This window comes from Sorangium sp. KYC3313, from assembly GCF_052075895.1.
Lineage (GTDB): Bacteria > Myxococcota_A > Polyangia > Polyangiales > Polyangiaceae > Sorangium > Sorangium cellulosum_B.
Map to the genome: position 1 here is coordinate 3,958,823 of NZ_CP197255.1, position 57,671 is coordinate 4,016,493.

General features: G+C 72.5%; 43 protein-coding genes (2 of these 43 running past the window's edge). 27 read left to right on the top strand and 16 right to left on the bottom strand.

The annotated features are described in order from the left end of the window. Positions 1-421: the 3' portion of a DUF4267 domain-containing protein gene (locus ACSRUE_RS15405; RefSeq protein ID WP_441291655.1), read on the top strand. 89 nt of this gene lie to the left of the window's left edge; the window shows 421 of its 510 coding nt (coding positions 90-510); its start codon lies beyond the left edge, outside the window; it ends in the stop codon at positions 419-421. A 43-nt stretch (positions 422-464) separates the two neighbouring features. Here ACSRUE_RS15405 and ACSRUE_RS15410 read toward each other — a convergent pair whose 3' ends face one another. Further along, positions 465-743: a hypothetical protein gene (locus tag ACSRUE_RS15410; RefSeq protein WP_441291656.1), complete on the bottom strand. Its 279-nt coding sequence runs from the start codon at positions 741-743 to the stop codon at positions 465-467. A gap of 182 nt (positions 744-925) precedes the next feature. Beyond that, entirely contained in the window at positions 926-2,512 is a 1,587-nt protein-coding gene (locus ACSRUE_RS15415; RefSeq protein WP_441291657.1) for a sigma 54-interacting transcriptional regulator, read from the bottom strand. A gap of 417 nt (positions 2,513-2,929) precedes the next feature. Here ACSRUE_RS15415 and ACSRUE_RS15420 point away from each other — a divergent pair, with 417 nt between their 5' ends. Continuing rightward, positions 2,930-4,159, top strand: coding sequence for a serine hydrolase domain-containing protein (locus ACSRUE_RS15420; RefSeq protein WP_441291658.1), 1,230 nt, complete (start codon positions 2,930-2,932; stop codon positions 4,157-4,159). 73 nt (positions 4,160-4,232) lie between these two features. Here ACSRUE_RS15420 and ACSRUE_RS15425 read toward each other — a convergent pair whose 3' ends face one another. Further along, positions 4,233-5,183 carry a hypothetical protein gene (locus tag ACSRUE_RS15425; RefSeq protein ID WP_441291659.1) on the bottom strand — a complete coding sequence of 317 codons (951 nt, stop codon included), beginning with the start codon at positions 5,181-5,183 and terminating at the stop codon, positions 4,233-4,235. Between the two features lie 147 nt (positions 5,184-5,330). Continuing rightward, positions 5,331-6,065, bottom strand: a complete 735-nt coding sequence (locus tag ACSRUE_RS15430) for an iron-containing redox enzyme family protein (RefSeq protein ID WP_441291660.1) — start codon at positions 6,063-6,065, stop codon at positions 5,331-5,333. A gap of 185 nt (positions 6,066-6,250) precedes the next feature. On the opposite strand from ACSRUE_RS15430, the gene ACSRUE_RS15435 reads away from it, so the two are divergent. The 6 genes from ACSRUE_RS15435 (at position 6,251) to ACSRUE_RS15460 (ending at position 11,955) form a co-directional block, all read left to right on the top strand. After that, complete coding sequence (locus ACSRUE_RS15435) at positions 6,251-7,057, top strand: DUF1287 domain-containing protein (protein WP_441291661.1); 807 nt, start codon at positions 6,251-6,253, stop codon at positions 7,055-7,057. A gap of 230 nt (positions 7,058-7,287) precedes the next feature. Next, positions 7,288-7,875: a dihydrofolate reductase family protein gene (locus ACSRUE_RS15440; RefSeq protein WP_441291662.1), complete on the top strand. Its 588-nt coding sequence runs from the start codon at positions 7,288-7,290 to the stop codon at positions 7,873-7,875. Beyond that, a complete protein-coding gene (locus ACSRUE_RS15445; protein WP_441291663.1) occupies positions 7,872-8,879 on the top strand; it encodes an RNA polymerase sigma factor in 1,008 nt (335 codons plus the stop codon). The genes ACSRUE_RS15440 and ACSRUE_RS15445 overlap by 4 nt, the downstream gene beginning before the upstream one ends. 59 nt (positions 8,880-8,938) lie before the next feature. Next, positions 8,939-10,189, top strand: coding sequence for a hypothetical protein (locus tag ACSRUE_RS15450; RefSeq protein ID WP_441291664.1), 1,251 nt, complete (start codon positions 8,939-8,941; stop codon positions 10,187-10,189). Between the two features lie 169 nt (positions 10,190-10,358). Then, positions 10,359-10,895 carry a hypothetical protein gene (locus tag ACSRUE_RS15455; protein ID WP_441291665.1) on the top strand — a complete coding sequence of 179 codons (537 nt, stop codon included), beginning with the start codon at positions 10,359-10,361 and terminating at the stop codon, positions 10,893-10,895. A gap of 49 nt (positions 10,896-10,944) precedes the next feature. Continuing rightward, complete coding sequence (locus ACSRUE_RS15460) at positions 10,945-11,955, top strand: cupin-like domain-containing protein (RefSeq protein ID WP_441291666.1); 1,011 nt, start codon at positions 10,945-10,947, stop codon at positions 11,953-11,955. A gap of 308 nt (positions 11,956-12,263) precedes the next feature. Here the strand turns inward: ACSRUE_RS15460 and ACSRUE_RS15465 are convergent, their stop codons facing one another. Next, positions 12,264-13,172, bottom strand: coding sequence for an alpha/beta fold hydrolase (locus ACSRUE_RS15465; RefSeq protein ID WP_441291667.1), 909 nt, complete (start codon positions 13,170-13,172; stop codon positions 12,264-12,266). A gap of 307 nt (positions 13,173-13,479) precedes the next feature. Next, a complete protein-coding gene (locus tag ACSRUE_RS15470) occupies positions 13,480-14,889 on the bottom strand; it encodes a spondin domain-containing protein (RefSeq protein ID WP_441291668.1) in 1,410 nt (469 codons plus the stop codon). 819 nt (positions 14,890-15,708) lie between these two features. Between ACSRUE_RS15470 and ACSRUE_RS15475 the strand changes: the two genes are divergently transcribed. The 5 genes from ACSRUE_RS15475 (at position 15,709) to ACSRUE_RS15495 (ending at position 20,127) form a co-directional block, all read left to right on the top strand. Further along, positions 15,709-16,617 (top strand): pirin family protein, encoded by a 909-nt coding sequence (locus tag ACSRUE_RS15475; RefSeq protein ID WP_441291669.1) that lies wholly within the window; start codon positions 15,709-15,711, stop codon positions 16,615-16,617. Positions 16,618-16,713: 96 nt separating this feature from the next. Next, complete coding sequence (locus ACSRUE_RS15480) at positions 16,714-17,109, top strand: GFA family protein (protein WP_012239229.1); 396 nt, start codon at positions 16,714-16,716, stop codon at positions 17,107-17,109. A gap of 104 nt (positions 17,110-17,213) precedes the next feature. Then, positions 17,214-17,588, top strand: a complete 375-nt coding sequence (locus ACSRUE_RS15485; RefSeq protein WP_441291670.1) for a BlaI/MecI/CopY family transcriptional regulator — start codon at positions 17,214-17,216, stop codon at positions 17,586-17,588. Further along, on the top strand, positions 17,585-19,015 hold the full coding sequence (locus ACSRUE_RS15490) for a M56 family metallopeptidase (protein ID WP_441291671.1): 1,431 nt from the start codon (positions 17,585-17,587) through the stop codon (positions 19,013-19,015). Before ACSRUE_RS15485 ends, ACSRUE_RS15490 begins: the two co-directional genes overlap by 4 nt. 44 nt (positions 19,016-19,059) lie before the next feature. Next, a complete protein-coding gene (locus ACSRUE_RS15495) occupies positions 19,060-20,127 on the top strand; it encodes a hypothetical protein (RefSeq protein WP_441291672.1) in 1,068 nt (355 codons plus the stop codon). A gap of 66 nt (positions 20,128-20,193) precedes the next feature. Here ACSRUE_RS15495 and ACSRUE_RS15500 read toward each other — a convergent pair whose 3' ends face one another. The 3 genes from ACSRUE_RS15500 to ACSRUE_RS15510 form a co-directional block, all read right to left on the bottom strand. Then, positions 20,194-20,724: a hypothetical protein gene (locus ACSRUE_RS15500; protein WP_441291673.1), complete on the bottom strand. Its 531-nt coding sequence runs from the start codon at positions 20,722-20,724 to the stop codon at positions 20,194-20,196. Between the two features lie 497 nt (positions 20,725-21,221). Then, positions 21,222-21,905, bottom strand: coding sequence for a hypothetical protein (locus ACSRUE_RS15505; protein ID WP_437943239.1), 684 nt, complete (start codon positions 21,903-21,905; stop codon positions 21,222-21,224). Between the two features lie 110 nt (positions 21,906-22,015). Further along, the gene (locus tag ACSRUE_RS15510; RefSeq protein ID WP_012239223.1) at positions 22,016-22,612 is read right to left on the bottom strand and encodes a hypothetical protein; all 597 of its coding nucleotides are present in this window, start codon (positions 22,610-22,612) and stop codon (positions 22,016-22,018) included. A 583-nt stretch (positions 22,613-23,195) separates the two neighbouring features. Here ACSRUE_RS15510 and ACSRUE_RS15515 point away from each other — a divergent pair. From ACSRUE_RS15515 to ACSRUE_RS15540, 6 genes are all read left to right on the top strand, one after another. Further along, positions 23,196-23,900 carry a hypothetical protein gene (locus ACSRUE_RS15515; protein ID WP_441291674.1) on the top strand — a complete coding sequence of 235 codons (705 nt, stop codon included), beginning with the start codon at positions 23,196-23,198 and terminating at the stop codon, positions 23,898-23,900. Between the two features lie 19 nt (positions 23,901-23,919). Further along, positions 23,920-24,429, top strand: a complete 510-nt coding sequence (locus tag ACSRUE_RS15520; RefSeq protein ID WP_157907086.1) for an RNA polymerase sigma factor — start codon at positions 23,920-23,922, stop codon at positions 24,427-24,429. Continuing rightward, entirely contained in the window at positions 24,426-25,199 is a 774-nt protein-coding gene (locus tag ACSRUE_RS15525; protein WP_441291675.1) for a DUF4384 domain-containing protein, read from the top strand. Before ACSRUE_RS15520 ends, ACSRUE_RS15525 begins: the two co-directional genes overlap by 4 nt. After that, positions 25,196-26,785, top strand: coding sequence for a caspase family protein (locus ACSRUE_RS15530; protein ID WP_441291676.1), 1,590 nt, complete (start codon positions 25,196-25,198; stop codon positions 26,783-26,785). Before ACSRUE_RS15525 ends, ACSRUE_RS15530 begins: the two co-directional genes overlap by 4 nt. A gap of 460 nt (positions 26,786-27,245) precedes the next feature. After that, on the top strand, positions 27,246-28,823 hold the full coding sequence (locus ACSRUE_RS15535; protein ID WP_441291677.1) for a leucine-rich repeat domain-containing protein: 1,578 nt from the start codon (positions 27,246-27,248) through the stop codon (positions 28,821-28,823). A 145-nt stretch (positions 28,824-28,968) separates the two neighbouring features. Further along, a complete protein-coding gene (locus tag ACSRUE_RS15540) occupies positions 28,969-30,297 on the top strand; it encodes a ferritin-like domain-containing protein (RefSeq protein ID WP_441291678.1) in 1,329 nt (442 codons plus the stop codon). A gap of 129 nt (positions 30,298-30,426) precedes the next feature. Here the strand turns inward: ACSRUE_RS15540 and ACSRUE_RS15545 are convergent, their stop codons facing one another. Continuing rightward, on the bottom strand, positions 30,427-31,689 hold the full coding sequence (locus ACSRUE_RS15545; protein WP_441291679.1) for an SBBP repeat-containing protein: 1,263 nt from the start codon (positions 31,687-31,689) through the stop codon (positions 30,427-30,429). Between the two features lie 1,095 nt (positions 31,690-32,784). Between ACSRUE_RS15545 and ACSRUE_RS15550 the strand changes: the two genes are divergently transcribed. Further along, positions 32,785-33,462, top strand: coding sequence for a DNA alkylation repair protein (locus tag ACSRUE_RS15550; RefSeq protein ID WP_441291680.1), 678 nt, complete (start codon positions 32,785-32,787; stop codon positions 33,460-33,462). Between the two features lie 332 nt (positions 33,463-33,794). Continuing rightward, complete coding sequence (locus ACSRUE_RS15555; RefSeq protein ID WP_437990369.1) at positions 33,795-33,947, top strand: hypothetical protein; 153 nt, start codon at positions 33,795-33,797, stop codon at positions 33,945-33,947. A 481-nt stretch (positions 33,948-34,428) separates the two neighbouring features. Here the strand turns inward: ACSRUE_RS15555 and ACSRUE_RS15560 are convergent, their stop codons facing one another. Further along, positions 34,429-34,626, bottom strand: a complete 198-nt coding sequence (locus ACSRUE_RS15560) for a hypothetical protein (RefSeq protein WP_437990368.1) — start codon at positions 34,624-34,626, stop codon at positions 34,429-34,431. Positions 34,627-34,825: 199 nt separating this feature from the next. On the opposite strand from ACSRUE_RS15560, the gene ACSRUE_RS15565 reads away from it, so the two are divergent. Continuing rightward, positions 34,826-34,951, top strand: a complete 126-nt coding sequence (locus tag ACSRUE_RS15565; protein WP_441291681.1) for a hypothetical protein — start codon at positions 34,826-34,828, stop codon at positions 34,949-34,951. Positions 34,952-35,074: 123 nt separating this feature from the next. Here ACSRUE_RS15565 and ACSRUE_RS15570 read toward each other — a convergent pair whose 3' ends face one another. Then, positions 35,075-35,803: an enoyl-CoA hydratase/isomerase family protein gene (locus ACSRUE_RS15570; protein WP_441291682.1), complete on the bottom strand. Its 729-nt coding sequence runs from the start codon at positions 35,801-35,803 to the stop codon at positions 35,075-35,077. A gap of 459 nt (positions 35,804-36,262) precedes the next feature. Between ACSRUE_RS15570 and ACSRUE_RS15575 the strand changes: the two genes are divergently transcribed. The 4 genes from ACSRUE_RS15575 to ACSRUE_RS15590 all read left to right on the top strand — a co-directional run bounded on the left by ACSRUE_RS15575 (position 36,263) and on the right by ACSRUE_RS15590 (position 52,683). Then, the gene (locus tag ACSRUE_RS15575) at positions 36,263-37,990 is read left to right on the top strand and encodes a leucine-rich repeat domain-containing protein (RefSeq protein WP_441291683.1); all 1,728 of its coding nucleotides are present in this window, start codon (positions 36,263-36,265) and stop codon (positions 37,988-37,990) included. Between the two features lie 273 nt (positions 37,991-38,263). Then, positions 38,264-39,232, top strand: coding sequence for a hypothetical protein (locus ACSRUE_RS15580; RefSeq protein ID WP_441291684.1), 969 nt, complete (start codon positions 38,264-38,266; stop codon positions 39,230-39,232). Between the two features lie 587 nt (positions 39,233-39,819). Further along, positions 39,820-51,993: a tetratricopeptide repeat protein gene (locus ACSRUE_RS15585; RefSeq protein ID WP_441291685.1), complete on the top strand. Its 12,174-nt coding sequence runs from the start codon at positions 39,820-39,822 to the stop codon at positions 51,991-51,993. A 351-nt stretch (positions 51,994-52,344) separates the two neighbouring features. After that, a complete protein-coding gene (locus ACSRUE_RS15590; RefSeq protein WP_012239209.1) occupies positions 52,345-52,683 on the top strand; it encodes an HU family DNA-binding protein in 339 nt (112 codons plus the stop codon). Positions 52,684-52,915: 232 nt separating this feature from the next. On the opposite strand, the gene ACSRUE_RS15595 is transcribed toward ACSRUE_RS15590, so the two are convergent. Then, complete coding sequence (locus ACSRUE_RS15595; RefSeq protein ID WP_441291686.1) at positions 52,916-53,551, bottom strand: hypothetical protein; 636 nt, start codon at positions 53,549-53,551, stop codon at positions 52,916-52,918. A 186-nt stretch (positions 53,552-53,737) separates the two neighbouring features. Then, positions 53,738-53,947 carry a hypothetical protein gene (locus ACSRUE_RS15600; RefSeq protein ID WP_231864381.1) on the bottom strand — a complete coding sequence of 70 codons (210 nt, stop codon included), beginning with the start codon at positions 53,945-53,947 and terminating at the stop codon, positions 53,738-53,740. Between the two features lie 344 nt (positions 53,948-54,291). Between ACSRUE_RS15600 and ACSRUE_RS15605 the strand changes: the two genes are divergently transcribed. Beyond that, positions 54,292-55,086, top strand: coding sequence for a hypothetical protein (locus ACSRUE_RS15605; protein ID WP_441291687.1), 795 nt, complete (start codon positions 54,292-54,294; stop codon positions 55,084-55,086). Between the two features lie 139 nt (positions 55,087-55,225). Here the strand turns inward: ACSRUE_RS15605 and glyA are convergent, their stop codons facing one another. Both glyA and ACSRUE_RS15615 read right to left on the bottom strand, forming a co-directional pair. Beyond that, positions 55,226-56,497, bottom strand: a complete 1,272-nt coding sequence (gene glyA, locus ACSRUE_RS15610; RefSeq protein ID WP_441291688.1) for a serine hydroxymethyltransferase — start codon at positions 56,495-56,497, stop codon at positions 55,226-55,228. Then, positions 56,494-57,671: the 3' portion of a dihydrolipoamide acetyltransferase family protein gene (locus ACSRUE_RS15615; RefSeq protein ID WP_441291689.1), read on the bottom strand. It continues 157 nt past the right edge of the window; only the last 1,178 of its 1,335 coding nucleotides appear in the window; its start codon lies beyond the right edge, outside the window; it ends in the stop codon at positions 56,494-56,496. The genes glyA and ACSRUE_RS15615 overlap by 4 nt, the downstream gene beginning before the upstream one ends.

Here is a 57,671-nt window from a genome sequence, read left to right on the forward strand (position 1 = left end):
GCCCATGAACGACGCCACCATCGCTTCCTCCGCCTCGTCCCTCCCGTCGCGCCGCCTCGGCGGCGCGGGCATCGCCACGCTGCTCACCGGCCTCACGCTCTGCTTCATCGGCGCGCGTTTCCTGGTTGTCCCCGGCGCCGCGGCTGCGGCCTTCGGCGTGCCGCTCGCTGGCCTCGCCGCGTACGCTGTCGCCAAGGGAGCGCGCGACCTCTCCGTCGGCGCCTTGCTCATCGCCTTCACGCTCCTTGGCGAGCGGCGCGCCGCGGCGCTCGCGCTGCTCCTCGGCTCCGTGATCCCCGTCGTCGACGGAGCCATCGTGCTCGCGTGGCGCGGCGCTCACCCGGGCTACCTCGCGATCCACTGGGGCACCGCCGTGTTCTGCGTCGCGCTCGGCGTGCTGCAGCTCCGCCGCCGTGCGTGACCCTACCGAGTGCCTGAAGGAGTCCTATCGGGGCGATGGTCGATCACAGGGAGTGAACGCCGAAATGAGGAAATCGTACAGCGCAGCACACGTCCAGATGATCCTCGGAGTGGTCTCCGGGCTGTTCTACCGCTCCCGCTTCCGCCACGGCCTCCGCTTCGTGCCGCTCTTGCGCTTCCGTCCCTCTTTCGACGTGTCCCTGCCCTGCTAGGGCGACAAACGTGTTGAAACTGCCTGAAAAGCGCAGAATTTCAACCGCCAAGACGCCATAAGACGCCAAGATTTTTTTTTTTTGGCGTCTTATGGCGTCTTGGCGGTTCATTCCTCGCTTGATCAACGTGATCGATGTTCTATCAGGCTGCTCCTATCGGAAGCCAATCACTTGCCAGCGCCGGCAGAGGACGAGGTGCACGGGGTCGCTGGGCGGTGCTCCGCGGGATCCGGGAACGGGCGTCCCGCGCCCTGGGCGCCGGGGCGCGGCGCTCTCGTCGCGCTCGTGAGCGCTCAGGGCGACCGCTTCCGCGGCCGCGGGATGCCATACTCGTCGATTCGGTTGATCAGCGTGCGCAGCGAGACGCCGAGGAGCTTGGCGGCGCGCGTCTGGTTGCCCGCGGACCGCTCCAGGGCCTCGACGACGCGCTGCCGGTCGGCGGCCTTCATCTCGAGCCGGAGCCTCGCCAGGGCGTCGCCGCTCGGCGGCGGCGCGTCGGCCGGCGGCAGCCCGGCGCCGCTGGGCGGAGGCGGTGGCAGCGCGGCGCGGCCCGACGGGGGTGCGTCGCCGCTCGACAGGGGCGTGGCGCGGCTCGACGGGGGCGCGGCGCCGCCGGGCGGCAGCGCGGCGCCGCTCGGCGGCAATGGCGGCGGCGGGGGGATGGTGCCGCTCGGCCGCGACGCGGCGCCGCTCGGCGGGGGCGTGGCGCCGTTCATCAGGTGCGGCGGCAGATCGGCGGGCAGGACCGACTCCCCCGCGCACAGGACCGCCGCGCGCTCGATCACGTTGCGCAGCTCGCGCACGTTCCCCGGCCAGGCGTACGCCTCGAGGGCGGCGAGCGCCTCCGGCGAGATGCGCGGCGCGCCGCGCTGGTCGAGCTGCCGGCACGCCTCCTCGAGGAACCTGCCGGCGAGCGGGCCGATCTCGGCGACCCGCTCGCGGAGCGGCGGGACGACGAGGGAGATGCCGTTCAGCCGGAAATAGAGGTCCTGGCGGAAGGCGCCGCGCGCGATCTCCGCCTCGAGATCGCGGTTGGTCGCCGCCACGAAGCGGAGGTCGAGCCGGCGGGGAGTGCGGCCCCCGATGCGGAGCACCTTCCGGTCCTCGAGGACGCGGAGCAGCTTCGCCTGGAAGGCCAGGGGCAGCTCGCCGATCTCGTCGAGGAACAGCGTGCCGCCGTGGGCCGCCTCGAGCAGGCCGGCGCGCGCGTGGCTGGCCCCCGTGAAGGCGCTCTTCTCGTGGCCGAAGAGCTCGCCCTCGAGGAGCGACGGCGGCAGCGCGGCGCAGTTCAGCTCGACGTAAGGCCCGCTCGACCGCGGCGAGCGCGCGTGGAGGGTCCGGGCGAGCACCTCCTTGCCCACCCCCGTCTCGCCCAGGATGAGCACGCTGATGGGGCTCCGCGCGGCGCGGGCGGCCTGCTCGTAGAGCGCCAGCATCGCAGGGGCCAGCAGCACGATCTCCGCGGGCGGCTTTCCGCGGTCGGGCTCCTCGGCCGCCCCGCCGGGCGCGCGGCCGACGACGACGGTGGTCGCGCCGAGGTTGAAGCGCTCGCCGACGCCGACCTCGGCGCTCTCCCGCGAGAGGCGCCGCAGGCGGTGCGTGCGCGCCGTCAGCGCGCGGGCCTGCGGCTCGCCGACGAACGTGCCGTTGGCGCTCCCGAGGTCCTCGATCCGGAGCGGCGGGCCGACGTGGAGGGCCGCGTGCCGGCGCGACACCGAGCGATCGTCGATCCGCACGTCGCACCCCTCGTCGCGGCCGAGGACGACGCAGCCCTGGGGCGGCAACGGGGCGAAGGTGATCGTGCTGCCGGCCACGATCGCGAGCCGGAGCGTCGTCGCGCAGGAGCCCCGCACATCGCTGCCGGGAAAGCCTTCGTCCACGAGCACATCCTACGCGCCGCCGCGCGCCGCCGTGCGCTGGTTCGGCGTTGATCTGCACGAAGATTTGCACGAATCGTGCAAACCCGTGCAGAGCGTCGGGACCGCGCGGGCGATAGCGCGGCCGATCGTGCAGGCGGGTGCACGATCGGCGCACCGGTCCGCCGGCGCCCTCGCGCGGCGGCGCCGCGAATCGCTGGGTCCGCTGCTCGGCACACCTCCTGCTGTCCAGGAATTCGGGCGCTCGCGAGCGTCGATGGCGACCTCAGCGGCGGCGCGGGAAATCGCGCCCGAGCGGGCTCTGCGGCAGCGCGACCCGGCCCCCCACGGATCACGGATCAGGAGCGAGCGAACATGTGCACCGAGCATGGATTTTTAAATCGCAGACGCCTTCTCCAGGGGCTGGGCCGTACGGCGGCGGTGGCCGCGTTCGCGCCGGCGGTCCTGTCGGCCAAGGTGGCTGAGGCGCACATCCAGACGACGTACGAGCAGCTCGTCCCGGGGCTGCCCGAGCGCGTCGGCCTGTGCTCGGAGCGCATCGAGGACGTCTTTGCGCGCATCCAGCGCCGGGTGACCGACGGCCTGTTCCCGGGCGCGGTCGCCCTGGTGGCGCGGCGGGGGAGGATCGTCGGGCACCGGGCGTTCGGCTCGCGGGTCCGCGGCGCGGACGAGCCGATGACGCTCGACACGCTGTTCGACCTGCTCTCCATCACCAAGGTCCTCGCGACGGCGACGTCGGCGGTGATCCTCGTGGAGGACGGCGTGCTGCGGATGAACGACCGGGTGGCCGACTTCATCCCGGAGTTCGCGGCCAACGGCAAGCAGGCCATCAAGGTGCGCGACATGCTCCGGTACACGGCCGGCTTGCCGCTGGACAGCCAGTTCCTGGACGACCCGGACTGCGAGAGCGTCTGGCAGCGCATGGCGGAGTCGCCGCTCGAGTACATCCCTGGCACGCAGGTGCTCTACAGCGATCTCACCTACCGCCTCCTCGGGCGGGTGATCGAGGTCGCCTCGGGCATGGATCTCGACGCCTTCGCGAAGGCGCGCATCTGGGGCCCGCTCGGCATGCGCGACACGACCTTCAACCCGTCGGCGGCGCTCATCTCGCGGACCGCGGCCACGGGCTACTCCGAGCTCCGGGGGAGGGTGCTGCGCGGGGAGGTGCAGGACGAGCAGGATCACGCGCTCGGCGGGATCGTCGGCTGTGACGGCGTCTTCTCGACGGCGCGGGACATCGCGGTGTTCTGCCAGATGATCCTGAACGGCGGCAGGTACGGCGGCGTCCGCGTCCTGAGCCGCCAGGCCGCCGCCGCGATGGTGAGCAACCAGACGCCCGAGGTGAGGGCGTCGGAGACCGACGTATCGCCGATAACCAACCTCCTGATGACGCCCAAGGGCTATGGCTGGGAGCTCGCGACCCACCGCTTCTCCAACGGCGGGTCGCGCCTCTCGAGCGGCTCTTACGGCAAGGCGGGCGGCACCGGGTGTTTCCTGTGGATCGATCGCCGCCGCGAGCTGATCGGGGTCATCTTGACGAACCACGGCGTGCCGACGCCGTTCGATGAGATCGGCTGGAACCGGATGCTCGACGCGGTCGGGAACGGGGAGTTCTTCGACGGGATCGTCAACGCCGTCATCGACGAGTGAGAGTCGCCTTCATGTCGTCTCCGCGGCGCCCCCGCGGCCCCTCGGGCTCACCCGAGCGCCGCGCGGCGCGGCCTTACTTGCCGCAGCCGACGCGCTCGGAGTGGAGCGCGAGGTCGTCGTACCACATCGTCTTGGCTCCGCCGTGGTACTTCTCGAACCCGAACTTGAAGAGCTTGTAGTCGTACGGGCCCCAGTCCGTGACGTGCATCGCGTTGACCTCGGTGCCGTCCACGAACACGCTCACCGAGCGGCCCGGCCCGTCGTAGTGGAACTCGAGGCAGTACCAGGTGTTCGCGACGAGCTTCACGCCGCCGCTGCACATGTACATGCCGCCGTTCGAGAGCATCTCTTTGTCGTCGCTCTTGCGGTTCAGCTCGAGCTGACACTGGTGCTCGCCGATGCGGATCTGCTCCCCGTTGTTGGGATCCCCGTTGCCTTCCACGGCCGCGACATACGTGTTGTGGCCCATCTGGATGTCGGTGGCGCTCTTGAGGTAGATCCTGCCCCAGAAGTTGCTCGGCACGGCCACGCCGAGCATCTGGCTGAAGTCCGTGCCCGTGACCTTGACGGAGCGCGAGCCGCTGTGACCGGTGCTGTCCAGCGTCACGAACTCGCTCATCCTCGGGCGCAGGTAGTCCGGGAAGAACTGGATCTCGGAAGGCAGCGCGCCGTCCTCGAAGTCGGAGCAGAAGATGCTGCACCCGCCGGGATCCGTGCCGCCGGTCGCCGCCGTGCTGGTCGTTGTGTCGCCGGCTCCGGTGCTCGTGGCGCTCGTGGTGACGTCGCCTGAGCCGCTGCTCGTGGCGCCGCTGCTGGCGGCGCCGCCCGTGCCGCTGCCCGTCGTCGCGCTGCCGCTGCCGCTGGTGGCGCCGCCGCCGCTGGTGGCGCCGCCGCTGGTCGCGCCGGGGCCGGAGGACGTGCTCCCGGGGCCCGGGCCCGCGGCGTCGTCGCCCGACCCGCCGGCGCCGCCGGCCCCGGAGCTGGATTCGCCGCCGCACGCGGCCACGGACCCAAGTGTGAACATGGCAAAGAAGGCAAAGGAACGAGCCGAGAAGGACATACCGGGAGATCTCCTCAAGAACGGGCGCAGAACGGCCCAAGCGATGCGCGCGATTCTATCAGTGAACCCCGCGCGTGTCAGGCAGAACCGGAGGAGTGCGCCGGGGCCAGCTCAGGCCTGCCGGAGCCCCATCGCGCGCGCGACTCCATCCCGGTACGCCAGCCAGGCCGCGTGCGCTGCGGCCACCGCCGACGCGACAGCGTCCGCCGTCGGGCCCTCGTCCGGCGCGTGGCCCAGCACCATCTCCCACGCGTCCCGCCGGTGCCCTCCTTCGACCGCCCGGTGCGCCCTCGCCAGGCGCATGCGCTCGGGCGGACACCCGTAGTGCCGCACCATCGGGTGCGCGCGCAGCGCCTCCTCGATCGGCGGCGCCTCGCGCTGCCCGAGCAGCTCCGCGCGCTCGTGCACGCTGCCCTCCACGAAGATCGTCAGCACCGCCGCGCCCACGACCCACGGCGGCGCCGCGCTCACGCGGTCGAGCAGCGCCCGGTAGGCGTGGGCCTCGGGCTCGAGCGGGAGCGACTCGTCCTCGATGGCCGCGCGCGGGATGCCCAGGCCGTCGATCATCTCCAGGAAGAGCGCCGGGTGCGACACGCCCAGCGAGAGCTTGCCCGTCTGCTCTTCGAAGAGGTTCTCGGCGAGGGCGCTGCGCACCGCGGCCGGCGGCGACTGGCCGAGCACGCGCGCGAGCAGCACCGGGAAGTCGCGCACGTAGACCCGGTATTCGTGCCTGAAGTGAACCGCGAGCTGGTCTCGCGTGAGGCCGGGGCCTGTGAGGTGCGCCCAGGCCCAGTGGTTCTTGCGGTCCATGATCGCGAGCAGGCGTTCCTGAAGACGACGCGTCATGCGGCAGCTCCTCGGCAAGGGGTGAGCCTTGGTTGTACAGCACCGACGGCGTCTGCCCAGCGCCGTCGTCGCAGGTCGCGCGGAGGGCGGCGCACCGCCAGGGCAGGGCGGGGAGGGGATCGAGAGCCTGGGGGGCTCGTGCGCCGTCCTTGTCACAGATCGCCCGCTCCGGCCGATGACGCGCCATGAGCTCACGTTCCTGGGAATTCGTCGCCGCGGTCACCCTCCTGGCCTGTGGCTCGCAAGGGCCCGCTCCGCGCGAGAGCCGTCACGCGTCGGCCGCTGGGCCTGCACGCGCAGAGGCGCCCGCGCCGCTCCGCGCGCCCGCGCCCGCGCCCGCGCCCGCGCCCGCGCCTGCTGTGGCGCCTCCTGCCGAGCCCGCCATCGCGCCCGCGTCCGCCGATCCGATCGTCGCCCGCGCGCGCCTGGAGGTAGCCCGCGGCGTCACCTACGATCCGGCGTGGGTCGCGATCGGCTACCCCAACGGCGATCCGGCCCCCGATCGCGGCGTCTGCACCGATGTCGTCGTCCGCGCCGTCCGCGCTGCGGGCGTCGATCTCCAGGAGAAGATCCACGAAGACATCCTCGCGCGCCGGGCGGTCTACACGACGGTCGAGCGTCCCGATCGCAACATCGACCATCGTCGCGTCGGGCCGATGCTTACCTACCTGCGCGCCCACGCCACCTCGCTCCCCAGGACGTTCGACGAGGCCGCGGTGAGCACCTGGAAGCCCGGCGATATCGTGGTCTGGGCGCTCAAGCCGTGCCCTTCGTGCAGGCCGGATCATGTGGGCATCGTCAGCGATCGCAAGGGGCCGCGCGGCATCCCGCTCGTCCTGCACAACATCGGCCCGACGCCGACCGAGGAGGATGCCCTCGACGCCTGGACCGTGCTCGGCCACTTCAGGCTCCGTCTGAGCCGCTCAGGGACAGGCAACGGAGCAAGAGAGAGTGCACAGCGAGACGGGGAGGCGGGGAGGAGAGAGAGATAGACAGAGCAAGGTGGAGAGGCGAGAGGTGGGGATCCTCCTTCGAGCCTGCTCGCCGCCCCGCATCGATGCCGTCCGAAGCCGCCGGCGCCGAGCCTGCGGGGTCGAACGACTGACCCCCATCTCTCACCTCCCCGCCTCCCCGTCTCCCTGTGAATCTCTCCTTCTTCCTCTCCTCCCAACAATTTTTTCGCCCCCCGTATCCTTCCGGCCGCGCCGTTCGTCGGTGGGCCATGACGACGACAACCCCGACCGAACGACGCCTCTACGTCTCCATGATCACGTCCCTCGACGGCTACATCGAGGGCCCGGGCCGCGAGCTCGACTGGTTCCAGGACGGCAACCCGCAGTTCGAGCGGTACTGCGACGAGATGGTCGACTCTGTGGGCCTCGCGGTCTACGGGCGCACCTCCTACGAGCTCATGCTCCAGTACTGGCCTGACGCCGAGGCCCACCCGCGCTCGCCCCAGGACCTCGCGTTCGCGCGCAAGATGAACGCCCTGCCCAAGGTGGTGCTGTCGCGGACCCTGACGCACGCCGCGTGGGCCAACACCCGCGTGGCCCGTGACCCCGAGGAGATCGCCGCGCTCAAGCGGCAGCCCGGCAAGCCGATCGTCGCCTGGGCCGGCGCCGCGCTCGTGTCGACGCTGATCGAGCTCCGCCTCGTCGACGAATTCCGCCTGATCGTGCACCCGGTGGTGCTCGGCGGCGGCACGCCGCTGTTCGCGCGCCGCGACCATCGCCTCTCGCTGCGGCAGATCCGGACCCAGAACCTGGGCGGCGGGCTGTCGGTCCTGTGCTACGAGCCGGCCTGGTCATGAGCGACGAGCCGCGCGACCTCGGCGAGCTGAGCAATGATGTGAAGGCGTCATGGCAGCGGTTCCTCGACGTGTTCGAGCCGCTCCGGCCCGAGCTGTACCGTTACTGCCGCTACCTGACCCGGAGCCCGTGGGACGCCGAGGACCTGGTGCAGGACACGATGGCCCGCGGCTTCGTCACGCTCGGCACCCTGTTCCACGACCTGCCCAACCCGCGCGCCTGGCTGTTCCGGGTGGCGTCGAACCTGTGGATCGACCGCGCCCGGCGGCAGCGGCTCGAGCGCGACGCGCTCGGCGAGCCCACGGCAGCGCCCGTGGCGCCAGGGCACGCGACCGACGAGCGGGCGTCGCGCGAGGCCGCCGGCACCCTGGTCGCGCACCTGTCGCCCCAGGAGCGCGCGGCGGTCGTGCTCAAGGACGTGTTCGATTTCTCTCTCGACGAGGTCGCCGCGTCGCTCTCGACCTCGGTCGGTGCCGTGAAGGCCGCGCTGCACCGCGGCCGCGGCAAGCTCGTGGCGCCCGAGGCCGACGAGCCCCGGGCGCCCGCGCCGGGCGTGCTCGACGCCTTCTGCGCCGCCTTCAACGCCCGCGACCTGCCGACCCTGACCTCGCTGCTCCTCGACAGCTCGATCACCGAGATCGTCGGCGTGGTGACCGAGTACGGGCGCGAGCCCCCGGCCGATCCGCGCACCGGGTCGTTCGTCGGCAGCCTCTCGCCGATCACGACCACCGACGCCGGCGGGGTCGACGCCCGTCACCTGGTCGGCTACCTCGGCGGCCCGCCGCGCTGCGAGGTGCGCGAGCATCGCGGTGAGCTCTTGCTGCTCTTCTGGTTCGATCACGACACCGGACCGGCGGTGCGCACCGTCTGGACCGTCGAGACCGACGGCGAGCACATCGCCCGCATCCGCAACTACTTCTTCACCCCCGATGTGATCGCCGAGATCTGCCGCGAGCTCGACGTGCCTTTCCGCACGAACGGCTACCGCTACTGGATCCACGGGTAGCGGCCTCGCTGTAACGTGCTGGAGATCGCCCCGACAACGGGCGCAGAATGGCCCCGGCGATGCGGGCGACCTCCCGACCTGCCTTCGAGCTCACGAGCCGCCGCGTCGGGCGGCGCCACGAGGGCCTTGGCCGCGTCTTCGGAGGCCTCGCGCTGCTCGCGAGCGGGGGAGGGCCTTTTCTGATCAGCGTCATCGCCCTGGTCCTCGCGCACGTGCTGGACGAGCCGAGCCTCCGCGGGTTCGCGTTCCGCGCCCTGACCCTCGCCGTGCCCGGTGTGATCGTCGGCCTGGGGCTCTCGTTCGTGAGCGCCCTGTTCACCACCACCGCCATCGGCAGGAAGGGGCCGGTGCGCGTGGCCGCCGACGCGGCTGGGCTGCGCCTCGGCTCCGGCGCCGCGGAGCGCTCGATCCCGCGCGCCGAGATCCGCTCCGGCCTTGTCCTGTCGGACCTGCGCGTCCGCGTCGAGCTCCGCCTGCGCGGCGGGCGGGTGCTCGAGGTGCACATCGCGCGGGAGGAAGAGGGCGCGCGCCTGCTCGCGGCCCTCGGGATCGGCCCCACGGAGCGGCGCGTCGCGGTCTCGCTCGGCAGCGTCCACCGCGAGCTCTTGGCCGGCTGCTTCGGTCTGCCGGCCTTCATGATCCTCTGGCTCGTCGTGATCATGGCGCTCGCCGAGCCGCTCACCGGCAGCTCCGGACCGGTCGTGGCGTGGTTTGCCCTCACCGCGCTGTCGACATGGCTCCTCCGCCGCGCCGTGCGCCGCACTCCGGTCGTGGTGGGCACCGACGGCGTGCGCGTCGAGCGGCCCTTCTCGACCGTCTGGCTCCCTTACGCCGAGCTCGACTCGGTCGAGAGGCGCGGCGATTGCCTCCTCCTCTTTCGCCGGGGCAGCGGCGGTCCGGTCGTGCTCCGGACGGGAGAAGCCCTGACAGAGACGCTGGCGCAGCGCCTCCGTGATGCGCGCGAGGGCGCTGCCGGCGGCGCAGCGCTGCACGGCGCCGACGCGCTGGAGCGGCGCGGCCGCGATCTCGCGCTCTGGCGCGAGGACCTCCGCAAGCTGCTCGCCGGCGACGGCTACCGCGCCGCTGGCCTGACCCCCGAGGACGCGCTCCACGCGCTCGACGACGCCAGCGCCCCGCTGGAACGCCGGGTGGGCGCTGCCTTGCTCCTGCGCGTCGCTGGCTACCCCGAGGCGCAGGAGCACATTCGCATCGCCGCCGGGACCACGGCCGACGATGCGCTGCGCGCTGCGCTCGAGAGCGCCGCGGAGGACGAGGTCGACGACGCGGCGCTCGCGCGGGCCCTGCGGTGAGCCGCGCGCCGCTGAGCCATTCTGGGCCACGCGCTACGGGCGCGTCGGTCGGCGCTGTAGAAGGCGAGATCTTCAGGGATATCCGGCGGTAGTGAGATGGCACATGTCCTGCACGCTGCCGGCAGCGGAGGTGTTCATGTCACGTAACTTTCTTTCAGACGATGCAGCCTTGTTATCGCCGCTGCCCACGCCGCCGCCTCGAACGGCGGCCCTGGTGCAGCGGGTGTCTCGAGCGGCCGCAGCGGCTGCTGCCGTCTTCGTGGTCGCCTGTGGTCCTCCGGGCGTCGACGAGGGACACGACCCGGGCGATCAAGGCGAGATCATCCCGCCGATGCCGCCGCCGCCGGATGGGGAAGAGGGGGAGATCATCCCGCCGATGCCGCCGCCGCCTCCGGACGAGGAGATCATCCCGCCGATGCCGCCTCCTCCGGACTGCGAGGGCGGCGAGATTGTGCCGCCGATGCCGCCGCCGGGCGGGGAAGAGGGGGAGATCATCCCGCCGATGCCGCCGCCACGGGACGGGGAAGAGGGGGAGATCATCCCGCCGATGCCGCCGCCACGGGACGGGGAAGAGGGGGAGATCATCCCGCCGATGCCGCCGCCGCTTCCGGACGAGGAGATCATCCCGCCGATGCCGCCGCCGCCGGATGGGGAAGAGGGGAAGATCATCCCGCCGATGCCGCCGCCGCCTCCCCCGTGCAAGTGAGGCGCTCGATCGTCGCACCGTTGCGCTCCCCAACATGGTGAGGTCGAAGATGGGCGAACAGGAACGCGAGCTGGAAGTTGCGCCCGAGTGGTGGCGCTGGGCCACGGAGAACCTGCTGCGCGGCGTGCCCGAGGGCGTGATCTCGGAGCAGCTCCAGGCGGCCGGCGTCGGCAGCGCGCAGGCCGGAGAGCTGCTCTCGGCCATCGTCCGTTCGCCCATCTTCGTCGCCGCTCGGCCCTTCGCCAGGTCGGCGCGGCGGCACGAGATGCTGGCGCGGCTCCAGCAGAGAATGGCGTCGGTCGCCTGCGATCCGACGGGGATCCCGCGGCGCTCCGGCGTGTCCGGCGAGGAGCTCCGCGACGTCTATGTCGCCGGCAACATCCCGGTCGTCCTGACCGACGTCGTGACCCGCTGGCCCGCCTTCGGCCGGTGGACCCCGGCGTACCTCTCCGAGCGCTTCGGCGATGTCGTGGTCGACGTCACGACAGGACGCCAGAGCGATCCCGACTACGACATGCACGCGGCGCGGCACACGGAGAGCACGCCGCTGCGCGACTTCGTCGCGCGCATCGCCGGCGCCGCGAGCGAGGAGACGAACGACTTTTACATGGTCGCCAACAACCGCGTCCTCGAGCGGACGAAACTCGGCGCGCTGCTGGACGACGTGGTGCTCCCGGACGGGTACTGCGCCGCGCAGCGGCTGCTGGGCGCCTCGGCGCTCTGGCTCGGCCCTGCCGGGACCGTCACGCCGCTGCACTACGACACGTCCAACATCCTGTTCGGACAGGTGTACGGCAGGAAGCGTTACCGCATGATCGCGCCGTTCGAGACGTCGCTGTTCGACGGCGCACGCGCGATGTACGCCGATCGGGACCCGGAGAAGGACCCGATGGCCCCGGTGCTCGTGAAGGACGTGGTGCTCGAGCCGGGCGAGGCGCTCTTCATCCCGGTGGGCTGGTGGCACCACGTCCGCGCGCTCGACGCGAGCATCAGCCTGGGGATCAACAGCTTTCCGTTCCACAACGACTTCGACTGGTACCGGCCGAGCAACATCGGTTAGCGAGACGCTCGACCATCGGTCACCAGCGTGGATGTTTACGTCGCCCGTCTCGGGATCGGCGAGCACGACGCCGTGGAACGATGGCCCCGTACGCACCGTGACTTGCGCGATGCGTCCGCGCGGGGTCTGCACCGTGAGCGTCGTCGCCGAGCCGAGGCCCGAGCACAGGCGCAGCGCGATGTCCCAGCCGTTCGTCCAGAGCACGGGCAGGACGATGCTCGAGCGCGGCTGCGACACCGCGCGAGGAGGGAGCGGCGACAGGCGACGCGGCTGTGCAGGTGGAGGGAGCTTGGCCCATGGGCTCTTGGCTACTGTAGGCCGAGCAAGAACTCCTGTATGCGGGCCGATACCGCGCCCCCTGCCTCGAGGAGCATCGCGTGGCCTGTGCGGAGCACGATCATCCACTCGGCACCCGGAATGAGGCGGCGCAGCGTGTCGAGATCGGCCCGCAGGGCCATCACGTCGCGCTCGGGCGCGATCACCAGGACCGGCACCCGCACCTGGGGGAGGACGTCCGACGCGCGTGCCTCCATCAACGACCGCAGAGACTCCCAGTAAGCGCGAAGGTCCATGGTCCCGACGGCGCGGAGGAAATGCTCGAGCTCCTCCCGAGGCGCCTCGGGCCCGAAGACGCCCGCGGCCTGGCCCAGGGGGAAGAGGGCCCTGGACGCCGTGACGCGGCGCACGACCGGCGCAATACGAGGGACGATGGGGGCCGCCGTCCGTAGCGCCATACGGAGGGCCGCGCGCGTGCCGGGGATCCGGAAGGCGGCGCTCGACGCGTAGGGGTGATCGGCGCCGCCGGCGATGAGCACCATCGCGCGCACGAGATCAGGGCGACGGCGGTAGAGCTCGAGCAGCACCGTGACGCCCATGGAAAAGGCGATGTGCACCGGCGCGCCGGAGAACGTACTACGAGCACGGACCGCCTCCGTCACCCGGAGAAGATCGTCTGCGTGGGTCGAAATGGTGTAGTCGCCCGAGCGCGCCGTCTCGCTCTGCCCGTGGCCCCGGTAGCTCCAGTGGACCAGGTGGGTCGTCGTTGCGAGCGCGCTGACGAGGTGCTTCCAGAAGTTCTCCGTCGTGCTGAGGCCGTTCGTGAGGACGACAGGCGCTCGATCCCGCAGCTGCACCTCGTCGCCTGGGCGCTGGTGCGTGTGCCACGCGATGCGCGTCCCATCGCTTGCAACGATGTGCCGGAGGATCGAGCCTTCCATGATTGGAATGGACGGTAGCATGCGCGACCTCGCGACCAGCTGCTCGGGTTGTCGGTGGCACCCGAGGGGCGAGCAAGCTCGGACCGGTAGTCGAGCCCGCCGCTCGCATCGGCTCGCTGCCGGCTCATTGCCACTAGCCGGCGCCCGCAGGCTCTGCTGAGGTCGGCCACGCTCGAGCGCGAGCGATCTACCGAGGTAGGAGAGCTGGGCCTCTGCGTGAGCGACAGGCTCGGAGGTCACGCGTGAACGGCCCCGGGCGTCCCCGGGGCCGTGATTCAGCAGCCAGCGCTGCCGCTCGTGGTCCCCGCTACCGCGCCGGGCTGATGGTCACCTTCAGCATCTGGCTGGCCGCAGGATACAGATAACCGTCATCGACGGAGCGCACCCGGTCCGTGGGATCGTCGGCGCCCATCTGCGGCCCGGCCTGGCGCGGCGCCTGGTCGGGGCCCACGCCGGGCCACTGGTTGGCCTCGGTGCCCGCGTCCCAGATCGAGACCTGGTCGGAGACATCGCCGCTCACCGGCTCGCCGCTCGCGTCGAACAGCGCGATCCCCTCCTCGCTCGGGGCGAAGAACAGATCGTTCGATTGCCCCAGCATCGACGCGAAGCTCAGCCGCTCGCCGGGCCGCGCGGTCACCCTGAAGCTGAACTTCGCGCCGGGCAGCAGCGGCCCCGGCATCGAGGCGCCCACGGGCGTGTCGTAGACCAGCACCGACGAGAGCCCGCTCTCGCCCCCGACCTCGGCCTCCAGCGACTCCGCGAGCGTGGTCGGGTTCCCGTCCTCGGCCAGCATCTCGAGTCCCTTGCTCCGGTCCGCCTCGCCCGACCTGAACAGCGGCGCTGCGGCCCCGTGCACCACCGCGACGCCCGGCGCCGCCGGCGAGGTCAGCCCCGCGCGGGGCATGACCCCCTCGTGCAGCATCATGGGGTTCCCGTCCTCGGCTTGCGCCTCCAGCCCGTTACCGGGGTACGCCTGCCCGACCGTGAACAGCGGGTTTTCCATCGTGTGCACCACGAAGAGCCCCGGCGACAGCGGCACGGCGGCCGGCTCCCCGCCCTCGGGCATCAGCGTCCCCACCTCCGACATGTTGGTGATCCGGATCGTGAACTCATTGCCCGGCTCCGGCGTCACGATCACCTGGATGACCTCCTCGACCGCCGGGTAGGTATAGCCATCCTGGACCAGCCGCACCGTGTTGTCCGGGTCCTTGGCGCCCGTGTTCGGGCCGCTCTGCCGGGGCGCCTGGTTCGGCCCCGCGCCCGGCTCCTCGTTGGCCTCGCTGCCTGCGTCCCAGAGCAGGACCTGGTCGGTCACGTCCCCGCTCACCGGGTTGCCCGCCTCGTCGTAGAGCGCGATCCCGGCGCCATCGGGCGCATAGAACAGATCATTCGACTGCCCGAACATCGTCGTGAACGACAGCCTGTCGCCTGGCAGGGCGCCGACGCGGAACTCGAAGCTCTTCTCTGGGAAGAGCGGTCCGGGCATGCTCTCGCCCACGGGCGTGTTGAACACGCCGGCCACCCGGTAATCCCGCGCGGGTGTCACGTTCTCGATGGTCACCTCGAAGCTGGCCGCATCCCCGGCAGCAGATCCGCCGGCGCCTCCCCCGCCCATGCCGCCCGCGCCTGTGGTATCGCCGCCTCCGTCATCGCTGCAAGCAGCGGCGAGGGTGAGGACAAGGGACATGGCCGACAGCGTGTGACGCCGAATCTTCATGACGATCCTCCAGAAGCAGTGAATGAGATGACGCGAACTGGATCGCCGCCGCCGCGGAGAGCGGCGCGCAGCGATCGTTCCTCCAACGCGCTGGAGACCGGAGCGGCCGCGGGCGCCCGCGTCGGCCCGCGATGGCCAGTGGCGCGTGGTTCGAGGGTGCTACGCGGCGGGTGCAGATCGGTTTCGCGACCCTCGCACGCGCCTGCACGATCGCGCTCGGGAAGAATTGTTCAGCGCGGCCGTCGGTCGCCTCGAGCGCGTGGGCGCCTCACTTCGGACTCCTCGGTGATCGGCCCGGCGGCGCCCCGCTCGGCACGCCCGCAGCGCTGGCGAAACCGCGGCTCGTGTAGAGGGGTCAGCACGCCCGCAGCTTTCACCCGATCGCCGCGAGCGTGGCGCTCGGGCGCCGGCACAGGCGGCGGCACCGGCGCGGGCAGCAGCAGCAACGCGGGCGGCAGGGCCTCGTGGGCCGGGGGCGTGACCTTCGCCCATACCGGAGATCACAAGGCGGCCGGTTGGGCTCGCGTCGGGCCACACCGGAAGAGGGTTCAGCCGCCCGTGTCCCGTGTAGCTATTGAGAATTGTCAAAGTCTCCGCCGTTCGTTCCTCCGCGCCAGCGCCGTCGCCCAAGAACTTCCCTGGTTCCGCGCCCACGGCAGGCCCCCGGCGGCTTGGCACCACCTCACACGCAGCCACGCAAAAACCTGGGCGACGCGCCGCTACACCTCCGGAGCTCCTCCTGGGCTAGGGTAGGGTAGCGATCCCTGGACCGAGGCGGCGCCCCGCGCACCCCGGCCCAGCGCCGCGAAGGAGCCCCCGATGAGCCGTTACGCCGACCATGAACCCGCCTGCGTGGACTCGCCCGCGAACGCGATCGAGCTCGTCATCGACGCGCGCGCCCGCGATCTGGGCGGCTTCTCCGTGCGGCGCGTGCTGCCGTCGGTCCGCCGCCGGCTCGTCGGCCCGTTCGTCTTCTTCGACCACATGGGCCCTGCGCGCTTCGCGGTGGGACAGGGCATCTCGGTGCGCCCGCACCCGCACATCGGGCTCGCGACGCTGACGTACCTGTTCGAGGGGGAGATCCTCCACCGCGACAGCCTCGGCACGGCGCAGCCGATCCGGCCGGGCGACGTCAACTGGATGGTCGCCGGGCGCGGCATCGTCCACTCCGAGCGCGGCGACCTGGCGCACGAGACGCACCTCCACGGCGTCCAGTGCTGGCTCGCGCTGCCGACGGAGCGCGAGGAGGACGCGCCCCGCTTCGAGCACCACCCGGCGGCGACGATCCCCGTCGTCACCCGGGAAGGCGCCACGCTGCGCGTGATCGCGGGGGAGGCCTACGGCGCGCGCTCGCCGGTCGGCGTCCTGTCGCCGACGCTCTACGTCCACGCGGAGCTCGACCCGGGCGCCACGCTCCCGCTGCCCGAGGAGCACGCGGCGCGCGCGGCCTACGTGATCGACGGATCGGTCGGCTGCGAGGGCCAGCGCTTCGGCGAGGGGACGATGCTCGTGTTCCGCGCTGGAGCGCAGCCGGAGCTCCGCGCGCTCTCGCAGAGCCGCGTGATGCTCCTCGGCGGCGCCGCGCTCGACGGCGACCGCCACATCCTGTGGAACTTCGTCTCGAGCTCGCCGGAGCGCATCGAGCGCGCGAAGCAGGACTGGAAGGCAGGGCTCTTTCCCAAGGTGCCGGGGGACGACATCGAGTTCATCCCGTTCCCCGACGGGTGAGGGGGCGCGAGCGCCGGAGCGGCGCGCTCAGGCGCCGCGTTCAAGGGAGCCGGAGCGGCGCGCTCAGGCGCCGCGTTCAAGGGAGATAAACGGGCCATGTTGAACGGAGCTTGTTACTGCGGTGCCGTGCGCTTCGAGGTCGACGACGCGTTCGGCTACGCCTTCTACTGCCATTGCTCGAGGTGCCGGAGGCGCACCGGCGCCGCCTGCGCCGCCATCGGCGGGATCGAGATCGACAGGCTCCGCGTCACCGCGGGGCGGGAGCACCTGCTCCGGGTCGGCGAGTCCGAGGACGGGTACCGCTGCGTCTGTAAACAATGCTTCTCGCCCGTGTACGACGTCGTCCGCGAGCAGCGGTTCGCGCACGTGCAGCTCGGCACGCTCGACGGCGCGCCGGCGAAGGGGCCCGATCACCACATCTACGTCGGCTCGAAGGCGCCCTGGCATCAGATCACGGACGCCTTCCCCCAGTTCGAGGAGCTGCCGGCGTAACGCGCAGCCCGACCGGGCCCGGGATCCCGCCGGCCGCCGCCCCGGAATCCACGCGACTACATTTGTAGTTGACGTGCGGCCTCCCGTGAACGACACTTGTCGTCGTGGGAACCGAAGCGCTGACCGATCTGCAGCTCGCGGTGATGAAGGCCCTCTGGGCCGTCGGGGAGGGCACCGTCGGGGACGTCGTCTCGGCGATGGCGGAGGACGGGCGGGAGCTCGCTCCCACGACGGTGGCGACCTTGCTGCAGCGGCTCAGCCAGCAGGGGTGGGTGGAGCGCAAGAGGTCTGGCAGGCAGTTCGTGTACCGCGCGTCGGTCGACCAGAAGGAGGCGGCCAGGGGCGTGCTCCACCGCGTGCTGCGCTCGTTCTTCGGCGGCAGGGCCTCGGCCCTCACCGCGCAGCTCCTGGAGTCGGAGCAGCTCAGCCCTGAAGAGCTCGCGGAGATGCAGCGGCTGATCAAGGAGAAAGGCGCGTGATCCTGGCGCTCCACCTGCTCGCGGGGCCGGGCGCCTGGTCCGGCATGGCGGCTCTCTGGCTGGCGCTGCTGCTCACCTGTTCGGTCCATGCCGCGGTGTGGACCGGGGCGGCGGCGCTCCTGGCTCGCCGGAGATCCCTCTCGTCCTCCACGCGGCACCTGCTCTGGAAGATGGCGCTGTTCGGTCCGCTCGCGACACTGCTGCTCGCGGCGGTGATGTCATGGGGCTTCGAGCGCGCGCCCGGCGACACGGCATCTCCTGGAGAGATCGCCGTCCTGTCGCTCGAGGACGCCCCCGCGCCGGCGGTCCTCGATGCCGCGCCGGAGATCGGCGGCTCAACCGGGGAGAGCGCCGGCGCCGGATCACCGGCGCGGCGCGCGGAGGGAAGCCCGGGGTGGAACCTGCTCGCCGCGTGCACGGCCGGAGCGGCCGCGCTGGGGCTGCTGCGGTTCGCCTCGTCGGCGCTGCTGCTGTGGCGCGGGCTCCGCGGGCGCAGGGAGGTGCGGGACGCGCGGCTGCTCCAGCGGCTGGAGCGGCTGCGCGCCCGGATCGGAATGGGCCCGGTCGCGCTGACGGAGAGCGCCGATGTCGGCAGCCCGCTCGTCATCGGAGCCTCCGAGATCTGCGTCCCGCTGGCAAGGCTCGCCGCCCTCACCGACGCGGAGGTCGACGCCGTGCTCGCGCACGAGCTGGCGCACATCGAGCGCCGCGACGGGCTGTGGTTTCCGGCCGCTGGCCTCGTGCAGTCGATCCTGTGGGCGCATCCGCTCGTTCACTGGGCGTCGTCCCGCTTCCGCCAGACAGCGGAGCTCGCCTGCGACGATCGCGCCGTCGAGCTCACGGGGGATCCCCTCGGCCTGGCGCGCGCGCTGGTCCAGGTCGCGTCGGGCGCCTCGCTCGCCCCGCGGCGCGCGCTGGTCCCGGCCATGGCGCGCTCGGCGGGCGCGCTCCTCCCGCGCGTCAGGCGCCTCCTCGATGCGGGGAGCCGGGCGCGATCCACGCCGAGCCCTCGGGGCCGGCGGCGGGCCATCGCCAGCCTCGCCGCGGCCGGCGTGGCGGCTGCGGGCCTGAGCGTCCAGGTGGCGCGCGCGCGGCCGCCGCTGCTCGCGTCAAGCGCGGGCGGCGCGCTCGCGCGGGATCGCGGCGCTGCCCTCGGCGCAACGGCATCGCCGCCCGACGCGGCCGCGGCGAGCGAGCAGATGGTCGAGCTCGCGCGCCGTGAGCACGAGATCGAGGCGCGGCTCGAGGAAGCGCTGCTCCTCCCCGACGCGCAGCGCGCGGACACCCAGGCTGCCGTGCGGGTCCTCGAGCTGCGCCAGGAGCTGAGGCACGCGCGCGCCGCGAAGGCCTGGATCGAAGAGCGTTTCGTCGACGAATGGACGACGTGGGAGAGGCGCCCGCGGGCGTCCGGCAGCGCGCCTCGGTAGCGCGCTCCGCACACCGCACGGGCCTGTCCAGAACAGGAGCTGACATGTCGATCATGAAGAGGGCGCCGAGCGCGCGGCGCACGGCTGCGCGCTCGGCGCGTGCGGGGTTGACCGCCCGGGCGCTGTGCGCGGTCGCGACGATGGGGCTGACGGCCGCTGGCTGCGCGCGCGCGGAGGTCGTCACCCTGGAGCGCACGGGACAGCCCATCACCGTCCACAGGCCGGCGCTGTATCCGGAGACGATCGAATACGACAGCAGCCGAGGCAAATTCCTTGTGAGCTCGTTCAGGGAGGGCGCGATCTACGCGGTGGACGGCGATGGCGGCGTCTCCCGTGTCGTCGACGACCCACGCCTCTGCTCGGTGCTCGGCATCGCCGTGGACGTCGAGCGGGGGCGGCTCTGGGCGGTGAGCTCCGATCTCGGCGCGAGCGTCAAGCCATCTGCCGCGGGGCCGAAGAACGTGGCCGCCGTGGGCGTCTACGATCTCTCCACGGGCAAGGCCATCCACTACGTGGATCTCGCGCCGCTGTCCCCCGGCGCTCACCTCGTGAACGGCATCGCCCTGGACTCGGCCGGCAACGCCTACGTGACCGACAGCTTCTCGCCGACCATCTACAAGGTCGATCCGCAGGGGAACGCGGCCGTCTTCCTGCGGGACGAGCAATTTGCCGGCGAGGGGATCAACCTCAACGGGGTGGTCGTCCACCCCGATGGCTATCTGCTGGTCGTCAAGAAGAGCGATGGCACCTTGTTCAAGGTGCCGCTCGCGAACCCCGCGCGGTTCGCCAGGGTCGATGTCGCCGAGCGGTTCGTGGGCGGAGACGGGCTGACCCTGGTGGGGAAAAGAGATCTCGTGGTCGTCGCGAACCAGGCCGCTGGCGTCGCGTCGAACGCCGCGTTCTCGCTGTCGAGCGAGGACGGCTGGAGCACCGCGAGGTTGCGCGCGGTCCAGCGGCTCGGCGACGTCTATCCGACGACCGGCGTGCTCCGGGACGGAAAGCTCTATGTCATCCACAGCAAGCTGAACGAGCTCATCCAGTCGTCGCCGGAGCAGCGAGAGCGGCTGCGGGTGGAGGCGACCATCCAGCAGATCGGGCGCGCAGCGCTGTAGCCGCGGCGTGCCTCGCGGCCGGCCCGAGGCGGGCGGGGGTACTGCAGGGCGCGCCTTGCGGCGGCGTCAGGGCTGGTCTTCGCCCTGGCCCTGGCCGTCGTCGGTGTTGCCGAGATCGGGGCATTTCTGCGCGATGAGGTCACACGCCGCGATGGGGGCCTCGAGCGCGCTCGCCGCGGAATCGCAGCTGAGCGCTCGGACCTTCTCGGCGTTCGCCAGCATGCACGCCTCGTACTCGGCCACCGTCGCGGTGCAGCCGACGCGCGCCTCGGCCGGCGGCAGACAGCTCGCCGCGGCCGTGTCGTCCGCGCGCGCCGGCGGCTGCTGGCCCTCGGCCAGGCACTTGTCCCTCACGACGGTGCACTCCTGCCCGACCGTGGACCACAGGAGTCCGACGAACTCGCAGGTATCCTGCCTGGTGAGCACGAGGCTCGGCGTGAGCGACTGGCACGTGGTGTCTTCGTCCGCGGCCGTCAGGTCCTTGAGCTGCTTGCTGCTCAGCGCGGCGGGGATCGGAGCGGCCGCCACATCCTTGCCGCCCCAGAGGACGAGCGACAGGAAGGCCGAGAGTGCTCCGAGTCGAATCAGTCGATTCATTCGTTCTCTCCCTTGTACGAGCGGCCGGCTCCGGCCGCGGACGGGCTCGGAGCAACCGACGTACCCGGCGCCTCGTTGTGCACGACGGGGCCGCGCGGGTCTCCGCCGCCGCCCGCGGCGCGATGATCGAGGCCCACGCGCTCATCGGTCTTCCAGGCTTCCCTCCTTCGCGACCGCGCGCTCTGGCGAGATCCCACCCAATCCACGCTGGCCGCCTGTCCTTCGGTGTGTGTGCGCGCGCGCTCGCCGGCGCGGGCAGGATGGGTACAGGGCCGCTCGCCCTGCCATGGCGCCAGCGCGCTCACAGGGACGGCGCTCTGGCGCGCGGACGAAGCGGATCGGACGACGTGAAGTCGAGCCATCCGCCGCAAGGACGCGAGGGAGAGAAAATCCTGGCTCTCCTGGCGGCCTTGGCGTCCCGGTGAACTCCCGGCACGCTGCCGCGCCGCGCGCGGCGAGCGCCGCGCCGGAGCGGAGGGCGGCCGGGGGCGGGCCGGTCAGAAGAGGTCCCGCTCTCCGCCCGGATACACGAAGGAGCTGCGGGGCGAGTACCACGAGGCGCTCTTCACCACCTGGATCGGGCTCCCGGGCCGGAGCGCGTACACCGGGTGATCCTTCGCGAGGAACTCGACGGCGAGGAGCTCGTACGGGTCGGCCATGTCCGCGATATAGGGGTAGTTGCCGGCGACGAGCCGCCCGTCGACCTTCGTCACGTAGGCGAGGTGGCCGCGCGCGACGACGCCGATCTTGTTGCCGACGAGCGCCCTGGTCCGGATGATGGGCACGCCGTCGACCGAGGTGGTCGCCACGAGCTCTCTGCCGTGCAGCTCGAGCGTCGTCGCCCCGGGCGACGCCGGCACGCCGCGCTCGCGCACGTACCGGCGCACCGTCTCGGAGGAGTTGACGTAGTGCGTGAAGAACCGCGCCGGGCTCGCGCCGTCGGGCGTCGTGTGATCCGCGAGATCCAGCCCCAGGTAGGTGAGCGAATAGGCGCCGAAGCCGGAGGTCTGCTCCGGCGTGTCGACCACGTACTGGTTCATGTAGATGGCCTTGTTCTCCGCCGGCCTGATCCCCTCCGGCAAGAGCGCCGCTGCGGCGGCCGGATCCGCCGGGACCCAGCTCGAATAGAGCATACGGCTGTCGATGACCATCTGCGGCGCGGCGAGCTTCGACTCCGACATGGTGCTTTCCTTCTCCCCCCCGGGGAGACGAGCAGTATCACAACTCGGCGCCCGGCGAACGCACGAGGCGCCGGGCCGACCCCGCGGCGAGCGCCGCAGCGCCCGGGCCGCTACTGGACGAGCGAGCAGACGTAGAACCGCTTGTTGTCGCAGTAGTCGCCGCTGCACTCCACCGCCGTGATGAACCGGTTCGTGCCGAAGTGTACGTACCACTCCTCCTCCGACAGCCAGCCCGACCAGGAGCAGCCCGTGAGGCGCCCAGCCGCAGGTTTTGTGCACTCGAGCGAGATCTCGTCGCAGTAGCTGTCCGCGCAATCGATGCCCGTCACGATGCCCTTGCTCCCGCGGCCGCCGAAGCAGTAGCGCACGTTGTCGCCGAGCTCGAACGCCTCGCAGCTGCCGCCGCTCGGGCCGTCCGAGCACACCACCTCGCCGAGATCGCTGTCCCCCTCCTCGGAGAAGTAGCTCGTCCAGTACCTGGTGGAGATGTCCAGAGAGCTCCAGGAGGGCAATCCGTTGCAGTGCAGCGCGACCTCGTCGCAGTAATCCCCCCAGCACGCGAAGCCGGTGGCGGCCTCGGGGCCGGGACAGTAGGCGGGGGCGTCTTCTTCCGAGACGTAGCCGGTCCAGCCAGCCTGGGCCGGAGAGGCCGCCGCGATCGACGCGAGCGCAACACAGCCTCCGAACAGCACGGCGATCTTGTTCATGATAGCAAGGCTCCTTTCTCTGTCGTGTCGGCAGGGCGTCGTCGGGCGGGCATCGGCCGGAGGTTTCCGGCCAGGCGTGCGTGGGGCGGGAACCCCCCCGCGGTCTCGCCGTCTGCGTTCGAGCGCCTGCTGGCGACGTGGAATAGCAACCCATGCGCCAAGCGCCGCGAGCGCGCCGGGCGCCGGCGTTCACGGGGGTGCAGGAGGAGACGCGCGCGGCGCGCGGCGAGCGGCTTGAGCCAGCTTTGCGCAACCCGAGCGTCATCGGCCCGAGCTGGTTCGGTCGGATGGTGGGGAGAAAATCTTGCAGCAATACTGTAAGATAAACAATCGACATCGACCCGTGCCCAAACCGGGACCTCTGCGGTCTCTCCAGGTTGAAGGGGCCAGCGAAGGCGGGTCCCTTTCCGGGGCGCCGCGCTGCACCGAACGGCAGGCGTCCCGCCGTGCATCCAGGAGAGCTCCGTCGGCGGCGCGACCGCACCGCGGCGGTGACGGCGCGCGCTGCGCGCGGCGTCCTCTCGCGGATGGCTGGTTTGCTCGTTCACCAGGGCTCGTCGTTCTTTTTTCAAGGAGAAATGTCATGAACTTTCGTTCGATGCTCTCTTTTGCTCTTCCGCTCCTGCTCGCCGCGTGCGGCGACCCCCAGGTGGGCTCCGAGTATCCGGGCGAGGCGCTGCTGACGGTCGAGGGGACGATCGTCAATGAGCACGGCGTCGCGCCTGCGGGGCCGGTCGACGCCGCGCTGGTCTGGAACACGGTATCCGGCTCCAGCGATGTCGAGAGCTTCCCCGCCCGCGCGGCGGTGACCGGGAGCTTCCCCGCGAGCTTCACGCTGTCGATCCATGCGCCCCCGCAGGAGAGCGCGCTCAACGATTTCAGCGAGGAAGGCCTCGACGACACCCGGGTCGGCATCGCCACCATCGAGGCGGCGCTCGACGAGGCCTCCGCCGGGGAGGGCGCCTCGCTCGGCGTCGATGAGGATCATGTGATCGTGTACGTCGAGAGCGAGATGGCCGAAGACGGCTTCTGGTCGAACCTCTTCGGAGGGCAGCTCTCCCCCGGATTCCACGTCATGGATGTGTTCAGCCGCGAGGGCGAGGTGGACGCAGAGCTGCAAGCGGCCTTCGACGCCTGCGACGCCGCGGCGACGACGGAGGCGGAGCACAAGGCCTGCTACGGGCATGACGCGAAGATCAAGATCCGTCCCTCCGCCGGCGGGTCGAGCACGTCGCTCACCGTCCGGATGGCGCCCTCCGAGGATTTGACGTACCCCGACTGGCACTGATCGTGGTACACGCTGGGACGTGGAGGATCGCGAGGCGCTGGTGTCGCTGATCGAGGCGGCCTACCGGCAGCATGGGCACCTCGTGCTGCGCCGGGCGCGGCGGCTCCTCGGGAACGAGCAGGAGGCGCGGGAGATCCTCCAGGATGTCTTCGCGTCCCTGCTCGGCGAGCCCGGGCAGCTCGACGGCAAGGGCCCGATGGTGGGCTGGCTCTACGGCGCTACCACGCACGCGTGCCTGAACCGCATCCGCGATCACAAGAACCGGCTGCGGCTCCTCGACACCCACGTTGCACCCCTGCAGCAAGAGAGCGCGGCGGCGTCCGCCGAGAACGCCCTCCTCACGCGGGAGCTCCTCGCGCAGCTCCCGGGCGACCTCGCGCAGGTCGCCGTCCACTATTACTCCGATGAGATGACCCACGAGGAGATCGCGCGCGTGATGGGCTGCTCCCGCCGGCACGTCGGCAATCTGCTGGAGCGGCTGAAGGCCACGCTCTCCGACCGGATGAGAGAAGGGAGTTCGAGTCCATGACGCCAGCGCGACCCGAAGGGTGCCTCTCGGAGCTGAAGCTCGACGAGCTCATGGCGGGCCAGCTCGACGCGGCCGCGGCGCAGGAGGCGAGCGCGCACGTGGCTGGCTGTCCTCGGTGCTCGGCGCGGCGCTCCGAGATGGAGGCGGCGCGCGCCTCGTTCGCCGCGTCGGCGCCGCCGCTGCGGCTCGCCCGCGGCGCCTCCATCTCGGAGCGCCGCGCCGCGGCGAAGGTCCGCCCGCCGCGTCGATGGCTGGCGCCCGCGGCGGCGAGCGCGCTCGCCGCGGCGGCGGCGGCGCTCTTCTTCTTCCGCTTCCACGCCGGGCCACAGGGACGAGACGCGGAGATCCCCGGAGAGCGCATCAAGGGCGCGGAGCACATCGGCTTCTACGTCAAGCGCGGCGGGAGCGTCCTGCCCGGCGGCGCCGGCGAGAGGCTCCATCCCGGCGACGCGATCCAGTTCACGTACTCCAGCGCCGAGGCGCGATACCTCGTGATCCTGAGCGTGGACGGGGCCTCCCAGGCGAGCGTCTATTACCCGAGCGGTCCTGTCGCGGCGCGGATCGAGCCGGGCCGGGAGGTCCTCCTCCCCCAGAGCACGGTGCTCGACGACACGCTCGGCACCGAGCGGATCTTCGGGCTGTTCTGCTCGGAGGCGATCGCGGTCGAGCCGCTCCGGGCCGCGCTCGCGGCTCACCCCGGCGCGCCGCCCGCCCCGCCGGGCTGCGACGTCGACGCGCTCACGGCGGAGAAGGTCGCGGCGTCGCCGTGATCCGGCGTCGCAGAGCGGCGCTCGCCGCCGCCGCGTGCGGCCTTGCCGTCGCCGCCGCGGCGGCCCCGGCCGAGGCGCGCATCGAGCGCTTCGCGGTGCTCATCGGCAACAACGCCGGAGAGAAGGGCGAAGTCGAGCTCCGGTACGCGGAGGACGACGCGTCGAAGATGTACGACGTGCTCAAGGACCTCGGCGGCTTTCCCCCGGCGAACCTCGTGCTCTTGCGGAGCGAGGGCGCGGAGACGGTCCGGCGCACGCTCATCACGATGAACGACCGTGTCCGCGCGGCCATCTCGAGCCCGGACACCGATGTCCTCTACCTCGTCTATTACTCCGGCCACGCCGACGCGAACGCGCTTCACCTCGGGCCGACGCCGCTCTCGCTGACGGAGTTCGAGCAGCTCGTCCGCGGCTCGGCGGCCTCGGCGCGGCTCTTGATCGTCGACTCGTGCCGCTCCGGGGCGCTGACGCGGGTCAAGGGCGGCACGAGCGCGCCCCCCTTCGTCATCAAGCTCGATCAGCGGCTCGCCGGGCAAGGGATGGTGACGCTCACGTCGAGCTCCGGAAACGAGGACGCTCAGGAGTCCGATGAGCTCAAAGGGTCGTTCTTCACCCACGCGCTCGTCTCGGGGCTGCTCGGGACGGCCGACGCGGACCGAGACGGCGCCGTCTCCCTCGAGGAGGCGTACCGCCATGCGTACGAGAGCACCTTGCGCGCCACGAGCCGCACGTGGGCCGGGGCGCAACACCCCACCTTCCGTTACGACCTCCGCGGCCAGGGCAAGCTCGTCCTGACGGAGCTGCCTGTCCATGCGTCGCTCCGGGGCGTGCTCCGGTTTCCGGCCGGCAGGGCCTACCTCGTGATGCGAGACTCCAGCGAGGGCGCGGTGGTGGCCGAGGTGGGGGCGAGCGACGCGACGCGGACCGTCAGCCTGCGCCCTGGCCGTTACTTCGTGCGGGGGCGAGGCCCCGACTTTCTCCTGGAGGGGAGCGTCGACGCCGGGGCAGGGCAGACGATGGATGTCGGCGACGAGCGATTGAGCCGCGTCATGTTCGCCCGGCTCGTGCGCAAGGGCGGCGGCGTCCGCGAGGTCGCGCACGGGCCGGTGGCGGGTTATCAGCTCAGGACGCCCCTTGTCCCGGGGGATTCGCTCTGTCACGGCGGCTTCGTCGGATACGGGATCGAGCTCCAGCACCTCGGCGTCGCGCCCCGGCTCAGCGCGTGCCGCAGCGCCTTCCAGAACGAGCACCTCACGGCGAGCGAGGATGAGCTCGGCCTGGACGTGCGCCTGTCCCGCTCCTGGGATCTGCCCGTGATCAGCCTCGGCGTCGGCGTGGACGTCGGCCTCGCCGTCATGAGGCAACGGTTCGAGACCGCCGGGCGCGCGCCCGACCGCCATGGCCTGGCAGGGGCGTTCGGCGTCGATGCAGGGGTGAACATCGATCTGCCGGAGGGCTTCTACCTCGGCGTCGAGGCGGCGGCGCAGACGTACGTCTTCAAGCAGCAACGCGCGGGCAGCGATGAGGGCGAGGTCGGTCCCGCGGTGGCCATGCGGCTCCGCGTGGGCGTGGGCATGAGCCTTTGACGCGGGCCGCGATCCTGCAAAATTGCCGCGTCGCCATTGCGCACCTCCAGCGTCGCCCCGGGGTCTTGACGCAGGATCGGAGTGAGCTCAACGTCGTGGGATGGGGAAGCCGTGGCGGATGGGCGTGCTTGCGCTGATTGCGCTCGCGCCGGCTTGTGATGGCCGGATTGTGCGTGACGTCGAAGAACCGCCGGCGGGCGGAGGCGAGGTCGGATCGACGGCAGGGGCTGGCGGTGCCGGCGCCACGTCATCCGGCTCGGGCGACCCCGCGGTCGTCGCGAGCGCCAGTTCAGGCGGTCAATCCTCGGGAGGTGGGCCGAGCGAGCCGGACGCAGGCGCAGGCGGGGACGGAGGCGCAGGCGGGGACGGAGGCGCAGGCGGGGACGGAGGCGCAGGCGGGGACGCAGGCGCGGGGGGCGCTGCGCAGGGGTGCGAGCCGGGCCGTTCACTCGGCGGCGTCTTGAATGCCAATCGCCAGGAGGATCTCGAGAAGCTGCGCGGTGTTTCCGTGCTCGATGGCAGGCTCACCATCGGCGGGGAAGTCTCCGATCTGTCCCCGCTCGCGTGCCTGACGACCATCACGGGCCGCCTCGATATCAACGACACATTTCAGCTGTCTACCCTGGACGGTCTCGACGCCCTTTCCTCCATCGGGATGCGGCTGGAGGTGATGCGGAACCTATCGCTGCTCAGCCTCAGCGGACTTTCGAGCCTGCGACAGGTCACGGGAATCATCGACATCCGTGAAAACCCGCTCCTCGAGAGCCTCACCGGCGTCGGGGTGAACGTAGGGGAGCTGCGCGTGATCGACAACGATTCGCTCGAGTCCTTGTCAGGCCTCGAAACCATGGAGGAGGGGGAGCTCTGGATCGAGGGCAATGACCGGCTCGCGACGCTGGACGGGCTGGGGAACCTCCGCCGAGGGAGCCTCACCGTCTTCGACAGCGACGCGCTGACCAGCCTCGAGGGCCTCGGAGCCGTCGAGGAGCTCGATGAGCTCGCCATCTCCGAGAGCGACGGGCTCGCCAGCCTGGAAGGTATCGAGCGGCTCACGAGCGTCGAGCACCTCTTTTTGTGGAAGAATCGGCAGCTGAGCTCGCTGCGCGGCCTCGACGGCCTCGTCCAAGCGGGGTTCATCGAGATCGGGTTGAACGAGCGTCTCGTGGACCTGACCGGGCTCGCGGCGCTCGAGACCGTCAACTCTCTCGAGGTCAGCGGCAATCCCTCGATGGTCAGCCTCGACGGCATGCTAACGCTCCGCGGTATCCAGTATCTCACTGTCAGTGGGAATCCCGAGCTCGTGAGCGCCGGCGCTCTCGCGCATGTTCCCTCGGGCGAGGACCTCATGCCGGCGCTTTACTTCTCGGGCAACCCCAAGCTCACGCGCATCGATCTCGGCGGTGTAACGCACCTGCAAATGTTCTCCGTCTCCGGTTGTGACTCCCTGTCGGATCTGTCCGATCTCGCCGGCGTCACCCAGCTGGCGGCTCTCGGCGTAAGCGATAACGCCGGACTCATGAGCCTCACGGGAGTCGAGCAGCTCTCGCAGCTCGATCAGCTGACGATCAGCCACAATCCTCGGCTCACGGATCTCCGACCCCTGAGCGGCCTCCGCAACATATACGGGATCGGAATCACCGGTAATCCTGCGCTCACCACCCTCGACGGGCTCGGTTCGCTCAGCGAGGGCAACGGCGTGACCGACAGCGTGACGCTCGAGGACAACGATGCGCTCGTGGACATCGACGCTCTGCGTGGCCTGGTCCACGTGCGCCAGCTCACCATCCAGGACAATGACGCATTGCCTGCGCTGACCGGGCTCGAAGACCTGGCCGAGCTCTCCTGGCTCTTCGTCGAGGGGAACCGGTCGCTCGCGACGCTTCGCGGCCTGGGAGCTCGAACGATCGCTGCTTGGATGCGGATCGCGCACAACGACAGCTTGCCGAGCTGCGAAGTCGAGGCATTCATGGATGGCCTCTACTGGCGGCCCGAGAGCACGATCGAGGAGAACAACGGTACCGGGACCTGCTCGCCCTGAGCCGCGGGGAGGTCAACGCCGCTGTTGACGCTCGACACCGACGCGCACCCATCTCTGTGTCAGGATGTGCCGGCTGTTCTGGCACAGAAGCGCTGAATTCCCCAAGATCTCGTGTCTGGCATGCTTGCTGCTGACAGGCAGCCCCATGACAACGACATCCTTCTCTTCGGCTCAATTTCGGATCGCGCTCGCTCACCGGCTGACCCGCGCGATACTCACCTCGGCGACGCTCGGCATGGTGGCTGGAGGCGCCGCGTGCAGCGGCGATGTCGTCCGGGACCGCGTGTCGGGCGAAGGTGGCGGCGGCCTCACCGCGGGAAGCGGCGGCCGCCCCTCGGGCGACGCGAGCTCGGGATCGCGTGGAGAGGACGACGAGAGCTCGGGATCGCATGGTGAGATGGACGGGCAAGGCGGCGGCATCGACGGTGGCCCCGTGTCGGCGAGCTCGGGTGGTGTCTACTACGACACCGTCGAAGGCACCCACTGCATCCCGCGGGAGGAGGTCAGCGGGCAGGGCGGTGCAGGGGGAGCTGGCGGCGTGGGGGGCCAGGGCGGCGCGCCCGCGAGCCCGTGCCCTCCTGTCAACCCTTACGATAGTAAACACCGTTTCCCAGGCAGCGGCTGCGGAGTCTACGAGATCGGCGAGGGCGTCCTTCGAGAGGGTCAGTGCTGCTACGACTACACCGCCGAATGCGCCTCCGTGGGCCGCCCATTCGTCGTGGGCGAGCGCGCCCGCACCGCGCGGGCAGCGCGGCGCGAGGCGGGCGCCTGGGGCGCAGCGGCGCGCCCGGACGTCGCGCAGCTGACGCCGGCAGAGCGCGCCGCGCTGGCCGATGCGTGGCTCCGCGACGCCTTGCTCGAGCACGCATCCGTCGCCTCGTTCTCGCGCTTCGCCCTGGAGATGATGGCCGTCGGCGCCCCCGCCGCGATGCTCGCCGCCGCGCACGAGGCCGCCGGCGACGAGGTGCGCCACGCGGCGCTCTGCTTCGGGCTGGCGAGCGCGTACGCGGGCGCGGCGCTCGAGCCCGCGCCGTTCGAGTTCGGCGGCCTCGTCGAGGTCAGCTCGGATCTCCCCGAGATGGCGGCGCGCGCCGTCGGTGAAGGCTGCGTCGGCGAGACCCTCGCCGCCGTGCTGGCGAGCGAGCAGCTCGCGCATGCGAGCGACGCCGCGGTCCGGAGCGTCCTTGCCACGATCGCCGAGGACGAGGCCAGGCACGCCGAGCTCGCGTGGCGCTTCGTGGCCTGGGCGCTCCAGGCGGGCGGCGATGCGGTGCGCCGGGCGGTCGCGGCGGCGTTCGATGCCGCCCTCGCGGCGCACCTGCCGGCCCCCGCGGCACAGGCCGCCCCAGCCGGCGCCCTGGCCGCGCACGGCCGGCTCGAAGGCGCCGCCCTGGTCTCCACGTGGCGCCGCGCGATCGCGGACGTCATCACGCCGGCCATGCGCACGCTGCTGTCGGCCCAGCACCGCGGGTGAGAAGTCCCGCCAGAAGAGCCGATTGAGAATGAGCCGTCGCCGGAAATTCAGGCGCCACGGGCCGGGAGAGTTGCGCCGCTGGAGACGCTCAGCGTAGTCCCGGCGGCCCGTCGGGCGGACGGCCCAGGGTCATTCGGCGGGCATGTGCAGGACGAATGGGTCCGACGTGGTAAAGAATACGCCGGTGTACCCGGCGACGTACAGATTGCCGTCGGCGTCTGCGGCCGCGGCGAGCGCTGTGTCGCTGCGCGGCGTCCCGATCTCCTTGGTCCATTGCGCTGCGCCGCTCCCGTTGAGCTTGCGCACGTAGACGTCCTCTTCGCCGCTGCTCGTGGATCCCACGAGGTAGACGTCGTTCTTGCCGTCGATGGCCAGGGCAAAGCCGTAGTCGTAGGACGCATTGCCGACGTGGTGAGTCCATGACGTCGCGCCGTCTGCGTCGAATTTGCGCACGAAGGCCTCCGGGGATCCCTCGCTCGGGCCGCCGACCTCGCCGGCGGTGCTCCCCGCAACATAGAGGTTCCCGCTGCCGTCCACGCGCGCGGCGAAGACGAAGTCGTTCTCCGTCGAGCCGAACTGCCGAGTCCATGACGTCGCTCCGCTCGAGTCGAGCTTGCGGACGAAGGCGTCCCGCTGTCCTCGGTCCGAGTCTGCGACGACGCCACCGGAGGTGTATCCGCCGACGTAGGCGTTGCCGCTGCCGTCGACCGCCACGGCCATGGCTTCGTCCTCGTCTGGCCCACCAAACAGCTGAGTCCACGCTGGCGCGCCGTTCGTGTCGATCTTGGTCACGAACGCCTCACCCGTGCTCTGGTCGCCGCCGTAGCTGGTTCCGGCAACATAGGCATTTCCTTGCCCATCGACCGCCAAGGCGTTTGCCGACTCCGAACGCCACGTGGCAAGCTGCCGTGTCCACAGCGTCGCGCCGCTCGAGTCGAGCTTCCGCACGAACGCGTCGCCGAAGCCTCCGCTGGCACCTTCGAGCGCGCCCCCCGTGGTTCCAGCCACGTAGACGTCGCCGCTGCCGTCGACCGCCACGCCCTTGGCATGGTCGTCGCTCGATGTCCCAAACTTCTGAGTCCACACAACGGATCCATGCGCATCGAGCTTGCGGACGAAGGCGTCCGATTCACCGCCGTCCGCGAGCGCGCCGTAGGCGTTTCCCGCGACGTAAACGTTGCCGCCGCCGTCGACCGCCACGGCAAAGGCCACGTACCAGCCCTCCGAACCGAATCTGTAATAAGGGTCGGCGCATACGGCATCGGCGGTTGCTGTTCCGGGGGTCGCCACACCGCCCTGTGGCCATGAGCTCGAAGCCGGCGCGCAATCCGTGAAGGGCGTGCACGCGCGCACGTTTTGCATCGTCGAAAAGGTACCATCGCCGCAGATCACGCACTGGCGATCGCTGGTGTCGGTGCCTTCCTTCGCGATGTACTGACCCGGGGGGCATCGCGACCACGCCTTGCAGGTGTTGCTGGGGTCGCCGTCATGGTCGAACGAGCCATCAGGACAGATCTTGGGTCTGTCGTCCGGCGCGCCACCTGCTCCTCCGTCGCCGGGCGTTCCGCCTTCGCCCGTGGCTCCGCCCGGCCCCACGCCGCCTTCGCCCGTTGTTCCGCCTGAGGTCCCTCCACCTTCGTCGGTTGCTCCGCCCGACGCCCCTCCGCTGCCGCCCGAGTTGCCGGCGGCGGCGGTCGTGTTCCCAGCGTCGCTCCCAAGGCCGCCGCTCGCGCCCGTTCCTCCGCTCGATGTTCCGCCGCCTGTCGCTCCGGTGCCTTCCGAGTGGCCTGTGCCTCCGGAAGAAGGGTGGGTGCCCTCGTCGCGGACCGTGCTTCCGCAGCCGAGAAGGACGATTCCGCTGATGAGGAAGCCGCTGACCTGGCGGTGCACTGGCCGCTGGCGATCGTGGTTTGAATGCATACTGACCCCACTGCCCCCGCGCAGCGCGAGCGCTGAAGTATCGTACGCCACTCTGCTGAGGAAGTCGGCGAGTTCTTCGAGCAGGATCGCGCTTTCAGTGTGATTGACAGGTTGTGGCACTGCTGCTCGCGGCGATCTGCGGGTGTCATGGGGCGAGCGCCCCTGCCTTCCGCGATCCAATGCGAGGGTGGGAGGCGGCTGCCGCCGCCTGACGCCTTCGCGCTGAGCGCAGCGCTCGGGCTCTCGGGGAAACCCTCCCCCTCGAGTACACCTGCGACGGGAAGGACTTTCCTTTCAGCGGCATGCCACGACCTCCGACGCTCAGCCGGCGGCGTTCGCCGTGCCGCCCGCGGCGCCCTGAGCCGCCCCACGCTTCGCGGTGGGGCGTGGCGCCCTTCACGCCACCGCGAGCACCCGAAAGAGCTACGAGAGACGCTCTGGTCGTCCGCGCGGGGGCATGCCGGCCCTCCTGGAGCAACGGCGCTGGTTCAACAACCAATCCGCGTAGCCACCCGAGGCGGCGCCGCGCTGCTGGACGGCGCGCGCGGATACGGTTAGCTCCAGACCATGAACCTCACCGACGTCCTGCGGGAGCTCGCCGCGCTGAGCAACGAGAAGATGCGCGAGGTCAACGCCCGCGCCGGAGACGCCCACGGCGTGAACCTCACCCAGCTCCGCGCGCTCGCGAAGCAGCTGAAGACGGACCACGCCCTGGCAGGCGAGCTGTGGCGCACCGGGGACCCCGACGCCCGCCTCCTGGCGACGCTGGTGTTCAAGCCAAAGGCCTTCTCGGCGGACGAGCTGGACGCGATGGTCCGGGAGATCGGCTATCCCAAGCTCCTCGACTGGTTCATCGTCAACGTGGTGAAGGCGTCGCGGCACGTCGAGGAGCTGCGTGTCCGCTGGAAGGACTCCGCGAGCGAGCTGGTCGGGCGCGCCGGCTGGAGCCTGACGACGGACCGCGTCGTGAAGAGCCCAGCCGGGCTCGATCTCTCCGCGCTGCTCGACCAGATCGAGGCGGAGATGAAGGCGGCGCCAGGCCCGAAGCAGTGGTCGATGAACCACTGCCTCGCCGAGATCGGCATCCACAACCCCGGGTTGCGCGCCCGCGCGGTGGCCATCGGCGAGCGGCTCGAGGTGCTCAAGGACTACCCGGCGTCGCCGGGCTGCACGCCGCCGTTCGCGCCGGTCTGGATTGCGGAGATGGTGCGGCGGCAGAAGGCGGCGAAGACGCGGGGCAAATGAAGGGGGGCGGCGCGCCCCGCTACCGATGGCGTGAAATCGGCATGCTCGCGCGCCTGCGCTCGGCCCGCCGCGAGGCGAGGCGCGACGCGACGGGGGACAGCAGAACAATCCAATTGCAACAGGAGCAGACTGCGCCGGGGGTAAGGTCAAGCGCGCACTCCCGTGCTGGATGATTCCATGATGGTCTGTCAGACCGTCGGGCGCCGGCATCGGGTGCACCGAATTGGCGCGGACAGATCTTGCGCCTTGCGATGCAGCACACTAGACTCCGATCAACGAGATGCAGTCACGGGAAAGGTGACTTGAAGCGCCGTCTGTGACGAGCTGATCGCGTGCTCATCGTGACTGGTGCGACGCTCGCGCTGGCGTTCGCGGCCGGGCTCGCCGCCGGAAGGATCGGACGAGGCACGCGAATGGGCGGCCAGCTCGATGTCCAGGCACGACAGCTCGACATCCAACCAAGGGAATTCAACTTCTACACGTGAGGGGCCGAGCGAGCGCTCGCGCCGCTGCAGCGGTGCATGGCGCCATCCGACTTGGTATCAACCGGCGCGCGTCGCGGCGTGCCGTTACAGGCGAGTCGACATTCCCCGATCGGTTCACCCTCCCTTCTCCCTCGACGCGGACAAGCCGCATCCATCGAAGCGGACGGGCCGCTGGCAGGCATCACACCCACAGCAGCAAAAGGATGTAGAATATGCGAACACGGTCATTAGCAACAGCTTTCCTCGTGTGCGTCGCCCTCGCCACTGCGAGCTGCGCGATGGACGCGTCGGACGGAGATGAGTCGGACGGCACCGAGGAGACCGGTGACGCGACGTTGGCCTCGACGGTGTCGGGCTGGACGGGGTGGTCGTCGGGGAGCTGCGGAATCCATGGATGCACCCCCTTCGTCGAGCCCACGTGCGCGAACGGGAGCTTCGCGACCCGCTGGGAGAGCAATTCGGCTCGCACCAGTTTCCGGATCTACTGTACGCCCGGTCCATCGTCCACGTCGAACCACGGCTGGACGACCGATTGCCCGAGCAACAAGGTCGCGACGGCGGTCCGGTGCATCACGACGAGTGCCGGGCTATACTGCACGCCGGAGGTCCGGTGCAGCACGCCCGGGGGGGATTGGGGTACCGGCTCGCCGTCGTCCCTGAGCCCGACCACGATAGGCACGAATCGATACCAGTGTCCCGACACCCCAATCACGGGGTATGGATACGTGGACCGCATCAACTCCACGGGTGGGGTTTGCGGCACGCTGTGGGCGCCGCTCCCCTGATGCGGCCTCCCCCGTCTCTTCCCGCTCGATACCGGCGCACGTTCCCGCCGCCCGGTGAGCGCCTCGCCGGCTGATAGGATCGCGGGCCTCACCGTGAACGATCGCCGCGAGAGCTTCCAGGCCATTCCCCACGACGAGATCCAGCGCGCCGAGGACCAGTCGTGGACCGAGCGGCTCCTATCGTGCTTCGCCGTCACGCGCTGCTCTTCACAGGAGTGAACTCTTTGGCATGAGGGGATCGAACCACCCCACGAAGTGATTCCACTTCAGGCGGCGGGGAGCTCGGCGACTGGCGCGCTCAGGGGCGCGAGCGACGGCCCTTCTGCGCCGGGCGCCGCGCGTTCATGCCGGCAGAAAGGCCTGCTTCGAGGAGAGGAGCGCGTCCATCAGGGCCTCCCGCTCGGCCGGCGGCTGCGCCGCGACCCGCTCCCACGCGTCCCTGCGGAGGCTCGCCTTGGCGAGGCGGAACGCCGCGGCGGGGCGGCCGCACGCCGTGGCGAGGAAGCGGCGCGCGTCCTCGAGCGGCTCGGCGGAGAGCGCGTCGCCGACGCCCATGTCGAAGAGGCTCGCGGGGGAATGGAGCTCCGCGCCGAAGACGAGCCTCCGGAGCGCGCGGGCGGGAGAGGCGGTCCGGGCGATCTCGAAGGCGACGCGCGGGAAGGCGATGCCCACGGCGAGCTCGGGGAGACCGACCTTGTAGTCGCCGGCGCCGAGGGCGAGAAAGTCAGCGCACATCGCGAGCAGGAGCCCGCCCGCGATCGCGTGGCCGTGAACGGCGGCGGCGAACGGCTTCGGAAAGCGGAAAGCGGCGCCGAAGGCGGCGTCGAAGTCGTCGAGGAAGCTTCCAAGCCCGTCTCGATCGAGCGACGCGACCTCGCGGAGATCGAGACCCGCAGACAGGCAGTTTCCGGCGCCGCGGACGAGCACGCCGCGCGCGGCGTCGTCCTCCGCGAGCCGCTGGAAGACGTCGGCCAGCTGGCGGAGAACCGCCTGGTTCATGGCATTGACCTTCGGTCGGCTCAGCGTGACCTCGGCGATGCCGTCCCTGGTGAGCACCTCGACGAATTGCATGGCGAGACGATCGCGCAGAGACGAGCGCGGCGCAAGCTCGCGCGCCCTGGCCCCCCAGGCCGCGGCCCGCGGTGATCAGGCTGCGTGTGCGAGATCGCAAGCGATCCCTTCTGCGAACGCGGCGCTCTATCAACGGATGATCCATGCACCGAAGAACCGTTTGCACTCCACAGCCATCCTGAGCCGACCTGTCATAGGCCCCAGACGCAACGAGACGGGCACGGCGCGCTCCGCGTTTCCTGCAAAATTTCCGTGCAGTAACCGCACAGTTCCAGCACCCCGTCGTTCTTGACGCGGGATCGCCGTGAGCCCAGCCTCGCGGGAGGTGGGCCGGGCGAGCCGGGCGAGCCGGGCGCGGGGGGCGCGGGTGCCGGTGGCGTGGGGGAATGAGGTGCGGGGGGCTGGGGCGCGGGTGCCGGTGGCGCGGGGGGCGACGAGCAGGGGTGCGACCCGACCCGCGTGGAGAGCGGCACCTGGAATGTCAATCGCCAGGAGGATCTCGAGGAGCTGCGCGGCGTCACCGTCCTCAATGGCAGGCTCAACATCGGCCGCGAGGTCTCCGATCTGTCCCCGCTCGCGTGCCTGACGCGCATCTCGGGACGCCTCATGATCAGCGACACCAGGCTGTTGTCGAGCCTCGACGGCCTCGACTCCCTTTCCGTCGTCGGAGCGCGGCTGGAGGTGGCGCGGAACGCGTCGCTGCTCCGCCTCGGCGAGCTTCCGAACCTGCAACAGGTCAAGGGGATCATCGAGATCCGTGAGAACCCGATCCTCGAGAGCGTCGCCGGCGTCGGGTTGAACGCACATGAGGTGCGCGTGATCGACAACGATGAACTCGATTCCTTGTCAGGCTTCGGCAGGTTCGAGGAAGGGGTGCTCCTGATCCAGGGCAATGACCACCTCGTGTCGCTGGACGGGCTGCAGGGCCTCCGCCGGGGGACGCTCCGCCTGGTCGACAACGATGCGCTCCTGTTCTTGCCAGGCATCGAGAATTTCGAGGAGGGGGAGCTCTGGATCGAGGGCAACGACGGGCTGGCGACGCTGCGCGGGGTGGCGAACCTGCGCCGCGGGCGGCTCAGCGTGATCGACAACGACGGGCTGACCAGCCTCGACGGCCTCGAGGCCCTCGAGGATCTCGAGGATCTCACCATCTCCGGGAACGACGGGCTCCTCAAGCTGGACGGTGTCTCGCGGCTCTCGACCGTCCAGAACCTCGTGCTGGCGGAGAACCCGCAGCTGGGCTCGCTGCGCGGCCTCGAGCAGCTCCGTCATGCGGGATCCATCTCCATCGCGCAGAACGAGCGTCTCCGGGACCTGATCGGGCTCGGGGGGCTCGACACCGTCGACGGTCTCGTCATCAGCGGCAATTCATCGATGGTCACCCTCACGGGCATGTTCTCGCTCCGTGGTGTCGTGTCCGCGGTGATCGAATCGAACCCCGAGCTGGTGATCGCCGACGCTCTCGCGCACCTTCCCTCGGACTGGGGCGACGTGCAGTCGCTTTATTTCACCTCCAACCCCAAGCTTACCAGGATCGATCTCGGCGGCCTCACGCGCCTGCAAGAGCTGTTCATCAGCGATTGTGGCTCCCTGGCGGACCTGTCCGACCTCGCCGGCGTGACCGAGCTGTCGGTGCTCTCCCTGGGCCAGAACGCCGGGCTCGTGAGCCTCACAGGAATGGATCAGATCTCGGACCTCTTTCTGCTCTCGATCGCGAACAATCCCCGGCTCACGGATCTCCGGCACCTGAGCGGCCTCCGCAACGTCCAAAGCGGGATCGAGATCGTCGGTAACCGCGCGCTGACCAGCCTCGACGGGCTCGGTTCGTTCGGCGCGGGCGACGACATTACCCAAGTCGTGAGGCTCGAAGGCAATGAATCGCTCGTGGACATCGCCGCGCTGCGTGACCTGGTCCGCGTGGGCCAGCTCGTCATCCAGGACAACGACGCGCTGCTCGGGCTGACCGGACTCGAGGGCCTGGCTGATCTCGATAGCCTCATCGTCGAGGGGAACCGCTCGCTCGCGACGCTCCGCGGCCTGGGCGCCCGGATGATCAGTGGTTGGATCGAGATCATGGGCAACGAGAGCTTGCCGAGCTGCGAGATCGAGGCGTTCTTGGAGCGCCTCGACTGGGTGCCCGGCAGCGTGCGCGAGGAGGGCAACGGCACCGGGACCTGCTCGCCCTGAGCCGGCGGGGAGCCCGCCGTCGCGCGCGAACGACGCCGTCGCGAGCGCCACGCTCGGGCGCTCGCAGCGGCATTGCGCTGCGACGGCATTGGCGCCCAGCGATCCCGTTTTTTCACCGTGCCAAGTTGGACTGGTTGTACGGTGACGCGCGTGAAAACGCGCCTCGCCGCCATTCTCCTCCCGTCCTGCGCCGCGGCTTCGCTGCTGGCCTGCGGTCCGTCGGCTCGGCCCGCAGACGCCCCGCACGCGCAGGTGTCCCCTGGTGCGAGCGGGATGGCGCCTGCTCCGGTCGTGAGCCCGGCGGCCGCCGAACCCGCGCCGAGCGCGGCGACCGCGGCCCCTGCTCCGGCGAAGACGTGCAGCGAAGCGCAGGACATCGAGACCTGCGAGGCCGAGTGCGCGGCGGGCAGGGCGGCGGCGTGCGAGGCGCTGGGCGACCTCCACGCGAAGACGGAGGACAAGGCGTTCCCGGGGTTCTCGCTCGGGTCTGCGCTGCGGGCGTTCGGCGAGGCGTGCAAGCTCGGCGCGAAGAGCGCGTGTGACAAGCGCGAAGCCCATCTGAAGGAGCTCCGCGCCGCGTGCCAGAAGAGCGCGAGGAGCTGCGCCGCGCTCGGCCGGGCGCTCTCGGGACAGGACGGCCACGACAAGGAGGTCGACGAGAGCTTCGACCGCGGCTGCAATGCGGGAGACGTCGCCGCTTGCGAGGGCCGCGGCGAGCTGCACATGGACCTCGAGCCGGCGAAGATCCACGCGGCGATCGCCGAGAAGGCGCTGGATCGAGCGTGCGCGAGCGGCTCGGTGAGCGCGTGCTGTTCGCTCGTGAAGGTCTACACGGACACCGACCGCGAGAAGAAGGCCGATGCCGCGAAGGCGCGGGTCCAGGCCGCGAACGACAAGTCGCAGCAGGGCCGGATCGCGTGCGACGTCTTCCGCCTGGGAGGCAAGCCCAAGGTGCGGGTGATCGCGAAGGCGAACGCGGAGAGCGCGAAGGCCTTGAGCAAGCAGGAGATCGCTTTGCTCGAGGAGGTGCTGTCGCGCCGGGTGCCGTATTGCTACGGCGAGCCGCCGAAGAGCCCCGCCGAGCTCGACATCGAGCTCGTCCCGGACGGCGCCGCCAGGATGGCCGGCTACACGGGGGCCGACAGCGAGCAGTGCGTGAGCCGCATCGTGGAGAGCATCCACCTCGCCGGCACGGCGCCGCGCCGCGCCCGCTTCGGGCTCAGCTTCGAAGCGGCCAAGTAACGCCGTCGCCGGCGAGGAAGCGGCGTTTCACCGAGGCTCTCGGGCTGGCTCACCAGGATGGGGGGCACCAGCGCGCGAGTCGGGCGAACCACGCTGGCCAGCGTAGACACCCCGGGGCGCACGTCGTCGGAAAAGCTGCCAGCGCGGGAGCCCCGTGAGGGCCGAGCATTCCACCTCGCGCCAGCGGCCATCACGGCGCTGTGCGCGCGCGCTCTGCAATCGAACCGCACAGCCGAACTCAGCAGTTCGGTGAGCCCATCGCTCCCGCAACGGGCGCCGCAGCGCGGCCGTGCAGCCCGCCGCGGTTCGCCAGAACGCGCGTGCCACCGCTGTCGCATCTCCTCCTCTCTTCTGCTCCGCCAGTGCTCGACTCCACCCTCCCTCACGCTCACGCGCCGCGCAGGGCCGCCGCCCGCGACGATCGGGCCTCCCGCCCGAGCCACGGCCCGTCCCCGAGCCCATTTACCCATTTGGGAAACGCTCCTGTTACCTTGGGCAGCGCTCCGCAGCGCACTGCGGGCGCAGGTTCGACGGCAGCGCCGGCGCGCCGGCCCCTTGCACCACCGCCAGCCGAGGTCCGGATCCACATGCAGCAGGACACGAAGAGCGCGCGCGTCTCGTTTCGTATCGACAACCTCGAAGCCGCGCTCGAGCAGGGGATCGACAACGAGGCGGCCGCGCTCGACGTGCTCGTTGCCGCGGCGGCCAAGGGGAGCCTGCACCCGGAGCTCTGGGCGAAGCTCCACGAGGCCTCCGCCCGCCACGACCGGTTCTCCGAGCTCGCGTTCGCCTACGAGCGCCTCGTCGGCGAGCGGCGGTTCGGGATGCTCCCGCAGGCCGCCCAGGCCGAGGTCCTCGTGCGCGCCGCCGAGTTCCTCGCCGACTCCTTCGGCGACCCCGGCGGCGCTCGCCCCTACCTCGAGCGGGCGCTCTCCGTGCTGCCCTCGCATCAGGAGGCGTTCTTCCGGCTCGAGCGCATCCTCCAGGAGGCGAACGAGCCGGCGAAGCTCGCGGACCTCTACGCCCTCGCGGCGGGCCACCGCGCGGACCGCGCCGAGCAGCTGTCGCTGCTCCGCCGTGCGTTCGAGCTCGCCGACGTCAACGGAAGCGGCGCGAGCGACGAGGAGCGCGCGATCAAGCTGCTCCAGCAGATCCTCAAGGTCGACCCCGGCGACGCCTCGGCGCGCTGGGAGCTCGAGGCGCGCTACGCGCGCGCCGGGCGACACCAGGAGATCGCGAGGATGCTCGAGCAGGCGCTCACCGCGGAGGCGCCGCCGCCCGATGCGCTCGAGATCCGCGCGCGGCTCATCGACCTCTACAGCGGTCCGCTCAAGGAGATCGAGCGGGGGCTGCCGCACGTCGAGGAGGTGCTCGCGCAGAACCCGGGCCACGAGGCCGCCCTCCGCGCCGGGGAGGCCCTGCTCGCGCGCAAGACCGTCCTCGTGCGCGCGGCCGCGGCGCTCGAGGCGGCCGGCGCGCGCCGCGGGGACGCCCTGGAGGCGGCGCGGATGATGGCCCTCCAGATCGAGAACCTGCGCGGGCCGCGCCGCGTCGAGGTGCAGAAGCGGCTCGTCGAGCTGCAGTTCCAGCGGCTCGGCGATCTCGCGTCGGCGTTCTCGCTGTCGGAGCAGATCCTCGCGGTCGACCCGTCCGACGAGGCGGTGCGCGAGCGCTTCGTCGCGCTCGCGTCGGCGCTCGACCGCCAGGCCGACGCGGCGCGCGTGCTCGTGCGCGCGTCGGCCGGCGCCAAGGACAAGCCGCTCAAGGCCCGCATCGCCGCCGAGCTCGGCGAGCTGTACGAGGGCCTCGGGGACGGCAGGAAGGCGCGCGCGTCGTTCCAGCAGGCGCTCGACGGCGAGCCCGACGACGCGGCCGCGCGGCGCGCCGCCCGCGGGCTCGCGAAGCTCTGCGAGCGCGAGCGCGACGCGCGCGGGCTCGCGGGCGCGCTCGAGCGGCTCGCCGAGGCCGAGCCGGAGGCCGATGCGCGCGAGGCCGCGGCGGAGCGGCTCGCGCGCCTCTACGAGGAGGAGCTCGGCGACGCCGCGGGCGCGATCGCGGCCTACCGCAGGCTCGCGGAGTCGGGCTCCTCGCGCGAGCCGGGCGCGCTCGCGGCGCTCGAGCGGCTGTACGAGGCCACCTCGGCGCACGAGGGCCTCGCGTGGGTCCTGGAGCGGCGCGCCGAGGCGGAGCCGGACCGCCGCGCGGCGCGGGAGCTCGCCTTCCGCGCGGCCGAGCTGCGCACCCGGCTCGCGGATCTGCCCGCCGCCGTCGCCGCCTGGCGCCGCTACCTCGCGGCGTTCGGGGCGTCGCGCGAGGCGCACGCGCGGCTCCTCCCGCTGCTCGAGCAGGAGCGGCGCTGGGCCGAGCTCGAGGCGCTCCTCGAGGCCGAGGCCGAGCTCGCGGCCGGGCAGGACCGCGCCTCGGTGCTCGCCCGGATCGGCGCGATCCGCATGGCGCGGCTCGACGATCCGGCCGGCGCGATCGCCGCGTACCGCCAGGCGCTCGCGCTCGATCCGGCCGAACGATCGAGCCGGCTCGCGGTCGAGAAGATGCTGGGCGCGCCCCCGGGCAACGGCGCCGCCGGCGCGGAGTCCTCCCCGTCGCGGCAGAGCTCCCACCTCCTGCTGACCGACGATCAGCGGCTCGCGGCCTGCGCGGTGCTGGAGCCGATCGCGCGCGCGGAGAAGGCGGCGCCGCTGCTCGTGCGCGTGCTCGAGACGAAGGCGGAGCTCGGGCCCGTCGTCTGGGCGCCGGGCGCGTCCGCGCCGACCCCGGCCGACGTGTCGGGCAGGCTCGCGGCGCTCGAGGAGGCGGCCTCCGTGGCCGAGCGCGAGCTCAGGGACCCGAAGAAGGCGCTCGATCTCTCGGCGCGCGGGCTCTCGCTCGCGACCGCGCACGCGCCGGAGAGGCTCGCGCGGTGGGTCGCCGAGGTCGAGCGGCTGACGGAGCACGGCAGCGAGTCCGCGCGCCGCGCGCCGGCGCTCGCGGGGGCGCTCGGGGATCGCGCGGTGGACAGCCCGGCGCTGTCGCACCTCGCGCGGCGCGCGGGCGAGGCGCTGCTCGCGAGCGGCGACGTGACGCAGGCGCTCGCTCTCTACCGCCGCGCGCTCGCGTTCGAGCCGTCGTCGCTCGATCTCATCGCGCGCGTCGACGCGCTCCTGCGCGAGCAGGGCAGCCCCGAGGAGCGGCTCGCGCTCTACCGCGAGGCGCTCGCGCAGCCGTGCGCGCCCGCGCGGCGGCGCGAGCTCCTGCACGCGATCGGCACCATCCAGCGCCGCGACGTCGGCGACCTCGCCGGGGCGGTCGCGACGTACCGCGCGGCCATCGAGGACGACGCGGGCGACGACGCGGCGTACGAGGCGCTGCTCGAGACGTACGCGGCGGGCGGGGCGTGGGGCGCGCTCTACGGCGCGCTGGCCGAGCGGCTCCCGGGCGTGGCGCCCGACGCGCGTGTCGCCCACGAGCTGCGCATGGCCGACGCGGCCGCGAGGGGCGGGGAGGTCCCGAGCGCGGTCGCGCACTACCGCGCGATCCTCTCGGGCGGCGCGGCGCTCGACGGCGCCGCGCTCTCCGCGATGGAGGCGCTGGCGCTGTCCGCGGGCGACCCGGCGCTGCTCCGCGAGGTGCTCGAGCGGCGCGTCGCCGCCGCGGGGGATCCCCAGGACGAGGCGCTCTGGCTGGAGCGCCTCGGCGAGCTCGCGGCGTTCGGCATCCGCGCGCCCGACGCCGCGCGCGCGGCGGACGCCCCGGCGGCGCAGGCCGCTCCGGGCGACCTCGACGCCGCGGTGACGGCCTGGCAGCGCGCCGCCGGGCTCGCCGAGGGGCCGCTCGCGGATCCGGAGCGGGCGCAGCGGCTCTACGAGCGGGTGCTCTCCGTCGCGCCGAAGCACCGCGACGCCGCCGCCCGCCTCGCGGCGCTCTACCGCGGGCAGGGGGCCTGGGCCCGGCTCGCGGCCGTCTGCGAGGTCCTGCTCGAGACGGCGGCGTCCGACGACGAGGCGCTCGCCGCGCTCGCCGCGCTCGAGGACGCGGCGATCCGGGCGCGCGCGACGTCGCGCTTCGTCGACGCCGCGCTCGATCTCCGCGATCGCATGAGGGCCGGGGGGGAGGGGAGCGCGGCCGCCGGCAAGGCGGCGGCGCGGGTCCGGGCGATCGAGGCGGCGCTCGCGCGCGTGCTCGCCGCCGATCCCGAGCGGCAGGACGACGCCGCGTCCGTCTACCGGCGCCTGCTCTCGCCGCAGGACGACGGCGACGCCGCGCTGGGCGCGCTCGACGCCGCCGCGCTGGAGGCGTTCCGCGCGTTCCTCGCGCAGAGCCCCGACACGCTCGCGCGCCGCGTGGACCGGCGCTGGCTCTTCACGCTCCTCATGGAGCGCGGGCACGAGGGCGAGCGCCCGAGGGCGCTCTCCGCGTGGGCCGCATGGGAAGAGGAGATCGGCAACCGCGCGGCGGCCGCGGCGCTCTACGCCCGGCTGCTCGAGGTGGATCCCGAGAACGACGACGCGCTCGCGGCGCGGGGGCGCCTCCTCGCCGAGGTGGGCGATCACGAGGGCGCGGCGGAGGTGCTCGCGGCGCGCCGCGACCGGAGCCAGGGCAGCGCGCGCGTCGCGCTCGACGTCGAGCTCGCGACGCTCCTCTTCGAGCGGCTGGATCGGCCGGCGGACGCGCTCGACGCGGTCGCGCCCGCGATCGAGGCCGGGACGATCGAGCCCGCGGTGATCGAGATCGTGCAGCGCGCGCTCGGGCGCCCCGAGACGCAGGCGCGCGCGGCGCTCCTCCTCGAGCGCGCGTGCGACGCGCTCGACGACCCCGAGGCGCGCGTCGCGCTGCTGGAGGCGCTCCTCGCGAGCTCGCCGGCGGACGCCGCGCCGGGCGCCCCGCTCGACGCGGGCAGCCTCGCGGCCGCGCAGCGCGCCGCCGTCCGCCGCGGCTGGTTCGAGCGCCTGCTCGATCACCACGACCACGACGCGCCGCGCGGCCTCGACGCCGCCCTGCGCGCGGTCTCCGAGCTGCCGGGCGAGCTCGCCCTCTGGGATCGGCTCGAGGAGCTCGGCCGCCGGGCGAAGCAGCCCGAGCGCGTCGCGGCCGCGCACGCCGCGGCGCTCGACGCGGGCGCCGCGCTCCCGCCCGACATCGCCGAGGAGATCGGCCGGCGCGCCGTCGAGCACCACGAGGAGTGGTTCGACGCGCCGGAGGCCGCCCTCGCGCTGCTCCGCCGGCTCGTCGAGCTCGTGCCTGGCTCGCTCTGGGGCTTCGAGCGGCTGAAGCTCGCCTACAACGCGGCCGAGCGCTGGGAGGACCTCTTCGCGCTCTACGACGTGATGCTCGAGCGCGCCTCGGCGGCCGACGAGCGCGTCTTCCTCCTGGAGGACGCCGCGGCCGTCGCGCGCGACCTCGCCGGCGACGGCGAGCGCACGATGCGCTACCTCGAGCAGCTCCTCCCGCTCCAGGACGACGCGCGCACCCGCGCCGCGCTCGAGCGGCTCTACGAGCGGCACGGCAGGCACCGCCCGCTCATCGATCTCCTGTCGGCCGAGCTGCCGAGGCTCTCCGGCGACGCCGCGGATCGGCTCCGCGAGCGCGTCGCGCTCCTCTGGATCGACGGGGTCGGCGACGCCGCGTCGGCGCTCCCCGTGGTCGAGCAGCTCCTCGACGCGCCCCCGGCGCCGCGCGCCGCCCGCGCGGCGCCGCGCCCCGTCGACGCCTTCGCGCTGCTCGAGCGGATCCTCGGGGCGCTGCCGCCCGAGCAGGCGCTCGCCGGCGAGGCCGGCGCGCTCGATGCGCGCGCGGCGCGGCAGCGGTCGGCCGCGCTGCTCGCGAAGCACCACCGCGAGGAGGCGAGGCCCACGGACCTCGTGCGCGTGCTCGAGATCCAGCTCGAGGGCGCCGACGCCGGCGATCGCCCGGCGCTGCTGCGCGAGATCGTGCGGCTCCGCCGCGACGCCCTCGGCGACGAGCCAGGCGCGTTCGCGCGGCTCGCCGAGCTCGTCGAGCTCAGGCCGTCGGAGGCCGCCGATCGCGCGGAGCTCGCCGAGCTCGCCGAGCGCCTCGGCCGGCACGACCGCCTCGCCGAGGTCCTCGCCGCGGCCGAGCCGCGCGCCGGCGACGCGCGGCAGGCGCTCTCGCTCGTGCGCGACGCCGCGCTCCTCCGCCGCGACCGGCTCGGCGACGCCGACGGGGCGATCGCGCTCTTCCGCCGGCTCTTCTCGCTCGCCGAGGCGAGCGGCGACGGGGAGGCCGCGCGGGACGCCGCCCGCGCGCTCGATCGGCTCTTCGCTGAGGGCGATCGCGTCGCCGAGCGGTGCGACGTGCTCGACACGCTCGCCGCGATCGAGACGGACCCGGCGGCGCGACGCGAGGCCCTCGGCGAGCTCGCGCGGCTCGCCTCCTCGCGGCTCGGCGACGAGGCCCGGGCGATCGCGGCGTACTCGGCGCGCCTCGTCGACGACCGCCAGGATCTCGCGGCGCTCGACGGCCTCGCGGCGCTCCTCGAGGAGGGCGGGCGGTACCGCGAGCTCGCGGCCGTGCTGGAGCGCCGCGCGGCCGTGCGCGGCGGCGCGGGCGGCCGGCGCGATCTCGGGCGCGTCGCGCGGCTCTTCGAGCGCGAGCTCGGCGACGCCGACGAGGCCATCGCCACCTGGCGCCGCATCCGCGAGGAGCTCGCGCCCGACCCGGAGAGCGGCGACGCGCTGGCCGCGCTCTACACGCGCGCGGAGCGCTGGGGCGACCTCGTCGCGCTGCTCGAGGTCGAGGCGTCCGCGGCCGGCGCGCTCCCCGGCGGGGCGGGCGCGGCGCGCAGCGTGGAGCTCTTCCAGCGCCTCGGCGACACGCACCGCGATCGCACGCTCGCGTGGGAGCTCGCCGTGAAGGGCTACCGCCGCGCGCACGAGGCCGAGCGGGACGCGCGCCGCGCGGGCGTCGAGGGCTTTGGCGGGGAGGGCGAGTGGGGGGCGGCCGAAGGGGGCGAGCGGGACGCGCGCCCGCCCGCGCCGCGCGCGGGGCTCGAGGAGCTGCTCCGCCGCATCGACCCGGCGTCGGCCGAGCACCGCGGCGCGCTGGTCGCCGCCGTCGGCGCGTTGCTCGAGATCTGCGCCGACGCGGACGACTGGCGCGGCCAGATCGCGCTGCTCGAGCCGCGGCTCGCCGCGGCCGGGACGGACGCCGAGCGGGTCGCCATCCTGAAGGCCTCCGCGGCGCTCCTCGAGGAGCGAGGCGACGACCGGGAGGGCGCCTTCGAGCTCGCCTTCCGCGCGTTCCTCCTGTCGCCCGGCGCCGAGCCGCCCGAGGGGCTCCTGCGGCTCACGGACCTCGCGGGCCGCTGGCACACAATCGCCGACGCGCTGCCCGACCTCGAGCGCCGCGGCGACGTCCCCGCCGCCACGCTCCGCGACCTCACGGCCCGCGTGGGCCGCTGGCACCGCGACGCGCGCGCCGACGAGGACGCCGCCGAGCGCGCGTTCGAGCGCGCGCTCCTCCACGACCCGGCGAACCGCGCGATCCTGCTCGATCTCGCGGAGCTCCTGCGGCGGCGGCGCGGGCCCTCGCTCGTCCCGACGCTGCTCCGGCTCGCCGCGGCGACCGGGCACGACCTCGCCCTCTACCGCGAGGCCGTGGAGGCGGCGCGCGACGCGGGCGACGCGGCGCGGGCCCGCGCGATCGCGGCGGAGCTCCTCGAGATCGCCGTGCAGCGCCTCGCCGACAAGGAGGAGCAGCCCCCTGGGCCCGGCGCGTGGCCGGCCTCGCGCGCCGCCCTCTGGGCGATCGACGCGCTCGTCGGCATGCTCGCGGGCGCGGGCGACAGGCCGCAGGTCGTCGCGCTGTGCCGGCGCGGCGCCGCGCTCCCGTTCGCGTCGAGCGAGCGGCGCCGGCTGCTGCGCGTCGCCGCCGAGGCGGCGGAGCCCGGCGAGGCGATCGCCCTCTACGGCGGGCTGTTCGCGGACGATCCGACGGACGAATCGGTCGGCGAGAGCCTCGCCGCGCTGCTCCGCGCGGCCGGGCGGCGCGAGGAGCTCGTGCGCCTGCGCGAGCTGCAGATCGAGGTCTCTGGCGATCTCGATCGCCGCGTCGCGCTCCGCTACGACGCCGCGGAGCTCCTCGCGGACGCCACGCGCGCGTCCGAGGCGATCGCGCTGCTCCGCCGGAACCTCGCGGAGAGCCCGGGGCACGGCCCGTCGATCGACAGGCTCGCCGCGCTCCTCGAGGCGGGCGGGCTGCACCGCGAGCTCATGCTGCTCCGCGAGGAGCAGGCGGCCGCGCGCGGGTCGGCGGGCGCCGGCACGGCGGCCGCCGAGCTCTGGCTCCAGGCGGCGTCCCTCGCCGAGCACGAGCTCAACGAGCCCGAGCGCGCCATCGCCAGCTACCGCCGCGCCGCGGACATCGGGTCCGTCGAGGCGCTCGACGCCCTCGCCCGGCTGCTCGCGCGCCGGGGCGAGCACGCGGCCGCCGCCGAGGCGCTCGAGCGGCTCTGCGCCGGCGCGGCGCCTGAGGAGCTGCACCAGGCGGCGCTCCGCCTCGCGGACGCGCACCTCGCCGCCGGCGGGCCCGATCGCGCCCGCGCCGCCCTGGAGCGAGCGCTGCCCCGCGCCGCGCAGCCCGCGCCGCTGCGCGAGCGGCTCGCGTACCTCTACCGCGCGTCGGGCGCGTGGAGCGCCCTGGCCGCGCTCATCGCGGGCGACGCCGCGCGCGCCGACGAGGCGCCGGCCCGGCTCTCGCTCCTCCGCGAGGCCGCTGACCTCTACCTCACGCGCGGCGGCTCGCCCGCCGCCGCGATCCCGCTGTTCGACGAGGCCATCGCGCTCGCGCCGGACGACCTCTCGCTGCGCCTCGCGCGGAGCCGCGCCCTCTCCGCCGCCGGCAGGTCCGACGACGCGACCGCGGCCCTGCGCGGGATCATCGCCGACTTCGGCACCCGCCGCCCCAAGGAGCGCGCGTTCGTCCACTACGAGCTCGCCCGCGTCGCGCTCGCCACGGGCGATCGCGCCCGCGCGATGGCGGAGTTCGACCTCGCGCTGCGCGTCGACCCCGCGCACCCCGACGCGCTCCACGGCCTCGCCGGCCTCGCCCTCGAGGACGGCCAGCTCGAGCGCGCGCACCGCGCCTACCGCGCGCTGCTGCTCGTCGCGCGCCGGCCCCGCGACGAGGGCGAGGGGCTCGTCGGCGCGCGGCGCAGCACGATGCCGCCGACGCGCTCCAGCGTGGTCCTCCCGTCGGGGACCTCGTTCAGCCGGGCCGAGGTCCTGCTCGCGCTCGGCGAGATCGCGCGCCGGCAGGGGGCGCCCGACCGCGAGGCGGAGTACGTCGAGTCCGCCTTCGAGGCGGCGCGGGAGAGCGACGCCGAGCACGAGAAGCTCCTCGCCGCGCTGCGCGCCCGCGGGCGCCACGACCTGCTCGCGCGCGCCCTCGAGGCGCGGCTCGCCGGCCCTGCCGAGGGGCCCGCCGAGGACGCCGCCGCGGCGCTCGGCGAGCTCGCGTCGCTCTACGAAGGCCCGCTCGATCGCCCGGAGCTCGCGCTCTCGGCCCGCCTCCGGGCCCTCGATCTCACGCCGGGCGCCGGCGCCGCGCACGACGCCGCCCTCGAGCTCGCGCGCCGCTCGGGCCAGACGCAGCGCTACCTCGACCTCGTCGAGCGGCTCGTCGCCCGGGCCGCCTCCGAGCCGTACGAGGTCGCGCTCCTGCTCCGCTTCGGCCGCGCCCTCGAGCTCTCGCCGGCCGATCAGGAGCGCGCCGCGGCCGTCTACCGCCGCGCGGAGGCGAAGATCGCGGCCGGCGCGCCGCCCGCGGGCCGCGACGCGGGCGCCGACATCGAGCAGCTGTGGAGCTCGCTCGAGGCCATCTACGCGCGCCTCGGCGATCGCGCCGCGCAGGCGGACGCCCTCCGCAAGCGCATCGGCCTCGCCGACGCCCCGGCCGCCCCCGCGGGCGGCGCGGATCGCGCCGGGCCGCGGTACCGCCTGGCCGCGCTGCTCGCGGCGGACGCGGCGGACGTCGATCAGGCGATCTCGCTCCTCGAAGAGGCGCTCGACCTCCACGCCGATCCGGACCTGGCCGAGGCGATCCTGCGCGACGCGCTCCGCACCGATCCGAGGAACCCGCGCGCGATCCGCCTCTTCGAGCGCCTCGCCCGGCAGGGCGGGCGGCCGCGCGCCCTCGTGGACGCGCTGCTGCTCCTCGCCGAGGTCGAGGGCCCCGGGGTCCTCGAGGAGGCCGTCCGCACCGCCCGCGCGCTCGGCGATCGCGGGCTGGCCGAGTCGATCCTGCTGCGCATCGTCGGCTCGGAAGCGCGGTCTTCGTCCGGTCCGTCCGGTTCGTCCGATTCGTCCGATCCGTCCGGCTCCGCGTGGGCGCTCGTCGCGCTCGCGGAGCTCCGCGAGGAGGCCGGCGATCTCGCGGCCGCCGCGTCGCTCTGCGAGCGCGCCGCGCGCGCCTCGGCGCCCGAGGAGGAGCGCGCGCTGCTCCTGCACGCCGCGGAGCTCGCCGCCGGCCCGCTCGCCGACCTCTCCCGCGCCGCGCGCCTCTACGAGGAGCTCCGCGCCCGCGAGCCCGCCGAGCGCGAGATCTGGACGCCCCTCGCCGGCGTGTACCGGCGGAGCGGCGACGCCGCGCGCCTCTCCGCGCTGCTCGAGGAGACGGCGCCCCTCGTCGACGATCTCTCCGAGCGCTGCGCGCTGCGCCTCGAGCGCGCGCGCCTGCTCGCGCGGGAGTCGCCGGAGGAGGCGGCGGTCCTGCTCCGCGACATCCTCGACGAGGATCCGACCCAGGTGGAGGCCGCCATCCTCCTCGCCACGATGCTCGAGGAGGCCGGCCGCACCGACGAGCTCGGCGAGCTCTTCGCGCTGCAGCTCGACGCCGCCAAGGATCGCGCGGACGTCGCCTCGATCGCGTCGATCTCGATGCGCCTCGGCGCCCTCCTCGAGCAGCGCGGCGACGATCGCGGCGCGCGCGACGTCTACCTCGGGGCCGCGGACTGGGACGGCGCGAACCGCGACGTGCTCCGCGCGCTCGTGCGCCTCAGCCGGAAGCGCGACAACGCCGACGACCTCGTCGACGGGCTCGAGAAGCTCCTGCGCACCGAGCAGGGCGGCGAGGCGGCCCAGCTCGCCCTGGAGCTCTCCGAGCTGCACGGCGCGCGCGGCGACGACGCCGCGGCGGAGGCCGCCCTCAAGGCCGGGTACGCCGTCTGCCCCGCGAACGACCGGCTCCGCGAGGAGCTCGCGTCGCGCTACGCGGCCCGCGAGGCCTGGCACGCCCTCGCCGAGCTCCACGTGCTCACGGCGCACGGCGCGGACGGCGACGAGGCGCGCGTCGAGTCGCTCTGCCGCGCCGCCGAGATCCTCCGCGATCGCGCGGGCGACGCCGCGGCGGCGGCCGAGCTCCTCGAGCGCGCCCTCCGCGTCGCGCCCGGGGATCGCGACGTCTTGATCGCGCTCATCGACGCGTGCGGCGCGGTCTCCGACCACGCCCGCGCGGCCCGCGCGCTCACGGCGACGCTCGAGGCGAGCCCGGACGACCCGTGGCTCCTCCGCGCGCGGGCCGAGGTCCACGGCGCGCTCGGCCAGGGCGACCGCGCCCTCGCCGATCTCGAGCGCGCCTACGCGCTCGGCGGCGCCGAGTACGCCGCCGAGCTCGTCGCCGGGCTCGAGCGGGCGCTCGCGCGCGCGGCGGCGCGGTCCGCCGACGCCGAGGCCGCGGGCGCGCCCAGCGAGGCCGCGGCGGGGGCGGCGGGCGCCGCCTCGCCGCGCGCGCTCCGGCTGCGCCTCGCCGAGATCCTCGCGCGCTCGAGCGACGTCGAGCGCGCGCGCGCCCACCTCGGCGATCTGCTCCACGCCGACTCCAAGGACCGCGCCGCGCTCAAGGCGCTCGCCGGCCTCGAGGAGTCCGCCGCGCGGTGGGACGCCGCGAGCGCCGTCTACCGCAGGCTCATCGCGCTCGAGGAGGGCGACGCCCTCGTCGCCACGGCGCTCCTCCTGGCCGGCGCCTGCGCGCGCGCGGGCCACCTGGGCGACGCCCGCGGCGGGCTCGAGCGCGCGCTCCGCGCCGCGCCGGGCAATCCCGAGATCCGCGACCGCCTGCGCGCGCTCTACGCCGAGATCGGCGCGAACCGCGAGCTCGCCGCCATCACGCTCGAGGACGCCGCCGCGGCGTCCGACGTGGCCGGCCGATTTACGCTCCTCGTCGCCGCCGGCCGCCTGCTGCTCGACGCCGGCGACGCCGCGCAAGCGGCCGCGGCGCTCCGGGAGGCGCGCTCCCTGCGCCCCGAGGAGAGCGAGGTCGCCCTCCTGCTCGTCGACGCGCTGAGCGCCGCGGGCGACTCGAGGGAGGCGCGCGCGGTCACCGCCGAGCTCATCGTGGCTGCCAAGGGGCGCCGCTCACGGCACCTCGGCGCCGTCTACCACCGCGTCGCGCGGATCGAGGACGCCGAGGGGAATCTGCACGAGTCGCTCACGGCGCTCACGAGGGCGCTCGAGAACGATCCTCAGAACGGCGAGATCGCCATGGAGCTCGGCGAGAGCGCGCTCGGGCTGGGGGAGGAGGACATCGCCGCGCGCGCTTACCGCGCGGTCACCCTGATGAAGATTTCCCCCGAGCCCGGCGAGGGAGGCACGACGCCCGCCGCGCGGGCGCTCGCCTATTACCACCTCGGGGCGATGGCGCTCGCGGCCGGCGACCGCCGGAAAGCGCGCCTGATGCTCGACAAGTCCGTCTCGGAGGACGGCTCGCTCGAGGCGGCCCGGGCGCTGCTCGACGAGCTGCGCGCCGGCTGAGGGCCTGTCCCGCGCGTCTCCGCGGGTATGCCCGGGTCGCGGCGGCCGCCTCCGCGGCCGCCCCAGGCGGCGCGCGCAGGGGCGTGGAGCGCGCAAAACCGCGCGACTCCAGGCGTTTTTTGACGCTCTCCGGCCCGCTACGGCGCCGCGCCGCCGCCCTTCCCGGCGGCTGGTTGCCCCTCTGGCGCACCGCTCCGGCGCGGTCTTTCAGGGGTCCGCGCGATGCCCCGTCTCAGAAATCGCTATTTCTCCCCGCATTTTTGTCTTTTTTTGTCCTGTGTCGTGTGTAAGGTTCACTGAGGCTGTGCGCGACGAGGTGTCGCGCGCGAGCTCATGTCCGAGGAGAGTGCCATGGCAAGTAAGAAGACGGCCGGGGGCGGCGCGAAGAAGACGTTGAGCAAGAGCGGCCTGATCCAGGCCATCACCGAAGCTGCCGGTGATGAGCTGAGCCGCAAGCAGGTCAAGAACGTTCTCGAGTCCCTCATCACGATCGGTCATCGCGAGCTGAAGAAGTCGGGCGTGTTCACGCTGCCCGGCTTCGCGAAGTTCCGGGTGGTCAAGCGCCCTGCGACGAAGGCGCGCCAGGGGATCAACCCGTTTACCAAGCAGCCGATGACCTTCGCCGCGAAGCCGGCGAGCAAGTCGGTCCGCGCTCGGCCGATCAAGGCCATCAAGGACGCGCTCCTGTAGGCTTACGGGATCTCCCAGCGGAGCGCAGGGCGGCCACGGCGACGTGGCCGTTCTTGCTCCATGGCCTCGGCGCGCCATCGCCGGGGCGGCGGAAGGGCGCCCAGCGCGGGGCAGGGTGGGGCAGGACGGGGCAAGGGCAGGGTGGGGCAAGGCGGCCCGCGCGGCGCGCCGGCGACGCGCCGCCGCCGGGGGCCGGGCGGCTCGATGCCGCCGCCCCCGCCGCGAGGTCAGCTCACTTCTTGCGGCTGTAGGCCTGCGCCGCCACCGGTCCCGAGCCGGTGCGCGCCTTGACTACCAGCTTGGCCGTCGCCGCGATGGGGAACGGCCATTGGTAGCAGCTCTGCTTGGCTCCGATGGCGGCAGTCGGGCCGGTGTCCGAGTCGACAGCGAGCACCGGTTTCAGGTTGAACGCTGCGAGCCCTGGCTGTCCTCCGGCGTTCAGGTCGAGCTCCAGCTGGATGTCCACCTCGGTGACGGTGGGGAGCGCCTGCGCCAGGAACGTGTAGCAATTGCCCGGCTGGAGCATGAAGGTCTGCCCAGAGGCCGTCTGTCCCTCGGGCACCACGCTGCAGACGGGCGCCCCTTCCGGCTGCATCTTCGGCGCCTCGCCGGCGGCGCGGCCCTGGAACATGGTGGTCATCGCGAGCGACTGGACTCCATCGCAGGGCGCCGCCGTGGGCACCGCGACCGGGGGCAAGCCGGCGTCCGGGGGCGGCACGGACGCTGTCGGCTGCGGGGGCGGCGTCGTCCCCGCGTCCGGGGCGTCGTCCGCGAACTCCGGCTCCTTGCTGCTGCCGCCGCAGCCCAGCGCTGCCACCGACAGCGCCAGGAGCACTGCTGAACCCAACGACCTACCCGTCACCGTCATCTGCGGCCTCCTCGCGCACAGCCTTGCCGCACGCCGCGGCCCCTCGTTGGGATAGCTGTGCTCGCGGCGCTCATACACCCGCCAGGGGGCGGGGGCTATGCGCGAGCGTCTTGCGCCGCTGCGCCGCCGGCGCAAGCCTGCAGGCAAGCCGGCGCGGGCGTTCGACCTCTCGCGCCGTCGCGCCGCTCAGCCGCCGGACTCGCCCACGAACTCGCGCAGGATGCACATGCGCGCAATGAGCAGCGCCTCGGGTCGGATCGCCTGATCGAGGTACGCGGCGGAGTTCGCCTCCACCAGCGACTCGCGCAGCATCCCCTGCTCCAGGAACGTGACCGCGCGTCCGAGGTGCAGCCGCGCCCTGTCGGCCGCGAGCCCCATGCCAGCGCTCGCCAGCATTTCTCGTTCCAGGAACCACCTAGCAAACTCTCCGGGACGATCGAGCTTCGCTCGGGAGCCGTGGTCGGTCATGCCGTAGGCTACCTCACTTTTTAACCTGGGCCAGCCGCGCCTGGCCGCAATAACCCGGGAAATCATGGCAGAAACAGCATCAATCCGTCGGATGGGCGCGATGAAAGCGAGGGCGTGCCACGTCCAAGTCGACATCCGGCGGACGGACCTGGAGCTCGGTTGAGCGGGCTTCGGGGGGCGCGCCGGGGAGCTCCCTGCGAGCGACCCGTTGCGTCGCGAGCCCGTCAGTGAGATTGAACGCGGCGTTCTGCCGGAAATTCGAGGAGGTTCTTTTGCTCCGTACGATTGGCGTCCTGTCCGCCCTGGTCCTCACCGCCGCCCTCGCTGCTGGTTGTCAACAGCGGGAGGCGTCCACGCCGCCGAGCTACGCGAACCAGCCCCCGCCCGGCTACTACCAGCAGCCCGGGTATCAGCAGCCCGGCTACCAGCAGCCTGGGTATCAGCAGCCCGGCTACCAGCAGCCCGGCTACCAGCAGCCGGGGTACCAGCCTGCCCCGACGCAGCCTGCCCCGACGCAGCCCGCCCCCACGCAGCCTGCCCCGACGACGACGCAGCCTGCCCCGACGGCGCAGCCTGGCGGCTTTCCCTGGCCGTTCCCGCTCCCGGGCCAGCAGACCGGCGGGCAGCAGCCTGCCCCGAGCGGCGGTAGCAGCTCCGGCAGCGCGTCGGCGATCGATCCGAACCTCGCCTCCGCCGCGACGATCCCGCTGAACAACCTCGCTGCGACCGAGGCGCCCGGCATGACGAAGGAGGGAGGGCCGATCGCGGGGCAGTTCAGCGCCGGACAGACCCTCGAGCAGCCGATCCAGCTGATGCCCGGCAAGTGCTACACGATCGTCGGCGTCGGCGCGGGCATCACCGAGCTCGACATCAGCCTCGTCGCGCTGACCCCGATCCCGATGGGCTCGTCGGTGCTGGCGCAGGACAACTCGAGCGGCGCGAACGCCGCGCTCGGCGGTCGGGGCAACTGCTATCGCTGGTCGCTCCCCGTCGGCATCAACGCCAAGTACATCGTGAAGGCCACCTCCGGCTCGGGCGTCGCCGCCGCGCAGCTTTACGTGAAGTGACGCCGCCAGGACGCCGAGGACGCCAGGAGATCGCTCTCCCCGGCGTCCTCGGGTATCGGCCACAAAAGCGCCGAGGACGCCAGGAGATCGCTCTCCGTGGCGTCCTCGGTCGCAGCGCCGCGGCTCGCGGCAGCGCTGGCTAGAGCCGGATGCCGGGCGCCGGGAAGCCGCGGCAGAGCTCCGCGACCTCGGCGGCGATGCGCGCGATGCGCGCCTCGTCGTTCACGTTCTGCGCCACCTCATCCATCCACGCCGCGAGGCGCTCCATCTCGGCGACGCCCATCCCGCGCGACGTCACCGCCGGCGTACCGATGCGGAGCCCCGACGGGTCGAACGGCTTGCGCGGATCGAACGGGATCGAGTTGTAGTTCGCCACGATGCCCGCGCGATCGAGCGCCTGCGCGTACGGCTTGCCCGCGATCCCCTTCGGCGTCATGTCGATCAGCAAGAGGTGGTTGTCGGTCCCGCCGGTGATGAGCCGGAAGCCGCGCGACTCCAGCGCGCGCCCGAGCGCCTGCGCGTTCACCACGATCTGCTTCGCGTAGGCCTGGAACCCTTCCTCCGAGGCCTCCTTCGCCGCGACCGCGATGGCCGCGGTCGTGTGGTTGTGCGGACCGCCCTGGAGGCCGGGGAACACCGCCTTGTCGATCGCGCCCGCGTGCTCCTTCTTGCAGAGGATCATCGCGCCGCGCGGGCCCCGGAAGGTCTTGTGCGTCGTCGACGTCACCACGTCGGCGATGCCCACCGGCGACGGGTGCACCCCCGCGGCCACGAGCCCCGCGATGTGCGCGATGTCCGCCGCGAGGATCGCCCCCACCTCGTCGGCGATCGCCCGGAACGCGGCGAAGTCGAGCGTGCGCGGGTACGCCGTCGTTCCGCACCAGATGAGCTTCGGCCGGTGGGCGCGCGCCAGGTCGCGGACCTGATCTAGGTCGATGCGGTGATCGCTCTCGCGAACCCCGTACGGCACGCTCTTGAAGTACTTCCCGGTGATGCTCACCGACCAGCCGTGGGTCAGGTGCCCGCCCGCGGGCAGGCCGAGGCCCATGATCGTGTCGTTCGCCTGCGCGAACGCGAGGTAGACGGCCAGGTTGGCCGGGCTCCCGGAGTAGGGCTGCACGTTCACGTGGTCGGCCCCGAACAGCTTGGCCACCCGCGTCCGCGCGAGCTCCTCGACCACATCGACCTGCTGCTGACCCTCGTAATACCGCTTGTGCGGGTACCCCTCGGAGTACTTGTTCGTCAGCACCGAGCCCGTCGCCTCGAGCACCGCCCGAGACACGTAGTTCTCGCTCGCGATGAGCCGGAGCGTGTCCGCTTCCCGCCGCTCTTCCAGGCGGATCAGCTCGGCGATCTCCGGATCGACCTCGTTGAGTGCCCGCAGGCCCTTCACTTCGCTTGTCGCGCTCATACCTCGAACTCCCCGCGTGTGAGGATGTCGGTGACGCGCCAGAGGAACGAGTTCGCCAGCACCCCGTCGATGATGCGGTGGTCGTACGACAGCGCGAGGAACATGACCGGATGGATCGCGATCGAGTCCTCCTTGTCCTTCGTGACCACCACGACGCGCTTCTTGATCTCCCCCATCCGGAGGATGCCCACGTTCGGCTGCGAGATGATCGCGCCGCCGAAGAGGTTCCCCTTGAGCCCGGGGTTCGAGACCGTGAAGGTCGTGTTCGCGAGATCGTCGGCCGTGATCTTGCCGGACTTCGCGCGCCCGGCCAGCTCGTCGATGCTCCTCGCGATGCCCCGCAGCGACAGCTCGTCCGCGTGCTTGATGCTCGGGACGATGAGGCCGCCGGGCGTGTCCACCGCCACGCCGAGGTTGACGTCGCGCAGCACCACGTACGAGTTCTCGAGCACTCGAGCGTTGAACTCCGGGTGCTCGCGCAGCGCGCGGACGGCCGCGGCGCAGATGAAGGACAGGAACGTCAGCGACACGCCCGCCTTCTTGAACTCGTCCTTGTGGAGGTCGCGCAGCTTCGACGTCTCGTGCAGGTCGACCTCGGCGACCGTCACCACGTGCGGCGACGTCACCTTGGAATAGACCATGTGGTCGGCGGTGATGCGGCGGCGCCGGCTGAAGGGCACCACCTTGTCGCCGGGCTTCGGGGAGTAGGGCGGCACCTTGTACGCGCCGTACCCGACGCCGGGCACCGGCGGCACGAACCCGCCGCTTGCCTGGATGAGCTGCGAGAGCTCCGCGGCCGCGCTCGCCGGCTGGGCCGCCGCGCTCGGCTGAGGCGCCGGCTCGGCCGGCGCGCCGTGCGCCGCGCGCATCACGTCGTCGCGGGTGATCCGGCCGTGATCGCCTGTCCCGTGCACGTCGCGCAGGTCGACGCCCGACTCGCGCGCGAGCTTCTTCGTCGACGGGCTCGTCAGGGGGCGGGCGCCCTCGTCGTGCCCGTTGCTGCCGGGCGCCGGCGCGGCGGCCGCGTTCAGCGGGTGGTGCGCCGGCGCCGGCGGCGCGCTCGCGCGCTGGGCCGTCGCCTGGGCCTCGCCCTGCGCCGTCTCGTCGATCTGGCAGAGCAGACCTTCCTTGGCGACGACGGTGCCCTCGGCCACCGCGATCCGCGAGACACGAC

What these genes read in the sequence shown, in the direction of transcription:
- ACSRUE_RS15430 (WP_441291660.1), bottom strand. Translation starts at nt 6,065, where the DNA reads ATGACGCGTCGTCTTCAGGAACGCCTGCTCGCGATCATGGACCGCAAG.
- ACSRUE_RS15540 (WP_441291678.1), top strand. Translation starts at nt 28,969, where the DNA reads ATGACAACGACATCCTTCTCTTCGGCTCAATTTCGGATCGCGCTCGCT.
- ACSRUE_RS15600 (WP_231864381.1), bottom strand. Translation starts at nt 53,947, where the DNA reads ATGCTGGCGAGCGCTGGCATGGGGCTCGCGGCCGACAGGGCGCGGCTG.
- ACSRUE_RS15425 (WP_441291659.1), bottom strand. Translation starts at nt 5,183, where the DNA reads ATGTTCACACTTGGGTCCGTGGCCGCGTGCGGCGGCGAATCCAGCTCC.
- ACSRUE_RS15590 (WP_012239209.1), top strand. Translation starts at nt 52,345, where the DNA reads ATGGCAAGTAAGAAGACGGCCGGGGGCGGCGCGAAGAAGACGTTGAGC.
- ACSRUE_RS15410 (WP_441291656.1), bottom strand. Translation starts at nt 743, where the DNA reads ATGAACCGCCAAGACGCCATAAGACGCCAAAAAAAAAAAATCTTGGCG.
- ACSRUE_RS15525 (WP_441291675.1), top strand. Translation starts at nt 24,426, where the DNA reads ATGACGCCAGCGCGACCCGAAGGGTGCCTCTCGGAGCTGAAGCTCGAC.
- ACSRUE_RS15480 (WP_012239229.1), top strand. Translation starts at nt 16,714, where the DNA reads ATGTTGAACGGAGCTTGTTACTGCGGTGCCGTGCGCTTCGAGGTCGAC.
- ACSRUE_RS15580 (WP_441291684.1), top strand. Translation starts at nt 38,264, where the DNA reads ATGGCGCCTGCTCCGGTCGTGAGCCCGGCGGCCGCCGAACCCGCGCCG.
- ACSRUE_RS15465 (WP_441291667.1), bottom strand. Translation starts at nt 13,172, where the DNA reads ATGGAAGGCTCGATCCTCCGGCACATCGTTGCAAGCGATGGGACGCGC.
- ACSRUE_RS15585 (WP_441291685.1), top strand. Translation starts at nt 39,820, where the DNA reads ATGCAGCAGGACACGAAGAGCGCGCGCGTCTCGTTTCGTATCGACAAC.
- ACSRUE_RS15495 (WP_441291672.1), top strand. Translation starts at nt 19,060, where the DNA reads ATGTCGATCATGAAGAGGGCGCCGAGCGCGCGGCGCACGGCTGCGCGC.
- ACSRUE_RS15440 (WP_441291662.1), top strand. Translation starts at nt 7,288, where the DNA reads ATGACGACGACAACCCCGACCGAACGACGCCTCTACGTCTCCATGATC.
- glyA (WP_441291688.1), bottom strand. Translation starts at nt 56,497, where the DNA reads ATGAGCGCGACAAGCGAAGTGAAGGGCCTGCGGGCACTCAACGAGGTC.
- ACSRUE_RS15445 (WP_441291663.1), top strand. Translation starts at nt 7,872, where the DNA reads ATGAGCGACGAGCCGCGCGACCTCGGCGAGCTGAGCAATGATGTGAAG.
- ACSRUE_RS15595 (WP_441291686.1), bottom strand. Translation starts at nt 53,551, where the DNA reads ATGACGGTGACGGGTAGGTCGTTGGGTTCAGCAGTGCTCCTGGCGCTG.
- ACSRUE_RS15510 (WP_012239223.1), bottom strand. Translation starts at nt 22,612, where the DNA reads ATGAACAAGATCGCCGTGCTGTTCGGAGGCTGTGTTGCGCTCGCGTCG.
- ACSRUE_RS15515 (WP_441291674.1), top strand. Translation starts at nt 23,196, where the DNA reads ATGAACTTTCGTTCGATGCTCTCTTTTGCTCTTCCGCTCCTGCTCGCC.
- ACSRUE_RS15475 (WP_441291669.1), top strand. Translation starts at nt 15,709, where the DNA reads ATGAGCCGTTACGCCGACCATGAACCCGCCTGCGTGGACTCGCCCGCG.
- ACSRUE_RS15550 (WP_441291680.1), top strand. Translation starts at nt 32,785, where the DNA reads ATGAACCTCACCGACGTCCTGCGGGAGCTCGCCGCGCTGAGCAACGAG.
- ACSRUE_RS15460 (WP_441291666.1), top strand. Translation starts at nt 10,945, where the DNA reads ATGGGCGAACAGGAACGCGAGCTGGAAGTTGCGCCCGAGTGGTGGCGC.
- ACSRUE_RS15500 (WP_441291673.1), bottom strand. Translation starts at nt 20,724, where the DNA reads ATGAATCGACTGATTCGACTCGGAGCACTCTCGGCCTTCCTGTCGCTC.
- ACSRUE_RS15470 (WP_441291668.1), bottom strand. Translation starts at nt 14,889, where the DNA reads ATGAAGATTCGGCGTCACACGCTGTCGGCCATGTCCCTTGTCCTCACC.
- ACSRUE_RS15505 (WP_437943239.1), bottom strand. Translation starts at nt 21,905, where the DNA reads ATGTCGGAGTCGAAGCTCGCCGCGCCGCAGATGGTCATCGACAGCCGT.
- ACSRUE_RS15570 (WP_441291682.1), bottom strand. Translation starts at nt 35,803, where the DNA reads ATGCAATTCGTCGAGGTGCTCACCAGGGACGGCATCGCCGAGGTCACG.
- ACSRUE_RS15450 (WP_441291664.1), top strand. Translation starts at nt 8,939, where the DNA reads ATGCGGGCGACCTCCCGACCTGCCTTCGAGCTCACGAGCCGCCGCGTC.
- ACSRUE_RS15435 (WP_441291661.1), top strand. Translation starts at nt 6,251, where the DNA reads ATGAGCTCACGTTCCTGGGAATTCGTCGCCGCGGTCACCCTCCTGGCC.